This is a genomic window from Bradyrhizobium sp. NDS-1, assembly GCF_032918005.1.
GTDB classification, from domain to species: domain Bacteria; phylum Pseudomonadota; class Alphaproteobacteria; order Rhizobiales; family Xanthobacteraceae; genus Bradyrhizobium; species Bradyrhizobium tunisiense.
On the sequence record NZ_CP136628.1, the window covers coordinates 5,050,717 to 5,107,962 of the forward strand.

The window sequence follows — 57,246 nt, forward strand, 5'->3', positions numbered from 1 at the left end:
CGTCACCGTTTCAGTGAGCGCCTCGCCAGACGACAAGCGCAACGTGACGCGCGCAGCTCCATCTGGCATCCGCGTATCGAGCTCCGCCCTCACCTTCTGCCGCAGTTGCGCGATATCGGGCCGGACCACCGTCTCGCGGGCAAATTCAGCGATCCCGGCCCTGCCGAGCAGCAAGCCGCACGCGACACAATGATGGATACTGACGCGCGCATCGCGCTCGTTGTTGACGGGGCGATCGCCGCGGGCAAGCAGCAGCGCCGAGCCCTGAACCGTCACGGCGTCAATCTGGTCGAACTGCCGACCGATCTGCTCCCGCAATTTCAGACAGGCATCGATGACCGCATGGAAGACGATGCCGGCGGGATAAGGCTTGTAGGTGTTTCTTGCTATCTCCCAGGTCTTGCCGAGACCATCAAGCAGACGAGCAATATCCGGCTCATCCCCCATAGTGCGCGCCCACCCGAGCGGACCTTCAATCGCGCGCGGGGCCGCCTCATAACCCTGCTGCGCCAGCAATGCAGCGAACAGTCCGTTACGCGCTGCGTTGCCGACGCTGACGTTCTTGGCGGCACTGGGCAGGTTCTCGACATTGCCCGCGGACTGGCTCGCCGCGAGCCCGATGGCGTTCGCAATCCCCTCTGCTCGCAGGCCCAGCAGTTTTGCACAAGCCGCCGCGGCGCCAAAGATCCCGCAGGTCGAGGTGATGTGCCAGCCGCGCGCATAGTGGCGCGGCGACACCGCATTGCCGATCCGGCACTCGATGTCCACTCCGAGGATGAACGCCGTGAGCACCTCGCGTCCCGACAGCCTGCGCGTCTCCGCGAGCGCCATGACGGGAGCTGCGACCGGCGCTGCTGGATGAATGATCGTCTCGGGATGCGTATCGTCGAAGTCGAGCAGGTTGGCCGAGATGGCGTTGAGGAACGATGCGCACATCGCGTCCATCTGCCGTGAATGGCCGATGACCGTTGCGGTCGCCGCGCCGCTGAACGGCGACAAGGTTCGCATCGCCGCCATCACGACGGGATCGCGTGCGGAGCCGAGTGCCGTCGCAAAGAAATTGAGGATCGAGCGCCGCGCTTCGATGCTCTGCGCCCCCACGTCCGCCCATGACGCGGCCGCAACGACATCGGCGAGGGTCTTGCTCACGCTTGGAATTCGGTCTTGCGGCACGCCGGGCGTCTTCCTCGTTTTCTCGGACCATAAGACGATCCGCGGCAAACTGTCGACTCCAAATGTTATGCTTGACAGCTTGTCTGACAATCATAACAATCCGGCCGCTGGCGCGGGATCCCCGCCGCCGCAACGACGGCGGTCGTCCAGACCAGCTGGCGAAGGTAACGACAAGATCAAGACGGCGCGCCCATCATGGACCGCGCAACAGGGAGTGGACGATGGCGGGAGAGACGCTCGGCGTGATCGGAACGGGTCGCATGGGCGGCCCCATGGCGGGGCGATTGATGGACGCGGGCTATTCGCTCGTCGTCTACGACACGCAAGCTGACGCGACGCAGCCGTTGGTCAAGCGCGGCGCTCTCCTTGGCAACTCGCCGGCGGACGTCGCCTCCCGCGCCGACATCGTGCTCGCAAGCCTGCCGACGCCTGACATCGTTAAGGCCGTCACGCTCGGCCAGGACGGCATCAGCAGCGGCAACCGCGCGAAGATCGTGATCGACCTGTCGACCTCGGGCCCTGGCGCGGCGAAGCTCGTTGCGGAGGGCCTCAAAGCCAAAGGCATGACACTGGTCGATGCCCCGGTCAGCGGCGGCATCAAGGGCGCGGTCAACGGCACCCTTGCCGTGATGGTGTCGTGCCCGCAGCCGACCTACGAGACCGTGCAGCCGATCCTGAAGAACTTCGGCAAGCTGTTCTACACCGGCGACAAGCCCGGCGTGGCGCAGACGGCCAAGCTCGCCAACAATCTGATGGCGGCGGCGGCGCTGGTGATCACCTCGGAAGCAGTCGCCATGGGCGTCAAGGGCGGCGTCAATGCCAAGGTGCTGATCGACATCATCAACGCCAGCAGCGGCCGCAACAGCGCTTCCGAGGACAAATTCCCCCGCTCGGTGCTGCCCGGCACCTTCGATTTCGGCTTCGCCACCGGTCTTTCCTACAAGGACGTCCGTCTCTGCGTAGACGAGGCCGAAGCCATGGGCGTGCCGATGGTCTGCGGCGCGGTCGTGCGGCAGATGCTGGCAATCACCAACGCCAAATACGGTCCATCATCCGATTTCACCTCGATCGCAAAGGTGCTCGAGGAGTGGGCCGGGGTCGAGATGCGCGGCTGAGCGCGAGAGCTTTTGGGAGCACCATTTGCGATGACGAACGGCTCGACCGGATCCGGCAAGCTATCGCTCACGCGCCAGATGGCGCGGAGCGCACTTGCTGTCGATCTCGGCGATTTCGGGCCCGACGTCGTTGCGAAGGCAAAGCTCTGCCTGCTCGACTTCCTCTCCTGCGCCTTCGAGGCCTCCCAGCATCCCTGGAGCCGCCAGGCCGTTGCGATCGCACAAGGTGGCGGCGGAGCAACGATCATCGGAACGTCGCAACTCTCTTCGCCGGCCGATGCCGCCTTCGCCAATGCCGTGATGGGGCACGGCCTGGTGCGCGAAGACATGCACGCGGCCAGCATCGCGCACCACGGCGTCGTGATCTGGCCGACGCTGCTCGCGCTGTCCGAACAATCGCCGCTGGACGGCGCGAAGCTGCTGACGGCCGCCATCATCGGCTACGAGACCGGAGCACGGATAGGCCGTGCGTTGCTGACCTCCGATCTCGCTCGCCTCTACCGTCCGACCGGCCTTGTGACCCCCTTGGGCGCGGCGCTCGCCGGAAGCTTTGCGATCGGCCTGTCCGAGGACGCAGCGACCAGTGCCGTTGCGATCGCCGCCAATACGTCTAGCGGGTTGAACGAGTGGCCGCATGCCGGCGGCTCCGACATGTATTTCCATCCGGGTTTTGCCGCGAGCAACGCGATCAAGGCGATCGGTCTGGCCGCGGCCGGCGCCTTCGGCTCCGAAACGATCCTGGAAGGCGAGGCCGGCCTCTTCGTCGCATATCGTCGCCAGGCCGCGCCGGACAGCATCGCGATCTTTCCTGACGGAGAGTGTGAGATCCTGGCGGTGTACAACAAGCCGGTGCCGGCCTGCAATTTCGCGCAGACCGCAGCTCAAGCCGCGCTCCGCGTCTCGCACGAGCTCGCCGGCACCGATGAGATCGAGCGCGTCGTCATTCGCGCACCCGATGCTGCGGTTCGCTATCCCGGCTGCGATTCCCTGGGACCCTATCGCAATGCGCTCCAGGCCAAGATGAGCATTCCCTTCAGCGTCGCGGCGACGCTGGCGCGCGGCGAGATCGAGGAACAGAATTATGCCGAGCTCAATGATGTCGACATCATTCGCCTGGTCGCGATCACGGATCTAGAGGCCGATACCGACTTCACCGCCGCCTTCCCCGCCAAGCAGGGTGCGGAGGTGACCGTATTTCTGCGCGGCGGCCGGACCATCCGGCACGCGCTGCCCGACGTCATCGCCGCCACGCCTGCCGACATTCGCACGCGCTTCCGCGCCGCCGCTCACGGCGTCCTCGGCGAGGACCGTGCGCAGCGGTTGGAGCAGCTCATCGAGAACAGCGAACGGCTCGGCAATGCCGGCGACATCGCAGCGCAATGCCGCCTGGACACGGCGGAACGGGTCTTACGATCGGCATCATAAGAAGTGCCGGAGAGTACGGGGGAAAACATGGTCGATTTCGAGACCTGCTTAAGTTCGTCAGCCATGCGGAGCCGGGGCTGATGGAGGGATTTCTGCAAGCCCTCGCCGCGGGCGTTCTGATCGGTGCTGTCTACGGCCTGATGTGCGTCGGGCTCGGCCTGATCTTCGGCGTGATGCGCGTCATCAACTTCGCCCACGGCGATTTCATGATGCTGGGCATGTACACCGCCTTCTATCTGTTCACCGCCGCCGGCGTTCAATCGTTCTTTGGCAATGCCGTCGGACCGTTCGTCGCCATCCTGCTGGCAGGCCCCGTGCTCGCTGTCTTCGGCTACTTCGTCCACCTGGCATTGATCTCGCACGTCTCAGGCACGCGCACAGCATCGCTGGAAGGCGAAGGCCATTACGCCCAGCTCATCCTCACACTCGGGATTGCGCTGATCCTGCAGAACGGCGGCCTCCTCGTGTTCGGCTCGGTGCTCGCCTCGATCCGCACGCCGCTGTCGAGCACGGCCTGGGAGCTCGGTCCCTTCTTCGACATGAGCATCTTCCTCAACAAGGCCCGCAGCATCGACATGATCGTTTCGCTGGTCACGATGATCCTGCTCTCCCTGCTGATCACGCGGACGCGAATCGGCAAGTCGCTGCGCGCGGCGGCCGACAATCCGACCGCCGCGACCTATATGGGCATCGACGTCGACCGCGCGCACCGCACCGCCTTCGCGCTCGGCTGCGGCATCACGGCGATCGCCGGGGGCCTGCTTGCCACCAACTATCCGTTCCACCCGTTCGTCGGGCTCGAATACGTCATCGTCATGTATGCAGGTGTCGTGCTCGGCGGCATGGGCAGCATCATCGGCGCGTTCTGGGGCGGCATGACCATCGGCCTCGTGCAGCAGATGTCGACGCTGATCCTGCCGACGCAATTGCAGAACGCAGCGATCTTCGCCGTCTTCCTCCTCATCATCTTCTTCCGTCCGCAAGGCTTCTTCGGACGGATGGTGGAGAGGACGTGACCATGCTCCGGATGCGCTCCTTTCTGCCGCCCCTGCTGTTCACGCTCGCTTATGCCGCGCTCTCGCTCGGCGTCACTAATTCCTATTACCAGCTGATCCTGACGCTGGTGCCGGTGTGGGCGGTGTTCGGCCTCTCCTGGAACCTGCTCAGCGGTTATACCGGGCTTGTCTCGTTCGGCCACGCCGCGTTCTTCGGCATCGGCGCCTATGCGACTGCGCTCGGCCAGATCTACTTCGACATCTCCCCCTGGCTGCTGATCCCGGTCGCCGCCGCGCTCGGCGGCATCGCAGGGCTATTGATCGGCTTTCCGACCTTCCGCCTGCAGGGCCACTATTTCGCCCTGGCGATGCTCGCCTACCCGCTCGCCATCCTCTACGTGTTCGAGTGGCTCGGCTTCCAGGAGGTTACGCTTCCGATCAAGCGCGATGCACCGATCGCCTACATGCAGTTCTCGGACCCGCACATCTACACGCTGCTGGGGCTCGCGATCATGCTGGCGACCGTCGTGCTGACGCAAGTGATCGAGCGGTCCCGCTTCGGCATGGCGCTGCTCGCGATCAAGCAGAACGAGGCCGCCGCCGAGGCGGCCGGCATCAACACGCTCGCCTGGAAGCTGCGTGCAATCACGCTGAGCGGGGCCATCGCCGCCGCCATCGGCGGCTTCTATGCCCAGGTGCTGCTGGTCGTCACGCCGCAATCGGTGTTCGGCATGCTGGTGTCGGCGCAAGCGCTCACGGTAGCGATGTTCGGCGGCGTCGGCACGGTCTGGGGTCCTGTGATCGGCTCGGTGATCCTGATTCCGCTTGCCGAGATCCTGCATGCGGAGGCCGGCGACCGCTTCCCGGGCATTCAGGGCGTCATCTTCGGCTTCGCCATCGTCTGCGTGATCTTGCTGGCGCCGGAGGGACTGTTCTGGAAGCTGCGCGATCTGCTGCGCAAACGTATCGCGCCCAAGACCGCTGCGGCCGGTGTTGCCGAAACGGCGGCCGCCAACGTCACGGCACTGAAGCCCGCCCCGCGGCAGCGCGCCGCGGCCGGCGAGGTCATGCTTGAAGTGAAAAACCTCTCCCGATCTTTCGGCGGCCTCAAAGCCGTGCAGGGCGTCAGCTTCAAGCTGCATCAGAACGAGATCCTCGGCATCATCGGGCCCAATGGCGCCGGCAAGACCACGCTGTTCAATCTCCTCAACGGCTTCCTGAAACCGAGCGAGGGCGAGGTCTTGATCAGCGGCCGCAACATGTCCGGCCAGCGGCCGCACGTGATCTGCGAGGCCGGCATCGGACGCACGTTCCAGGTGATGCGGCCGTTCCTGCGCATGTCGATCCTCGACAATGTCGTAATCGGCGCCTATGTGCGGGCGCGGTCGGACGAGGAGGCACGCAAGCTCGCTGCCGACGCGGTCGCTCGGGTCGGTCTCTCTGCGGTTGCCGATCGCGTGGCCGGCGAGCTTTCGACCAAGGAGCTGCGGCTGATGGAGCTGGCCCGCGCGATTGCCGGCCAGCCGCGCATCCTGCTGCTCGACGAGACGCTCGCAGGCCTCGGCCACGGCGAGGCCGACGAGGTCGTCGCAGTGATCCAGCAGCTGGCGCGCGACGGAACGACCATCGCGATCATCGAGCACACGATGCAGGCGATGGTCCGCCTGGTCGACAGGTTCGTCGTGCTCGACCACGGCGCCGTCATCACCGAAGGCCTGCCGGAGGTGGTGACGCGCGACAACCGGGTGATCGAGGCCTATCTCGGCAAGAAGTGGGTGGGCCATGCTGCGAATTGAGGGATTGAGCGCGGGCTATTCGGCCAAGCCCGTCCTGAACGACATCTCGATCAATGTTGGCGCCGGCCAGTTCGTCGCGATCGTTGGGCCAAACGGCGCCGGCAAGACCACGCTTTTCAAGACCATCTCCGGCATCGTCAAGCCGAGCGGCGGGGCGATCACCTTCGACGGCGTCGACCTGCTCGCCGTGCCACCGCCGCAGCGCGCTCATCTCGGCATCGCCCACGTTCCCGAGGGCCGCCAGGTTTTCCCGTCTCTCACCGTGATGGAGAACCTGGAAATGGGCGCGATGACGGAGAGCGGCCGGCGCGACTGGCAGAGCAACATCGAGCGCATCTTCGAATGGCTGCCGGTGCTGAAGGAACGCCGCAACCAGTTCGCGGGCACGATGTCCGGTGGCCAGCAGCAGATGCTTGCGATCGGTCGCGGCCTCGCCTCCTCGCCGAAGCTGTTGATGCTCGACGAGCCCTCGATGGGGCTGGCGCCTTCGACCGCGGACTTCATCTTCGAGCGCCTGATCGATATTCGCCGGCAGTCCGGCCTGACCATGCTGCTGGTCGAGCAGCGCGTCGCCGAAGCTCTGGAATCCGCGGACCACGGCTACGTCCTCGAAGCGGGACACGTCGTGCTCGAGGGCAACAACGACACGCTGCGCGCCGACGATCGCGTGCGCAAGGCCTATCTCGGCATGTGACGACAAGAACAAAGACAAGGGAGAGAACATAATGAACAAGACGTCAAAGGGGCTCTCGCGCCGAACCGTGCTGTCCGGCGCTGCCGCCGTGGGCCTCGCCGGCGTGGCGCGCGCGCAGTCGCCGGCCGAGATCAAAGTCGGGCTGATCGTGCCGCTGTCGGGCATCTACACCCGTCCCGGCCAGGTGATGAAGATGGGCGCCGAGATGGGCATCGAGCACATCAACGCGCAGGGCGGCGTCAAGGCGCTCGGCGGCGCCAAGCTCAAGCTGGTCGTGATCGACTGCGGCGATACCACCGAGAAGGCCAAGAACGCGGCGCAGCGTATGGTGGCGCAGGAACCTGACCTTGTTGCCGCGACCGGCTCGTATCTATCATCCTTCACGCTGGCGGTGACCGAGGTGACCGAGCGTGCCGAGCTGCCCGTGCTGACGCTGTCCTATTCGGACCTTCTGACCGACCGCGGCTTCAAATACATCTTCCAAACTGCGGCGACCGCAAGCCGTCAGTCCGAGCTCGGCCTGCCGACGCTGATGAAGCTGGCCGAGAACGCCTCCGGCAAGAAGCCGAAGACGGTGGCGATGCTGATGGACAACACCGCGACGTCAGTTGCCACCGCGAAGGCGCTGAAGGAAAGACTGTTCGCGCAGGAAGGGCTCCAGCTCGTCGTTGAGGAAGTCTGGACCCCTCCGCTGTCGGACGCGACGCCGTTGATTCAGAAGGTTCGCTCGGCCAAGCCCGATCTGCTGCTGTTCATGCCGAACGCGGTGTCCGACGCCAAGCTCGGCCTCGAGAAGATCAGCGAGTTCGGGCTCGGCCAGGGCAAGATCCCGACCGTGTCCTTCAGCATCACCATCGCCGAGCCGGATATGCTCCAGAGCGTCAGCCCGGAGACCGTGCAAGGCATCATGACCATCGTCGCCAATTGGGGCTCGAAGGGTCACGAGGCGCTGATCGCCGAACTGAAGACCAAATACAAGGAGCCCTGGATGACGCAGAACGTCATCTCGACCTACGGCGACATGTGGCTGATGAAGGAAGCCTTGGAGAAGGCCGGCAAGGCCGACCGCAATTCGGTCGCGCAGGCCTTCCGCACCATGGATGCCGGCCCGTCGAAATATTATCCGGGCGGCCAGCTCAAATTCGACGAGAAAGGTCGCAGGGTCGGCGCCGGCGTCGTCATCGTGCAATGGCAATCGGGCGTGCCGGTCACCGTCTATCCGCCCGAGCTGGCGCAGGCGCAGCCGTTCTGGCCGAAGAAATCATAGAACAACGCGCGATTTCAGGGAGGAAAATTGTCATGACCACATCCAAGATCAGTCGGCGATTGCTGCTTGCCGGCGCGTCCGGCACGCTGATCGCATCCCGCGCCTGGGCCCAGCAACCAGCGGAAGTGAAGATCGGCCTGCTGGTGCCGATCTCCGGCATGTACGCCCGTCCGGGCACGGTGATGCGTCATGGCGCCGAGATGGCGGTTGAGCACATCAACGCGCAAGGCGGCATCAAGGCGCTTGGCGGCGCCAAGCTGAAGCTCGTGGTGCTCGATTCCGGCGACTCCACCGAGAAGGCCAAGAACGCGGCCCAGCGCATGGTCGCGCAGGAGAGCGATCTGGTCGCGGCCAGCGGCGCCTATCTATCATCCTTCACGCTCGCGGTGACCGAGGTCACCGAGCGGGCCAACCTGCCCGTCCTCACCCTCTCCTACTCCGACCTGATCACGGATCGCGGCTTCAAATACGTGTTCCAGACCTCGGCCACGGCAGGCTCACAGGCCCGCCAGGCCTTGCCGCAGATCGTCAAGCTGGCGGAGACGGCGTCCGGCAAGCGGCCGAAGACGGTTGCGATCCTCACCGACAACACGGCCGCGTCGATCGCCTCGGCGAAATCGATGCGCGAAGGCCTGCTGGCGGAGAACCAGCTGCAGCTGATCGTCGACGAGACCTTCACCCCGCCGCTCGCGGATGCAACATCACTGGTGCAGAAGATCCGCTCGGCGAAACCGGATCTGCTGTTCTTCCTGCCGACCGTGATCTCCGATGCCAAGCTGCTCCTCGAGAAGATGAACGAGTTCGGTCTCGGCCAGGGCAAGGTGCCGACCATCTCCTTCGGCATCGCCATCGCCGAGCCCGACATGCTGCAGACCGTGAGTCCGGAGTTGCTCCAAGGAGTCCTGACCTGCGTTGCGAGCTGGGGCGCCAAGGGCCACGAGGCCCTGATCGCCGAATTGAAGACCCGCTACAAGGAGCCGTGGATGACGCAGAACGCGATCTCCACCTATGGCGACATGTGGGTGATCAAGGACGCGCTGGAGAAGGCCGGCAAGGCCGACCGCGTCGCCGTCGGCGAGGCGCTGCGCACCATGGATGCCGGCCCCTCGAAATATTATCCGCTCGGCGAAATCAAGTTCGACGAGAAGGGCCGCCGCGTCGGCGCCGGCATGACCATCGTGCAGTGGCAATCCGGCGTGCCGGTAACCGTGTTCCCGCCGGAGCTCGCGCTGGCAAAGCCCTTCTGGCCGAAGAGCTGATATCGCTGGAAAAGAAACGGAGAACACAATGGACAAGGCGACCTATGACCGCGGGCTCGAGATCCGCAAGAGCGTGCTCGGCAACGAATTCGTCGACAAGGCGATCGCATCCGCGGACGACTTCAACCGGCCGATGCAGGACCTCACCACGGAATATTGCTGGGGTTACGTCTGGGGCCGCGAAGGCCTGACGCGGAAGACCCGCAGCTTCCTCAATCTGGCGATGCTCTGCGCACTCAACCGTCCGCATGAGCTGAAGACCCACGTCCGCGGCGCGCTCGCCAATGGAGCGACGCGGGAGGAGATCCGCGAGGTCTTCATGCAGGTCGCGATCTATTGCGGCGTGCCTGCCGGCGTCGACGCGTTCCGCAACGCGAAGGAAGTGTTCGCAGAGCTCGACAAGAAATAAGGAAGCATCCGTGCGATGAAAGGCAAATGGGCACTCGTGACCGGCGCGACCGCAGGCCTTGGCTTCGCGATCGCGGAAGGCCTGTCCGGCGCGGGCTGCAACATTGTCCTGCACGATCTCATTGCGCCGAAGCAGGCCGCGGATGATCTCCGCAGCCGCTTCGGCGTCGAGGTCATCCCCGCTTCTGCCGACCTGTCCCGGCGCGACGCCATCGAGCGCATGATGGCCGACCTCCTCGACCGCTGCGGCGCCGTCGACATCCTCGTCAACAACGCCGTGGTCAGGCATTTCTCGGCCATCGAGCAGTTTCCGCCCGATCGCTGGGACGATGCGCTCGCCGTGAACCTGTCGGCACCGTTCCACCTGATCCGCCTGGCTCTGCCGGCCATGAAGCAGCGCGGCTGGGGCCGGATCGTCAATCTCGGCTCGATCTATTCGATCCGCGCGGTCGAAGACCGCATCGACTACGTGACCACCAAGACGGCTATTCTCGGCCTGACGCGCGCGGTGGCCATCGAGACCGCCCGCAGCGGCGTTACCTGCAACACGCTATGCCCCGGCACGCTGCCGACGCCGGCGATCCTGAACAAGATTGCGACGATGGCAACAAACAGCAATCGTCCGCTCGAGGACGTGACCGGCGAGTATCTCGGCGAGCGCCAGCCGACGCAGCGCTTCATCGGAATGGACGCCGTCGCCGCCATGGTCGTCTTTCTCTGTGGTCCCGCCGCAAACGACATCACCGGAGCCAGCCTGCCCATCGACGGCGGCTGGTCGATCGCATGACAGAAGTGGGATGGGAGTGCTGCGATGACTGAACAACAAGGCCAGACCGTCGTCCTGACTGGCGCTGCCGGCGGCATGGGACGTGCCATCACCGAGGCGCTGCTGGAGAGCGGTCGCCGCGTGGTGCTGGTCGACCGCGACGCCAGGGCGCTTCAGGAGCTGGCCGCCACGGCCGGCGACAGGGTGTTTCCGATCCAGCTCGACGTCAGCGATTCTCGCGCCGTGGATGGTCTGCCGGAGGCCGTTCCCGCTCATTTCAAGCCGGTCGATGTCCTCATCAACAATGCCGGGCATGACATCGGCGGCCGGACGCGCTTCGATGCCGGCTCCGCCGACGACTGGTCCAACATCATCCAGACCAACCTGATCGGCCTGATGCGGGTCACGCGCGCGATCCTCCCCGAAATGGTCAAGCGCAACGCCGGACACATCGTCAACATCAGCTCGATCAACGCCGTCCGCATCGTCCCCGACATGGCGGCCTACAGCACCAGCAAGGCGGGCGTGCACATGTTCACCGAGACGCTCAGGGGTGAACTTGCCGAAACCGCGATTCGGGTCACCGAGCTCCAGCCCGGCCTGACCAAAACCAACATCATCCTGACCCGCTATCGCGGCGACAAGCAGAAAGAAAAGGACTATTTCGACCAGTTCAGAATGGCGCTGGAGCCTGCCGATATTGCCCGCTCGATCGTGTTCGCGCTGGACCAGCCCGCCCACGTTCAAATTGCCGAAATGATGATTCTGCCTGTAAACCGGTACTGACTTTTCCCGAACCAGGGCCCGGACATGGACAGACGTAGCGATTTGCAGTCGACACTCCGCATCGAGGACGTTCCGACCGTCCGGGCGATGGTCGCCCAGAAGCTGCGCGAGGCGATCATGTCCGGAACCCTGAAGCCGGGCCAACGCCTGGTCGAGCGCGAGCTCTGCGAAATGATGGGCGTCAGCCGCCCCTCGATCCGTGAAGCGCTTCGCGCGCTCGAAGCCGACGGGCTGGTCAACATCGTCCCCCATCGCGGCCCCATGGTGTCCACGATCAGCCTGGAGGAAGCCCGGCAGCTCTACGCGGCGCGCGCGGTGCTCGAAGGCTTCGCCGGCCGCGAGTGTGCCAGGCTGCATGATCCCGAGGTAGCGCGCCGGATCGGGGAGGCCCTGACGCGGCTGAAGGCGGCCGCGGCCAAGCAGGATCTCGTCGGCTGCCTCGAGGCCAAGACTGACTTCTACGCCGCGCTGATCGGCGGCTGCCGCAATGCCTTCATCGAGCGCGCGCTCAAGCCGCTCCACGACCGTATCCAGCTCTTGCGGATCACCTCGATGTCGCAGCCGAAGCGGATCAACAAGAGTCTGCGCGAGGTCACCGCGATCTGGCGGGCGATCCAGAGCGGCGATGCGGAGCTCGCCGAGCGCTGCTGCGTCGACCACATCAATGCGGCCGCCGTGGCCGCGCTCGACATGATCGAAAAATCGTCGGCGGCCAAGGAGGCGGCGCCTACCGACGACTAGAACAATGCCGCCAGGGAGTGTTCGATGCCGTATCTCGTACGATCGCTGATCCTGCTTGTCCTGCTCACACCCTGCGGCGCTTCCGTCGCGAACGACTATCCCTCACGTCCGGTCACGCTGATCGTGCCCTTCTCCGCCGGCGGACCGGGCGACGTGATCGCGCGGATCCTCGGCGGCGCCATGAGTGCAACGCTGAAACAGTCCGTCGTTATAGAAAATGTCGTCGGTGCCGGCGGCACGCTCGGCACCAACCGCGTCGCCAAGGCACCCCCCGATGGTTACACGCTGCTCCTCATGCATGTCGGCCAAGCCACCGCCCCTGCCCTTTACGCCAAGCTGCCGTTCGATCCGGTCGGCGACTTCGCCCCAATCGGGCTCGTCACCGACGTGCCGATGATCCTGGTCGCGCGACCGAACTATCCCGCCAAGGACCTCGGCGAGCTCATCACGCAGATCCGCAAGGCCGGCGATAAGGTCACTTTCGGCAATGTCGGCCTCGGCTCAGCCTCGCAGCTCTGCGGCCTGATGTTCATGAACGCAACAGGCACCAAACTCACGCCGATCTACTACAAGGGCGGCGGACCAGCGTTGAATGACGTCATCGCCGGCCATATCGACGTCTATTGCGATCCCGCAACCGGTCCAACGCCGTACATCCAGTCGAACACGATCAAGGGCTACGCCATTACCAGCAAAACGCGGGTGGCGACGCTGCCTGAGGTGCCGACCTCCACGGAAGCCGGCGTTCCCGAATTCGACGTGACGACTTGGTATGGTCTCTACGCGCCGAAGGGGACGCCGAAACCGGTGATGGACCATCTCGTCGCCGCGCTGCAGGCGGCGTTGAGGGACCCCGCACTGATCAGCCGCTTTGCCGAGCTCAGCATGACTCCCGTCGAGTCCGAGCGCGCGACGCCGGAAGCGCTCGAAGCGTTCTTGAAAGCCGAGATCGGCAAATGGGGACGGATCATCAAAGCCGCTGGAATCGATCCGCAGTAGACGCCAGCGTCGGAGAGGCGGATGCCTCCCTACATGCTGCGATAGCGCTCGATCGCTCAAAGGCCGATCGCCAAAAGCTTACTAATGATGGATTTTTCTTGATCTATCGGTGCACACGCGGCCTTCTAACTGACTGAAATTACTTGAGGGGCATGGCGCCGACGGGTTAGATAAAGCTCGCAAATGCGTCCCGTTGCGCCATCGTCAAATGCAGGCCATGTTTGGTGCGCCGATCCAGAAAGTCCTGGGGCACCCTGGCCCATTCGGTCTCGCGAAGAAACATGGCCTCGCGTTCGTAGAAGTCTCCGCCGAAATGCCGGCCGAGATCGGCCGACACGCGGGCGGGACCCAGCAGCTCGCGCGCCCGCGTGCCGTACAGGCGGGCATAGTGGTGGACCAGCTTGGACGGCAGATCGGGATATTCGCGCGCAAGCTGGACGATGAAGGCATCGAAGTCACGGCCGATGTCGCCACCCGGCAGCGGCCGTCCCGCCGTCCAGGCCTGCGCCATGGTCGGGAACCACGGCGTGAGACGCTGCAACGCCTGTTCCGCGAGCCGGCGGTAGGTCGTGATCTTACCGCCGAAGATCGAGAGCAGCGGCGGCACGCCATCTGCGCCGTGAACCTCGAAAACATAGTCGCGCGTCACTGCCGAGGGGTTCTCGGTATTGTCGTCGTATAGTGGCCGGACGCCGGAAAATGAATGGACGATCTCCCGCTCGTCCGGCGGGGCGCGAAAGTAACGGCGCAGGACGCCGAACAGGTAGGCGATCTCGCCCTCGTCGATCGCGACGTCTTCCACGCCGCCGTCATAGGAGACGTCCGTCGTACCGATCAGCGCCAGATCCTTCTCGTAAGGGTTGACGAAGATCACGCGACGGTCCGCGTTCTGGAGCAGATAGGCCTGCGGCCCACTCCAGAATTTTGGTACAACCAGGTGACTTCCCTTGACTAGCCGCACATTGTGCGAGGCGTTCAGCCCGGCGACACTCTGGACGACGTCCTGGACCCAGGGACCTGCGGCATTGACCAGCGCTCGCGCCCGGACGATCTGCGTGCCGCTGTCATCTCCCTGCATCTCCAGGTGCCATAAGCCCGCTTCCCGGCGCGCACGCAACGCGCGGGTGCGGGGCAGGATGATCGCGCCGTTGTGCGCGGCATCAACCAGATTGAGGATCACGAGCCGGGCGTCATCGACCCAGCAATCCGAGTATTCAAACCCGCGGCGAAACTCGGAGCGCAGCGGCGCGCCCTCAGGCGCGTGCGTGAGATCGAGACCACGGCTCGACGGCAGATGCTTGCGACCGCCGAGATGGTCATAGAGAAACAGCCCGCTGCGAACCAGCCACGCTGGCCGCTGCTCGGGCGAGTGGGGCAGTACGAAACGCATCGGCCAGATGATGTGCGGCGCGGAGGCGAGCAGAACCTCGCGCTCGATCAAGGCTTCGCGCACCAGGCGAAACTCGTAGTATTCGAGGTAGCGCAGCCCGCCATGAACGAGCTTGCCCGAGCGCGACGAAGTGCCCTCGGCAAGATCGCCCTTCTCGCACAGCAGAACCTTCAGGCCGCGGCCCGCTGCATCGCGCGCGATGCCGGCCCCGTTGATGCCACCGCCGATGATCGCGATGTCGACCAGCCCGTGATCCCTGCCCGCGTGCGGCGCAGCCCCGGTCATCACGTCCTGCTGCGCTTCTTCTCGACCCGTTGCCGCGCTGCCGCCTTTGCCGATGCGGCCGCCCTGCCCGGCTTCGGCCTGGAAACCTTGGACTTAGAACCTTCGGGCTGCTGGAGGCCGTAAGTCGAGAATCCCTTCGCGGTGTCGGCGATCTCGACTTCGCTGAGAATCTGCGGCGATCCCAATGCAAGCGAGAGATAATATTGGCGCGCGATGGTCTCGAGCTCGACCGCCAGCCACATCGCCTTGTCGAGGTTGGCGCCGACTGCGATCATGCCGTGATTGGCCAGCAGGCAACCGTTGCGGCCTTCGAGCGCGGCGAGCGCCAGCTCCGACAATTCCGCCGTGCCGTAGCGCGCGTAGCCGGCGCAACGGATGTCATTGCCGCCGAACGCGGCCATCATGTAGTGGCAAGCCGGGATCGGCTTGCGCGCGATCGCGAGCACGGTCGCATAGGTCGAATGGGTGTGGACGACGCCGCCGACATCGGGACGGCCGCGCATGATGTCGAGATGAAAGCGCCATTCGGTCGACGGCTTCAACGGCCCGTCCCAGGAGCCGTCGTCGCGATCGAGCGGCATCGCGGCGATCATCTCCGGCTTCATCGCGTCATAGGGCGTCGCGGACGGCGTGATCAGCATCCGGTCCTTGTAGCGGGCGGAGATGTTGCCCGACGTGCCCTGATTGAGGCCCGATGCGTTCATCCACCGACATTTGGCGATGATCGCCTCGCGCAACTGTCGCTCCTCGCGGGTCATGGCAAGATACCTTTCGTCTTCAGCACGGATTGAGCGGCGGCTCGCCGGCAAGATAGCGGCGAACCTCTTCCGCCGCCTGATCGGCGGCAATGGTGACGGTGCGCAACGAGGCTCCCGCAATATGGGGCGTCAGCGTGACGTTGGGCAATTGCAGCAGCGGCCAGTCGGCGGGCACCGGCTCCACGGCAAAGGTGTCGAGCATGGCCCCGCCGAGCCGTCCGGCAGACAGTGCCTCGAATAGCGCCTGGTAGTCGACCAGGGGGCCACGCGCCGTATTGATGAAGATGGCGTCCGGCTTGACCTGCGCCAGCGCCGCGCGATCGATGAAGCCGGTGGTCTCGGCGGTCACGCGCGCATGCAGGCTGATCACGTCGGCGCGCGCCAGGAGCTCGCCGAGGCCGACATGCTCGACGCCGTCATTACGATCCTGCGCGCTGAGCTGGACGTAGGGGTCGGTCACCAGGATCTTGCAGCCGAACGCCTTGAGCAGCTTTACGACGCGGGTGCCGATCGCGCCATAGCCGACGATGCCGACGGTCATCTCGCCGAGCTCGCGCCCGGTGCGATCGGCGCGATAGAGGTCGCCGCGCCATTCGCCGCCGCGCAGGGATTCATGGCCGCTGCGGATCAGGCGCGTTTCAGCGAGAATCGCGCCGATGGTGAACTCGGCCACGGCGCTGGCGTTGCGGCCAGGCGTGTTGACCACGAGCACCCTGTGGTCGCGCGCGGCCTGCATGTCGATATTGACGGGGCCACCGCGCGAGACCGCGATGAATTTGAGGCCCGGCAGGCGCTGCAGCATCGATCGCGAGACCGGCGCAAGATGCGTCACCAGCAATGCGGCTTCACCGATGAAGTTCACGATCTCATCGGGATCGCCCATGAACTCCTTCAGTCCGTCGAGCTTGGAGCCGGCATAGCCATGCTCCATCGGCTCGTCCGGCCATGGCTGCTCCAGAACGCGGATGTCGATGGCGTTGCCACAGGCTGCCGTGATCCGTTCGGCGAAGACCTTCGGCAGCATGAAGCGGTCCCCGACGATGGCAATCTTGCTAGGCATGGCCGGCTCCCGCACGCACGGCCGCGAGTTGCTTCCAGACCGGCCGCGCCGCGAGCCTGGCATTCAGATAGGCCGGAAACAGCCGTCCATAATGCAACGCCAATGCCGCGTCCGGCGTTTGCGGCGTCGCAAGATATGGCCGCACCCACGCATCCGCACAGGCCGTCATGTCCGGATAGAGGCCGGTCGCCACCGCCGCGATCATGGCGGCGCCCGCAGCGCCCGCCTCGCCGCGGCTACAGACGCGCACGTTGCATTCGAGCGTAGCGCCAAGGATCGCGCCCAGCGCGCGGCTGCGCGCGGCGCCGCCGGTGATGCGCAGGTCGCGCGGCAGCGCGCCCATCGCGGCGTAGCAATCGCGGGCGGCGAAGGCGAGCCCTTCCATCACCGCCCGCATCAGATCCCAATAGCCGTGGCGGGTGCGCAACCCCAGGAATTGCGCGCAAGCCTCGTGCGCGACGAACGGGCCGCGCTCGCCGGCATCGGAAATGAACGGGTGGAACAAGAGTTCGCCGGGGTGCGCTTGCATGACGCGCTCATCGAGCCGTCCGATCAGATCGGCGCGCGAGCGCGCGATACCCTCGGCGGAGAGCAGATCGCGTGCGAGGTCCAGCAGCCAGTCGATATTCAGCGTCGCCGCCATGTTCGATTGCATCTGCGCATAATGACCGGAGACCGGAAACGGCATGGTATAGCCGGTGGCCTCGGCATTGAGGACCACCGCATCGGCGCTGGGCGCGAGGCGCATATGCATGCCGGTCGAGCCGATGATGGTGCAGCCGACATCGGGCGCCGGATCGTAGAGTCCCGCCCCCAGCGCATTGCAGATCACGTCGACATAGCCGAGCGAGACCGGAACGCCCTGCGGCAGGCCGATCTCGCGCGCCGCTGCGGCGTTCAGCGGATGCGTGGTCACGACACCGTCGACGACGTCGGGAAACAGGGTCATGCAATCGGCGATCCCGATCAGGCGCGCGGTTTCGGCGTCGAACCGGCGCTTGCGGAAATCGCCGCAGGAGAAGGTCGCCTCCGACGGATCGGTCGCACGCTCGCCGGTGAGCAGGAAATACAGCCAGTCCTTGCAATGAAAGGCGGTGCGGGCGCGAGACAGGATCTCGGGCGCATGCGCCTGCAACCAGGCCAGTTGCGGTCCCTGCTGGCAGGCATTGAGCCCCGAGCCGGTCCGCCGATAGAGCGCCGCATTGCGCTCGCTGTCGCGGATCCGCTCGACGAGGCCGGCCGCGCGGGAATCCAGCCACAGCAAGGCGGGCGCGACGGGACGGCCGTCATCATCGATCAGCCAGGTGCCGTCGCCCTGCCCCGTCACCGCGATGGCGGCGAGCCGCGATGCGAGATCGGGAACCGCCACCGCCAGGCCGCGCAGGGCGGCAATTGTGTCGTTCCAGGTCCGCGCCATGTCCTGCTCGACATGGCCGCCGACTGACGTCGTGTAGCTGTTCGGCAGCGCGTATTCGCCGAGCTGCCGCCCGTCGCGCGTGAACGCGACCGTCTTGATCAGGGACGTGCCGGCATCAATGCCGATGATGACGTCGCGGCCAGGCAAGATGCTCATGGTCGGGCTGCCTCCGCATGGTGAATGCAGTTGCCGTCGGCGCCGAACAAATGAAGATGCCGTGCCTCCAGCGCGAACGGCAGGATGTCCCCGGGCCGCGCTGTGATCTTGTTCGGCGTCACCGCGATGAGGAGGCGGCCGTCGCATTCGCCTGCGACATGCGACTGGTCGCCCAGCCACTGGTTGGAGACGACGCGCACGCGCACATCGCCGCTGCCGACGGCGATCTTCTGCGGTCTTATGCCGACGCGCAGGCGCGTGCTCTGCGCGAGCGCGCGGCCGGCGGCAGCATCGAGCGTTTGCGCTGCCAAGCTGAACGCGAGATCCACCCCGATCGAGAGACGAAAACCGCCATCGGCCTGCGCCACCTCGGTCTCGAGCAGGTTCATCGGCGGCTCGCCGATGAAGCTCGCAACGAACAGGTTCGCCGGATGATCCTTCAACTCCCGTTCGCCGGCGAACTGCTGGAGCACGCCATCCTCCATCACCGCGATGCGGTCGGCAAGCGCGCTCGCCTCGGTCTGATCGTGGGTGACGAAGATCGCCGTCATGCCGCGCTCGGCAAGCAAGCCTTTGATCCGTCCGCGCAGCACCGCGCGCAGCTGCGGCTCGAGCTGGCCCATCGGCTCATCCAGCAGATACAGATCGGCATCGCGCACCAGGGCGCGCGCCAGCGAGACACGCTGCTGCTGCCCTCCGGAAATCGAGCGCGGATAGCTGTCCAGGATATCGGCGATCTCAACCAGCTGCGCGATCGCCTCGACACGCCGGGTCACCTCGGCATACGAGAGCTGCTGCGCCTTCAGGGCGAAGGCGATGTTCTCGCGCACAGTGAGCGGCGGATAGAGCGAATAGCCTTCGAAGGCCATCGCCACCCTGCGCTTCGCCGGCGGCAATTGGTCGATCCGGCGCCGGCCGAGCGTGATCGCCCCCAAGGTAACACTCTCGAAGCCCGCGATCATCCGCAAGGTCGAGGTCTTGCCGCAGCCCGACGAGCCCAGCAGCGCGACGATCTCTCCCTTGCCGACCTCCATGTCGAGCGCGCGCACCGCATGGACCGGCGGCTTGCCGCGGCTCTGATAGACCTTGTCGACCTTGCTGATCTCGAGCATGCCCACGCCTATCCCGCTCTCCTCATGCCGCCTGCCGTCGATGCGACAGTCCGACGCGCAGACCCGTTGCACGGTCGAACAGAAGCGCCGCCTCCGGCGCGAAGCGAACGAAGACCCCGTCCTCCGCGCTCGCCATGGCCGAGCCCTGCGGCAGGGCGGCGAGCCACTCGGATCCGTCGGCGAAGCGCAGCAGCAGCACGGCCTTCTCATGCATCGGCGTGACCGCGACGATACGCGCCGGTATGGCGTTTTCGCCGGCTTGGCGGCTGATGACGAGATCATCCGGACGCACGCCGAGCCAGCACGGACCGTGATCGACGATCGCGCGATCGGCGGCGTCTAGCCGCACGGGCGTCCCCGCCACCTGCGCGCTGAGCCCGCCCTGCGCGGCGACCGGCTCGACCTCCGCGAGATTGATGCTGGGATCGCCGAACAGGCGCGCGACCGCAACCGACGCGGGCCTGGCATAGATCTCCTCGGGACGCGCGACCTGCACCAGGCGGCCGTCGACCAGCACCGCGATCCGGTCGGCGATCGCCATCGCCTCGCGATAGTCCTGGGTGACGTAGAGGACTGAGGCCGAGCTCCGCCGCAGCAGGCTCGGCAATTCGAGCCGCATCTCGTAGCGCAGCTTGGCATCGACATTGCGCAAGGGATCGTCGAGCAGCAGCACATCCGGGTTGCCGATCAGGGCGCGCGCGAGCGCGGTGCGCTGCTTCTGCCCGTTCGACAATTCGCGCGGCCTGTGGCCGAGCACATGCTCGATCTTCAGCAGCCGGCTGATCGACTTGACCCGGCTCGCCACCTCCGCGGCGCCCTTGGCTCGCAGGCCGCTAGCTATGTTGTTCTGCGCGCTCATGTGGGGAAACAGGGCAAAGTTCTGGAAGGCCATGCCGATCCCGCGCTGCTCGGGCGGCGCGCCCACGATCGATCGACCGCCGACCAGGATGTCTCCCTCGTCCGGTTCGAACATGCCCGCGATCATGCGCAGGAGCACGGTCTTGCCGCTGCCGGACGGACCGAACACCGCGACGATTTCGCCGGGCTCGACCGCCAGCGAAAGATCCTCGGCGCAGCGGACCGGGCCGAACGACTTGCCGACGGCGTTGAGTTCAAGACGCGCCATGCTGTCAGCCTTTCACCGCACCGAGCGACAGGCCCTCGACCAGATAGCGCTGCGCGTACAGCGCGAGCAGCAGGGTCGGCGTGACCGAGAGCACGATCGCGGCTGCGATCTGGCCGTACTGAATGCCCGACGCCGTGACGAACGCCAGCGCCCCCACGGTCACAGGCTGCTTGTCGGCCGAGGCCAGGATCAGCGCGAACACGAAATTGTTCCAGCAAAAGATGAAGGACAGCAGGCCGGCTGCCGCGATGCCAGGTCCTGCGAGCGGCACCGCGATCCGCGTGAATGCCTCGCGCCAGGTATGACCAGCGAGGCGATAGGCATGTTCGATGTCGGGGCTGATGTCCTCGAAATAGCCGCGCACGATCCACAGGATCAGCGGCAACGCGATGAGCTGATAGACCCAGACGATGCCGAAATAGGTGTCGTTGAGGCCGAGCTGCTGGTAGTACAGCGACAGCGGCAACAGCACCAGCAGCGGCGGCGCGAAGCGGAACGACAGCAGCGTGAAGGCGATGGTCTCGCCGAGCCGGAACTTGAACCGCGCAAAGGCGTAGGCCGCGGGCACACCAAGCAGCAGGGCCAGCACCACGGCAGCGCTCGACAGCGCAAAGCTGTTCACGAGGTTACGCATGAAGGATATTTCGAGATTGCCGGCAGCGGTCCGCAGCTGCCCCGAGATCAGGGCCTGATAATTGGCCAGCGTCGGCTCGAACAGGATGTGCGGCGGAATCCGCAGGATCTGCTCGTTGGCCTGGAACGACATCAGGAAGATCCAGACGATCGGAAACAGGAAGAACACGAGCACGAGCGCGAGCGCCATGCCTCGGAAGATGCGCCCTGCGAAACTGGAGTGATCCATCGCCGCCTCCCGTGCCTCACGCGTGGCCGTGGGCGCGCGCCCGCAGGCGCAGCCAGTTCTTGATGAAGATGTTCGACAGGATATTGGTGATCAGCCACAGGATCATCAGCAGTGCCGCCGAACGGCCGACATTGGTGTATTGGAAGAATTCGAGATAGGCCTGAACCTGGAACACCATCAGCCGGTCACCGGGACCGCCCTGCGTCATCGCATAGATGATGTCAAACTGCTGGATCGAATCCAGCAGGCGAAATAGCGACGCCGTGATGATGTAGGGCGCGAGCATCGGCAGCGTGATGCGGAAGAACACGAAGCTGGCCGGGACACCATCGAGCGCCGCGGCCTCGAACGGCTGCCGCGGCAGCGAGCGCAGGCCCGCCAGCAGCAAGATCATGATGAAGGGCGTGTAGACCCAGACGTCCACCAGCACCACCGTGAGCAATGCGCTCGAAGGATCGGACGCCCATTTGAAGTCGTGCACGCCGAGCAGGCTGACGAGATAGGACAGAATGCCGAAGCTCGGGTTGGTCATGAGCTTCCACATCAGCGCCGCGATCGCGGGCGCCGTCATCAACGGCAGCAGCAGCGCGATGGACACCGCATTGTGAAAGCGCGTCGGACGTCGCAGCAGCAGGGCAATGCCGAGACCGAGCAGCAGCTCAAGCACCACCGTCAAGGCGGTATAGGTGAGCGAGATGCGAAGCGTGTTCCAGAAGGCGGGATCGGAGAGAAAGTCGATGTAATTGTCGACCCCTATGAAGCCGCGCAGATGAGGCAGGTTCAGCCGGTAGCGCTGGAGCGAATAGATCGCCGCCGTCACGAAGGGCACGAGGATGGCGATGCAGACCAGCAGGGCCGGCAGGCTCAGCAGATAGGGCAGCATGCGCCCGCGCAGCCTCGTGGTGCGGCGCTGCAGCACATTCGTCTGGGACAACTGGACCATGCTCATGATGATACGGGATCACGCATTGGCTTCAACTCGCCGGCCCGGACCGGATGGGCGTTCCGAACCGGCGAGTTGGCGTGGCGCGGAGGAATGGGCGCCACGCAAGGCATCGTAGGCGGCAAACTCAGCCAAGGCTGTTCAACCAAGGCCGTTCAACCAAGGCCTGCCTGCTTGAGCTGGCGGTTGATGCTGTCGGCGAGCTTGTCGAGTCCCTCGTCGACGCTGACCTCCTTGGCTACCATCTTCTGGAGCGAAGCCGCCCATTCCGTCGTCAGGTCGAAGAACAGCGGCTGGGCCGTGAAGTAAATCTTGGCACCCGGCGAGGACAGATCATGCTGCTCGAGATAGCCCGGATAGGACTTTGCGATCCGATCGCGGAATTCGCTGTCCTTCCAGACCGACGCGCGCACCGGATTGACGAAATCCATCTTGCGGGCGCCGAACAGATCGTGCTCGGTCGAGGCCGCCCATTGCATGAACAGCCAGGTCGCGTCCTTCTGCTTGGAGAAGCTGGAGAGCGCGAGCGACCAGATCCAGACGTTCGGCGTCGGCGCCTTGGCGGCCGGATTGGCCGCGAACGGCGCATAGCCGAGATTGCCCCTCTCCTTGTTCTCGCCGCCGTTCATGAAGTAGCCGAGAATGTCGGCGTCGAAGATCATGCCGGAGGCGCCGGCGCCGAGATCGGTGCCGACCTGGTACCAGGTGTAGGTCGACCAGTTTTTCGGCCCCGAGGTCTGGATCATCTTGACCCATTTCTCGTGAAACTCCTTGGAGGCCTTGGTGTTCATGGCGGCCTTCAGCTTGCCGCCCTCCATCACGAAATCCTTCTGGCCGAAATTCGAATAGGCCGAGAGGAAGCCGGGATGGATCGTGGCCCACGATCGCGAGCCACGCACGCCGACGCCGTAAGGTCCGCCCGCATCCTTGGTGATCTTGGCGGCGACGTCGAGCAGCTCGTCGAGATTCTTCGGTGGCTTGACGCCGACCTTGCCGAAGATGTTGCGATTGTAGGTGATGTTGTTGAGCTCATAGCCCCACGGGATGCACCATTGCTTGGCCTTGCCCGAGCCGAGCTCGGAGCCAGCAACGCCGTCCCATGCCGTCGAGGAACGAAGGCCGGGCAGCACGTCGTCCCAGGCGAAGGCCGGGTTGGTCTTTGCGGGGTCCTTGATGTAGGCGTTAAGATCCTCGATCCAGCCGGCCGGACCGTAGGTCCAGGTCATATAGGCGCCGGTCATGAAGGCGTCGTACTGGTCCGATTTCGAGGACAGCGCCGCGGTGACCTTGTCGAAATAGACGTCCTCCGGGAAGATGTCGTACGCGACGTTCATTCCCGTCAGCGCCTTGAAGGCCTCGATATCGCCGATCATCGCATCGACATAGGGATGCTTGTTCAACAGCAGCTTGACCGTCTTGCCGCTATAGGCCTTCCAGTTGAAGTCCGCCGCCATGGCCCGCGACATTGCGGAGACATAGGCCGCGTTGGCAGCAACGCCGGCGATGCCGAGCTTGGCGGCGCCATCCAGCAGATCACGCCGGCTGATGCGTTTGGCGGCGTAGGAGTCGAACAGATTCTTCTCGCGATCGTACATGGGTAACCTCCCGTTATGCGCGTTTACTTCCCTTCTGTCGCTTGTTCTTGGTCTTGTTGGTCTTGCCCTTGCCGGATGTCGCCTCCAGCTTGTCGGTTGCGAGGGCCTGTGCGGTCACCTCGTCGATGATGAGACCGTGCAGGAGGCCGCTGCGCAGCACCGCGCGCAGCGCCGTCACCTTGGCGAGACCGCCGCCGATGGCGACGATGCGGTGTTTCCTGAGGTCCGCGCCCTCCATCGAGGTCGCACGCGCCGACAGGTCGATGTCCAGCAGCTCGCCGTTGGCGTTGAAGAAATGCCCGAGCAGGTCGGCGCAGGCGCCGGCGCGCTTCAATTCGACAACCTCGTCCGGCCTGATCATGCCGCTCGAGACCAGGAAGCCCTCGGCATGGATCTGTCCGATGCCGACGAACAGGAGCGAGGCCTTGCGCGCGAGCGCGAACACCTCCGCGATGCCAAATTGCTTCATCAACACCGCGCGGTCGGCGACCGAATTGGCGAACACCGGCACCGGCAGGAGATAAGCCTCCGCGCCGGTGCGTTCCGCTAGCCGGTGAATGACGTCGAACGGATTGGCGGCGAATTTCCGCGTCAATCCGCCGAGCAGGGAGACGAATTGCACGCTGCGCGCCGGCGTCTGCGGCAACTGCTCGACTACCGCTGCGAGCGTGCGGCCATGCCCGACGCCGATGATCTTGTCCTCGCCGCGTTCGAGGTTCTGCCGCAGGAAGCTCGCGCCTTCGAGCGCAAGGGCCCTGAGTGGCAGCTCGCCCTCGCCGAGATCGGGCGCGACGCGGCAGAAGGCAAGGCCGTAGCGCTCGACCAGCGTGTTCTCCAGCGCGACGCATTCGGCCACAGGACCTTCGACGAAGACGCGGATCATGCCCTCGCGGCTGGCACGCGCGATCAGCCGATGCGCCTTGGTGCTCTGGATGTTGAGGCGGTCGGCGACTTCGGACTGGGTCAGCCCGGCGGCGAAGTACAGCCACGCCGCGCGCGTTGCGAGCGACGCCTCACCGTCAACCATCGGCAGCCTGTCGGAAGGTATCGCCACGCCGGAAAAGCCCTCTTGCAATTTTCTTCACGTCTTGCAAAAAATTGCAGAGACGGGTTGGAACGTCAATCCCCCAAACGTGCTGCGGTGCAATCTTGCCGGGCACGCATCGCTCACGCTGAGGAGGTCGAATGACAGGCGTGTTCCTCGGCATCGACGTCGGAACGGGCGGCGTTCGCGCCTGCGCCCTCGATGCGCGCGGTGACAAGCTCGGCATGGAATCGGCGCCCCTTCCCGCGCCACGCCAGGATGGCCAAGCGATCGACCAGGATCCGGAACTCTGGTGGAAGGCGACGGCGGCCGCGATCGGCAAGCTCGGCCGCATTGTCGATCTCGGGGCTGTCGAGTGCGTCAGCGTCGACGGCACGTCGGGAACGCTGCTGCTCATCGACGCCACAGGCCAGCCCTGCACGCCGGGGCTGATGTACAATGACGCGCGAGCGGCAGCCGAAGCCGTCCGCATTGCGGCAGTGGCCCCCTCGGACAGCGGCGCACATGGCGCGCGCAGCGCATTGGCGAAGCTGCTGTATCTGTCGGGCCGCGGCGAGGCCGGACACGCGCGCTTTGCCGTGCATCAGGCCGACTGGATCGCAGGAAGGCTCGCCGGACATCACGGCATCAGCGACGAGAACAACGTCCTGAAGCTCGGCTACGATCCCGTGACGCGCGGCTGGCCGGCCTGGCTCGACGCGCTCGGCGTGCCCCGTGAATTGCTGCCGAAGGTGCTGGTGCCGGGAACCCCATTTGCGGAGATCGATTCCGCTGTCGCGACGGCGCTGGGCCTGTCGCCGGCGGCGCGCATCGCTGCCGGCACCACCGACGGCGTCGCCGCCTTTATCGCCACCCGCGCCGATACGCCCGGCGATGCCGTCACCTCGCTCGGAACGACGCTGGTGGTGAAGCTGCTGGCGACGCGGCCGATCTTCGCCGCCGATCAAGGCGTCTATTCGCACCGGCTGGGCGAGCGCTGGCTCGCCGGCGGCGCCTCCAATTCCGGCGGCGGCGCGCTGCTCACGCATTTCACGGCCGCCGATATCGAACGAATGACGCCGCGATTGCAGCCGGAGGTGCCGACCGGGCTCAACTACTATCCGCTTCCCAAGCCCGGCGAACGCTTTCCAATCGCCGATCCGGCTCTGCCGGCAAAGGTGGCGCCGCGCCCTTCGGACGATCACCGCTTCTTCCAGGCGCTGCTCGAAGGCATCGCGGGGATCGAAGCGCTCGCCTATCGGCGCCTGGCCGAGCTCGGAGCACCAAAGCTGCGGCGCGTCGTCAGCATTGGTGGCGGGGCGAGGAACGCGGCCTGGACCGAGATCAGGCGCCGCGCCCTCGGCGTTGCCGTCACCGTCGCCGAAGAGACGGAGGCCAGTTACGGCGCGGCGCTGCTCGCACTGCGAGGCGCCCCGCCATGACAGCCGACATCATTGACATCGAAGGTCTCGGCACGATCGCCGGTCGCTTTGATCACGTGCTGCTCGATCAATGGGGCACGCTGCACAAGGGTCAAGCCATCTTTCCCCAGGCGCGCGACTGCGTTGCGCGACTGCGCCAGGCCGGCAAGCGCATCCTCGTGCTGTCGAACTCGGGCAAGCGCGCCGGCAGCAATGCGGCGCGACTTGCCTCGCTCGGTCTTTCCCCGGAGGCCTATGACGGCATCCTGACATCAGGCGAAGTCACGTGGCACGGCCTGAAGGCGCGCACGCAGGAGCCCTTCATCGGACTTGGGCAGAGCTGCTTCCTGATCGCGCGCGGCGGCGACAAGGCGGTCGTCGACGGGCTCGACCTCGATCTCGTCACCGACATCGGGAAAGCCGATTTCATCCTGCTCGCAGGTCTCGACGACTCCGTCGCCGAGCCCGAATACTGGCGCGCGTGCCTGACCGGGGCCGTTGCACGCGGCCTGCCGATGCTGTGCGCCAATCCCGATCTCGCGATGTTCGGCGCCACCGGATTGATCCCGGCGCCCGGCGCACTGGCGCGCTTCTACGCGACGCTGGGCGGCCGTGTGACCTATGTTGGCAAGCCGCACGCGCCGATCTTTGCCGCCGCGCTCGAGTGGCTCGGCCAGCCGGCGCCGGCGCGCGTGCTGATGATCGGTGACAGCCTCGACCATGACGTGGCCGGCGCCGCCAGGGCCGGCATGCTGACGCTGCTGCTCAGATCCGGCGTGCACCGGAATGAGACGCGGACTGGCCCGCGTGAATTGGTACGAGGGCCGCCCGTCGCGGCTGTGCCGATGCCGCACTGGACAATGGATCATCTGGCCTGGTGAGAGGCGTGCGATGCAACAGCAACCTGCCCTGCTCCACGAGCTTCGTCGTATGTCGGCGCGCGTCGGCCGCAATATTCTGCTGGTGCAGGGCGCCGGCGGCAACTCCTCGATCAAGCGGGATGACCTGCTCTGGGTAAAGGCCTCCGGCACCTGGCTTGCGGATGCCGAGCACAAGGACATCTTCGTGCCGGTATCGCTCGGCGCGGCACGCGCGGCGCTCGCGCAAGGCGACGAACGTATTCCCCTCGCGACCGACGCGGCCACGGCCTTGCGCGCCTCGATCGAGACCTCGCTGCACGCGCTGATGCCGCACACGGTCGTGCTGCATGTGCATTCGGTCAACACCATTGCATGGGCGGTGCGGATCGACGCGCGGGAGGAGTTTGCGAAGCGACTGGAGGGACTGGCCTGGCAATGGCTGGACTATCATCATCCGGGACTGCCGCTGGCCAAGGTCGTGAACGACGCGCTGGCACAGGACAAGGTGGATGTGCTCATCCTCGGCAATCACGGGCTGGTGGTCGGCGCCGAGACCAGCGCTGCGGCAGAGGCGCTGGTGAACCAGGTCGAGAGGCGCCTTGCGCTCGCGCCACGCTCCGCAATTCCCCCGGATCACGGCGCGCTTCTCTCAATCTGCGCTGGCACGGCGTATCGCCTGCCAAAAGATCCGCAATGCCATAGCGTCGCTATCGACCCTTACAGCCGCGCGATTGCGACCAGCGGTTCGCTCTATCCGGACCATGTGGTCTTCCTCGGCCCGGGCTTACCCGTGCTGGAACGAGGCGAGGATCTTCGCGCCCTGACATCGCGAGTGCGGGCGGATGGGCTGCCGCATCCGGTCGCACTGCTCATTCCAGGCCTCGGCTGCGTCGTTCGCAAGGATGCAAGCGACGGCGCCGAGGCGATGCTGAGCTGTCTCGCCCTGGTGACCTGCCGTTTGCCTCTCACTGCGCAGATCCGCTATCTAACTCAGAACAATGAGTCTGCGTTGGTGAATTGGGATGCCGAGCGATATCGCCAGCAACTGACCGCGACCCGCGGAGCCGACTGAACTAACAATCCTGACTTCCGGTTACGAACCCTGCGCGGCCTCGTCGGGGTCGCCCTATTGTCCACTACACTACTGGTGAACGACAACACCATTCTCGGCGTCCGGGGCGAGCGGCAATAGGCGCGGAGCGACGAATTGCGCGACGCAGCCCTCTTCGTCGCCGTTGGAAACGTCGGCTTGGAGTCGTCCGCCGATCTGAGGCCGCCCGCGTGCTTCTCAGAAGGTCTGCTCATCTTGGCCGTGATGAGATTTTCTTTGGCCTCCCGGTGCACACGTCGTGCACACGCTGCCCTTTAACCGATTGAAAAACTTGAACACTCGCTCCAATCCGTCATCGGGGCGACGGAAAAGCGATAGTCTCGATATTTCAATCGCTTACCCTGTCCCCTCAAGGGGATGGAAGGAGAATGTGTGCACTCCAAACCAGCCGAAACTGCACACGTTTGTACCCCGTTTGACCCCCGGTGCACACATGGTGCACCGAAAGCCGAAATGCACATGCGTGGCGACTTTCACTCAATTGGTATCGGGAAACTGGCGCGTTCAAGTCCTCCGAAGAAGCACGCCTCGCACGTGTCGCGTTAACTCACCTCAATCTGTTGGGAAAGAGCAAAGAGCGCGACTGACGGCCCACGCAAGATCAACTCGACGAACTCATCGAATACTTCGAGACAAATCGTCGGCAAATGTTGGCGTAAGGAGGCTCTCGAATCGACCTCAATATTCTGTTGAACCGCAACTGGATCTGGAGTGCTAGGGCGATAGCGTTCGAATATCCGAATGGACGACATCACGCCATTCGGCGGATCGATTTCTGGGCTTGCAGGCCTTCGCGAGCGTGCCGAGCGCGGCAGCTTCTTGCGCGCCGCTGCTCATCTCAACTGTCGCAGACGGCACTGAGCCACCGGATGAAGAAGTTCGAGGAGGACCTCGGCGTGGCACTGTTCGTGCGCACTACGCGGCAGGTCTCGCTCACTGCAGTCGGCCTCGAGCTGCTGCTGAAGGCTTGCGCGCTGCTCGACGAATTGTCCGACACGCTGGAAGGCGTTCGCACACACGGCGCCAACCAGGTCGAACGCGTCACCATCGGATGCCTGCCGACGATTACGGCCTATCAGCTCCCGCGCGTGCTGCGAGATTTCAGCGCAGCCTACCCCAACGTGTCGATGAAGATCTACGACAATTTGGCGCGCGAGATCGCCCGCTGCACCGGAAGACGACGGCTGTAACCGGCTTCGACGCCGATATCGGCGAGGCTCGCGCCGGCCGTGCCATGCTTGCAGATCAGCGCCACCGCCGCACGAAGCATGCGTCGGTCCGATTCCCTGCGCCGACGTTCCTTGGAACCGATGATCGGTGCCGTCTTCTCTGTCCCGCTGCCGACTGTCACGAACCGCAGATCTCCCCTCGCCCGCGATGAATCCGTCGCTGCGGTACACGGGGGTGGGAGGTTTATCAGTGGGGTCGCGCCCTACCGCCGCGCGGTGCGGGGGTCGTTGAGGGCAAGACCGGGCCGCGGCCAGTCCACGGCGACCAGTCGCCCGGTGCCCGAGAGCGTGATGAAGGCCGTGCGCATGTCCGCGCCGCCGAAGCAGATGTTGGTGCAATAGACCTCGTCGGCCTCGTGGAATTCGATCAGCCGACCATCCGGCGAAAAGACGCTGATGCCGCCGCGCACTAGTGCTGCAACGCAAATGTTGCCAACCGGCCTCCACGGCCAGCGAATCGAAACGCTGATAGCCCGGCAGCCCGTGCAGCAGCCGGCCGCCGTTCGGCGACGGCCACGGCTCCTGCGCAACCTCACCTTCGCCCGTGATCGTTTAGCTCCAGACCCGGCTGGTCTCGGTTTCCGAGACATAGAGCGTGCGCCCGTCCGGCGACAGCCCGACGCCGTTCGGCGTCATGATCGGGTAGATCGCTTCCTTGATCATCGAGCCGTCAACGCCTGCGTAATAGACCGCGCCGCGGTCCATCAGGCGGTCATAGGTCTTGCCGAGGTTCGTGAACCAGAAGCCGCCCTTGTCGTCGAAGACGATGTCGTTCCACCGCAACTCTCGTAGAGAGTCCGCACCGCGCCGGTGTCGAGATCGACCCGCTCGATGCGGCCCGTGGTGTAGTCCTCGGCGCGACCGCTGGGACGGGCAAGTTGCTCTTGTCCTTGTGCCAGATGAGTCGCGGGCGCCGTTCGACGGCCACGCCGCTCACATCTTGAGGGCGAACGGATCGCGCTCCTCGTTGGAGAAATCGATCATCACGTTCTTGGTCTGCAGGAACTCGTCCAACGCCGCGACGCCGCGCTCCTTGCCGAAGCCGGACTCCTTGAACCCGCCGAACGGCGCCATCGCGCTGGAGGCGCGGTAGGTATTCACCCAGACCGTTCCGGCGTGGACAGCCCGCGACACCCGCAAGGCGCGCGACAGGTTCGTGGTCCAGATCCCGGAAGCCAGGCCATATTTGCTGTCGTTAGCGATGCCGATCGCCTCGTCTTCCGTGTCAAAGGGAATAATCGAGAGCACGGGTCCGAACACCTCTTCCTGGGCAATCGCCATCTTGTTCTCCACGCCCGTGAAGATGGTCGGCTCGATGAACAGGCCGTTGCCAAGCGCATCGCCTGTCGCGGGCTTTCCGCCGCACGCGAGAATCGCCCCCTCTCTTTGCGCATCGCCGATACATTTGAGGATGCGCTCGAACTGCGGCTCGTTCGCCACGGTCCCCATATCCGTCGCCTTATCCAGGGGATTGCCGAGCCTGATCTTGTGCGCCCGGGCGACCAGACGGTTCACGATCTCGTCGTGAATGGGACGCTGCACGAGGAGCCGCGAGCCGGCGATGCAGGTCTGCCCGGTCGCACCGAAAATGCCGGCGAGAGCCCCGACCGTCGCCTTGTCGAGATCGGCGTCCTCGAAGATGACATTGGGAGACTTGCCGCCCAACTCCAGCGTCACAGGGACAAGGGACCGGCCCGCGGCCGCCGCGATCTGGCGGCCGACATTCGGGCTTCCCGTGAAACTGACGCGGTCAATCCGGCCGCTCGCGAGCAGCGCCTGCCCCGTCCTGTAATCGCCTGTCACGACATTGACGACCCCCGCCGGGAAGCCCGCTTCCCGAACCAGCTCGGCGAACTCCAACGTCGTCACTGACGCATGCTCGGACGGCTTGATGACGACGCAATTGCCCGCCGCCAGTGCCGGCGCAAGCTTGTTGGCGAGCAGGCCCATCGGCGAATTCCAGGCGGTGATGAGAACCGCAACGCCGATCGGCTCGCGGCGCGTGAAGTCGAACACATCGCGCTGGTCGAGCGGAATGGTATCGCCGAAGATCTTGTCGGCGCAGCCAGCGAAGAACCGGTAGGCGCGCGCGGCAAAGTGCATCTGCCCGTGCGTCTCGCGGATGATCTTTCCGTTGTCGGTGCTCTCCATGACGGCGATGCGCTCGGCCTGCGCGTCGAGCAGATCGGCGAGCTTGTTCAGCAAGGTCGCGCGGGCAAGACCCGTGGTCTTGCTCCAGACGGAATCATAGGCCCGTCGCGCCGCCGCGATCGCGTCGCCGACCTGCACGGGGGTCGCCTGTGCGACCTGCGCCCATTCCTCGCGGGTATAGGGGTTTATGGCCGCGAACCATTCCTGGTTCGGCGCACTGACCGTCTCGTTTGCAATGGCAATTCCGTACTTCTTTGGCATAGTCGATTGTCTCCGCAACTGGCGAATTGCCTGTCTCATCCGGACGGGACGTTTGGCTTCGGTTGATGGTTAGACTGGGCTCCCGAGAGGATCGACGTCCAATCGCGCGATCCCGTCGATCCCTTCGCGGGCGGGAGGAAACAGCGAGAGGACCTGCCGGTCGTGACCGGGAATGATGTGCGACGGGCTATCCGCCAGCTTCTCCATGACCGCAAAGCCGTTCAGCATCTGGTTCGTGTCAAACAGGACCGGAAAGGGCCGGCGCCGCAGAATGTTGGCGTAATAATGCGAAGCGTCGGAGGCCAGCACCACATAACCGCGGCGCGTCTTCACCCTCACGACCTGAAGTCCCGCGGTATGGCCGCCCAGCCAGTGCAGGGATATTCCGTCGTCGAAAGCGGAGTTGGGATCATGAAGGGTCACGCGCCCTTCGAAATTCCGTTTGACGATATGGCTGACGTCCTCGGCGTTGTAGGCCTTCTTCTGCTCGGCGTCGCACATGCAGCGGCCGGTGCAGAAATGCATCTCACGCTCCTGGACGTGATAACGCGCTCGCGGAAACAATTCGTGGTTGCCGGCATGGTCCCAATGCATGTGGGTGAGGATGACGTCCTTGACGCTGTCCGGATTGATATCGATCTGCCTCAAGCCTTCGGCGACCGGACGCGTCACGGCATAGTTGCGCGGGTTGCCAGCCTTCTCGTCGAAGCCGGTATCGACGATCACGGTACGGTCCCGGCCAACCAGCGCCCAGACGAAGAAATCCAGCGGCATCGGCGTATCGGGCACATCGCTGTTGTCGATGAAGTTTTCGGATGCGCGGCGCTCGTCCTTCCTAGCATACCGGATCGCATAGATTTCATAGTCGGACATGTCGATCCCTACTGGCGCTCGATGCCAGCTTCCTTCGTTGTCGCGGCCCACAATTCGATGTCGTCCTTGACGTGCTGGGCGAAATCCGCCGGCCCGGTCCATTGAACCTCGAAGCCGATATCGGCGAGACGGCTTTTGATCTCGGGCTCCGCCAGCACCTCGCGCACACCCTCCGAGAGCTTTGCGACGACTTCCGAAGGCGTGCCTTTGGGAGCGAAAAGGCCGGTCCACGCGGAGATGTTGATGAACTCGAGGCCTCCTTCCTTCATGGTCGGGATCTTCGGAAACCGCGAGGCGCGGGCAATGTTTGTCGTTGCAAGCGCGCGGGCTGAACCGGCCTCCACCTGCGAAACCGCGGGCGCCATGTCCGTGAACGTCATCGAGACACGCTGCGCGATGATGTCAGTCACGACCTGCGGGCTATTCCGGTACGGCACCGCGGCAATGTCTATCCCTGCCCTGCGCTTGAAAGCTTCGCCGGACAATTGTCCCAGGGCGTTGGCATAGCCGAATGTCAGCGTGCCCGGCTTGCTCTTGGCCAGTGTCACGAGGTCGGCAACGCTCTCTACGGATAGGCCGGGGGCGATGATCAGAAAATAGGGAAACAGCCCGAACTGCGAAATCGGAACGAAGTCGGCGACGGGATCGTACTGGATCGACTTCAGCATGCTGGGATTGGCGGCATGCGTCGAAGTGCCGCCCATCAGCAAGGTGTATCCGTCCGCCGCCGAACGTGCCGCGGCCGTAGCACCCACCGCGCCGTTCGCGCCAACGCGGTTATCGATCACAATCGTCGTCTTCAGCAATTCAGATAGTCTCTGGAACACGATTCGCGCAACGCCGTCGGTCCCGCTGCCAGGGGCAAAGGGAGCGACGACTGTGATTCTCTGCGAGGGATAGTTTTCCGCTGACGCCAGGCTCCCGTTCGACAGAAGCAGCGCGATCGTCAACAACAGCACCCGCATGAACCCCTCCCGTTGATTGCTTCGTTTTCAGACCCGGCAGCCGGCGTCTGACCTCTACTTCGAGGTCCGCTCGATGATCTTCACGATGACCGGCCAGTAATTCGCTCCTAAACCGGCCCGAGAGGCCTCGGTCAGAAGGCTGGCGCCGAGCGCAGCTTCCCTCGCCTCGATCCCGGCGTCCTTCGCCATGTCGAGCGCGTAAGACACGTCCTTGTGCATGTAGTCAGTCGAGAACACCCGCTCGGGAAACTCGCGCGCCGCAACGGCCTTGTATCCGTGATTGCGCAGCGCAAAGCTATCCGCGGAGCCCTTGGAGAAGGCATCGAACAAGGTTTCGGTCGAGACACCCGCGGCGTTCGCGATCGCGGCGGCTTCGCACAAGGCGGTCACGGTTCCGACCACAACCATATTGTTGAGGATCTTCACCACCTGTCCCGATCCGACCTCGCCACAATGGGTGACCTCGCTGGCGAAGCATCGGAGCAGCGGCTCGATGCGCGCGAACACACCTTCGCTGGCGCCGACGGAAATGGCCAGCGTTCCGGCTTCGGCCGCGGCGCGCGTCCGGGCGACAGGGGCATCGGCATAATCGGCGCCCTTCGACGCGAAGACGCCAGCCAGCTCACGTGTCAGCTTCAACGGGCTGGTCGAGAGGTCGACGATGGTCTGACCGGCATGCGCAAGCTCGAGAAGCCCGCCGGGCATCTCGCAGATCTTCTTGAGATGCTCGCCGCTCGGCATGGAAATGAAGATGATGTCGGCTTTCGCGAGCCCGGCGATCGAACCAGCATCGATGGCGCCGGCCTGAACCAGGCGCGCCACCGGCTCAGGGTTGATGTCGTAGATCAGCACGGTCTGCTTCGTCTTCTGCACCAGGTGCCGGCACATGGGCTCACCCATGACGCCCAAACCGATGAAGCCGAAGGTCGAAGTGCCAGTCATGTCAAAACTCCGGAATTCCCAGACAGATTCATTTCAGATACCAAGATAGGCCCGGCGCACATAGTCGCTGGCCAGGAGGTCCTGGCCCTTTCCACTGAGCGCGACCGCGCCCGTTTCCAGCACAAAGGCCTCATGGCAAAGGTTCAGCGCAAGCTTTGCATTCTGTTCGACCAGGACGATGGACACACCGATATCACGGTTGATCTCGGCGATGATGCGCGCGATCTCGTCGACGATGATCGGAGCAAGCCCAAGCGAGGGTTCGTCCAGCAGCAGCAGGCGCGGCCTTGCCATGAGCGCGCGGCCGATGGCGACCATCTGCTGTTCGCCGCCCGATAGAGATCCTGCCATCTGGCTTCGCCGCTCCACCAAGCGCGGGAAATATCCGTAGATCTGGTCCAGCGTCTTCTTCTGCTGCGCCTTGTCGCGCCGCGAGTAGCCGCCGACCAGGAGGTTATCCAGGACGCTCATCTGCGGGAATACGCGCCGCCCCTCCGGCGACAGGGCAATGCCACGCCCGACCCGCTGCGGAGCGGCGACGCCATCGATGCGCTCGCCGTCGAAATAGATCTCCCCACCGCTCACCGGCTTCAACCCGATGATGGCCTTCATCGTGGTCGTCTTGCCCGCTCCATTCGAGCCTATCAGAGACACGATGGACCCGTCGGCAACGGACAGGCTCAGATTGCGGACCGCCGTGAGGGGGCCGTAGGCGACGCAGATCCCGCGAACATCAAGCATGAACCGCTTCCTTGCCGAGATAAGCCTCGATCACGACCGGGTTCGATACGACTTCCGCAGGCGTTCCCTGCGCGATCAGCGTGCCGTGATCCAGCACCACGACGCGATTGCACAGGCCCATCACGGTGCGCATGTGGTGCTCGACCATCACCATGGTGACGCCGCGCTCCGCCTTGACCCGGCGCAGAACCGACTCGAGCTCGGCCGCCTCTTCAGGGTTGAGTCCGGCTACCGGCTCATCGAGCATCAACAGCCGGGGTTCGCTGGCAAGCGCGATCGCAACGCCAAGGCGTCGCTGCTCGCCATAGGACAGTTCGCGCGCCTTCAGGCCCACACGGCGCGCCAACCCGAGCAGGTCAAGCACATGCAGCGCCTTCTCTTCCACGGCAGTCCGCCACTTGTTCGAGAGAAACCCGCCCCACAGGCCGGTCAGGCTCGAGCCCAGCGTACCGCGCGAGACGTTCTCGATGACCGTCGCCTCCGGGTAGATGGTTGCAGCCTGGAAGGTCCGCGAGAGCCCCTGGCGCACCGTCTGGTTGGCAGGTTGCCCGGAGATGTCGCGATCCATGAACCGGACCGTGCCCGCTGAAGGCCGGAGGACGCCGGAGACGACGTTGAACAGCGTGGTCTTGCCTGCGCCGTTCGGGCCAATCAGGCCGAGAAAGTCGCCTTCGTTGACCTCGAAGGTGACGTCGCGGACGGCGACAAGGCCGCCGAAGGAGCGCTTCAGGTTGTCGACCTTGAGCATGCTCATGGCACTTCCCCGGCGACGAGGGTTGCGCTGGTCGTCGTGACGCGCTGGCGCGCACGCCACATCTGGACAATGCTCGCAAGGCCATTCGGCACGAACATCAGGCAGAGCACCAGCACCGTCCCGTAGATGATGTGCTGGAGGCCTTCGGTGGATCGCAGCAACTCCGGCAGGGGCGTGAGGACGAGAACGCCGACGACTGGCCCGAGCACGCCGTCGCGGCCGCCGACAACCAGCATCGTCAGGTAGGAGACGGATTCCCAGAACGTGTAGGAATCAGGAGAAATGAAGCGGAGGTAGTGCGTCGACAATGCACCGGCAAAGCCTGCGATGCCGGATCCGATCGTGAAGGCGATCACCTGGACCCGGTGCGTGTCGATCCCACTGGATTCGGTGAGACGCTGGTTCTCGGCGGTGGCCGCCATCATCGTCCCCAGTGGCGAGCGGTAGAGCAGCCAGGTGAGAAGCAGCGTCGTCAACGCGCAGCCGAGCGCAAAGGGATAGAACTGCGGCTTGGCGCGAAGGACATGGCCAAAGATCGAAATCGGAGGCACGCCGACGAGCCCGTTCGCGCCTCCGGTGATCGAGCTCATGTCCAGCGCGAGCAGCACCGCGATCTGGCTGAACGCAAAGGCCACCAGCACGAAATACACGCCGCGCAGACGCAGGATGATCCAGCCCAGGGCGGCGGCGATCACGGCGGCAACCAATCCTGCGATGAACAGCGTCAGCAGAGGCGGCCAGCCTTTCATCGACAACAGAGCGGAGACATATCCGCCGACCAGCGCAAAGCCGCCATGGCCCATGGAGAGCTGGCCCGCGCGGGCAATGATGGCAAGGCCAAGCACGAGCATCAGGTTGATGCAGCCGACCGTCGCGAGGTGAATGTAGAACTGGTTCGGCGCGAGCCAGGGCAGCAGCGCCGCAAGCGCAACCGCGACGAGGACGCAGGTATAATGCAGGGGCTTGATGGTTGGAGACTTCACGCCTCACGCTCCTTTCGGCCGAGCAGGCCTTGCGGGCGCAGCAACACGACGGCGATCACGACCAGGAACTGAAGAATCTCGGACAGCGAGGCGCTGACGAAGGTGCCCGCAAAACTCTCGATCAGGCCGATCAGCAGCCCGCCGACAACCGCGCCGGGAACGCTGCCAAGCCCGCCAATGACGACGATCACGAAGGCCTTCAGTGTTGGCGCCAGCCCGATGAAGGGCGAGACCGACAGGACCGGCGCCATCAGGACGCCGGCGAAGGCCGCGAGGCTGACCCCGAGCACGAACGCCGCAGGAAAGATGACGTCGACGCGAATGCCCTGCACCTGGGCAATCTCGGAGTCCTGCGCCACCGCCCGCATGGCGCGGCCGATCCGGGTATACCCGATCAACAGATTGAGCGACACGACGGCGACGATCGCCCCGATGATGACCACCAGCCGCGACCAGGGGAATACGATCCCGCCAACGGAGAGAACGCCGGAGACGACGGGCGGCACGGTGCGTGGCGAGGATCCCCACGTCAGCAGTGCGCTGTTCTGAATGATGAGAGCGACACCGACCGAGGCGATCATGCCGTTTAGCTCGTTGCCGCGAAAGCGGCGGAAGACGACCAACTCCATCACCAGCCCGAGCAGGGCCGTGGCGCCGACGGCGAGCATAACGCTGACGGCGAACGGCAACTCGTTGCTCCCGTATAGGATGGCGAAAAGGAATGCGCCGACCATGTAGAACTCGCCATGCGCGAAATTGACGATGCGCATGATGCCGAACACCATTGTGAAACCGATGGCCATCAGCACATAGATCATGCCGACCATGAGGCCATTTACGATCGTCTGGGCCAGAATGATGTCCATGCTCACGGGACGACTCCAATCGCATCGGCGAGGCGCGCGCGGCGCCTCACCCGTTTCAGCGGACGCTTACTTGCAAGCGTTGACATCGCAGGTGGCGACTTTCGTTACCACGCCATCCTTGATCTGCCCGACATAGAACGGGAGATCGATCTGGTGCTTGATCCCGTATTTCGGTTCGCCGGTCCAACCCGCCTTCCCCATCGCGGTCGGGACATCCACCAGCCCATCGAGGGTCTTGGCAATCTTGGTCGCGTCGTCGACGGTCCCGGCCTTCTTCATGGCCGTGAACAGCATCTGCAGGCCGGCATAGAAGAACGGGCTGAAGCCGTTCATGTTCTGCCCGTACTTGGCCTTGAAGCGGGCAACGTAGGCCGCGGTGTCCGGCAGGCCGGTGTCGATCGGCAGATGGACGTAGGTGCCTTCGGCCGCGTCCTTGCCAGCGACCTTCAGCATCTCCGCCGAGACGTCGCCGCCGGTGACGAAGACCGGGCCGCGGTAACCGAGCTCGCGGGCCTGCTTGAGGATCAGCCCGGCGGTGGTCGGAGAATTGCCGCCAAGCTCGAGGCCGTCCGCCTTCATCAGGATGCGCGTGAGAATGGGCACGAAGTCGACGCGCTCACGCTCGAAATATTCGACCTGCAACTTGGTGCCGGCCTTAGCGTAGGAGTTGAAATTCGCCACGCCGATCTGCTGCCCGGTCTCGTCGTTCGGGAGCAGCGACACGACCTGCTTGGCCGACGTGCTCTTCATCAGCCACGCCACCTGCGGGTCGGAGAACTCGCCGGTCGTGATCACGGGACGGTAGGCGAACGGGGCGTCGGCGCCGAGCGCTCGCGGCGTGAAAGCCAGAGTCATGGTAATGACTTTTCCGGAGGTGGTCTGGTCCTTGGTCGCCACCGCTGCCGCCGAGCCCATCGGGCCGACCACGAAGCGGATTCCGTCCTGGATCATGAGGCGATCCATCGCGGTGACCGCGTCCGCGGCGCGGTAGCGGTCGTCATATTGCTTGAACAGGATCTTGTAGCGCTTGCCACCGACCTCGAGGCCGCCGTCCTTGTTGACGTCCTCAGCGGCAAAATCGGTGGCGGCGAGCATGCCTTCCGCGAACGCGGCGCCAGCACCGGAAAAGCTGGCGTGCACGCCAATCGTGACACTGTCTTCGGCATACGCAGCGGAACAGACGACCGACGCGGCCAGCACGGCAATCAACTCAAAACGCTTCATTCCAATCTCTCCCCAGATGTTGCTCTTGTCTGCCTTGCTCGTTTGTTTTCAGGCTCGGCTTTTTCTTGTCAGGCAATGCCAGTCGTTTGCGATGGCGGTTTCACGCCATCGCCCTCGTTCGCGGGGTCAAGGGACCCAATTGGTCTCCTCCGGCTCATGCGTTCCGCGGGGCGCGAAGACGACCTTCTTTGGCGCCGCTCGCATGCCGCGCCCCTGCAACAGGCGCGAGACCGTCGCGAGGTCCTTCACCTTCTCGATCGTCTCGAGCCGCTCGAACAGCGGTGCGACGTCATCACGCGGCAGGATGGCGCCGACGTGTTGATCGAACCGATCCCAGAGATCGGTCCCCGGCGGCGATTGGAGCGCCAGAAGATCGAGCGCTTCCGCTCCCGGAACGGCCTTGCCAGCGGCGCGCTGGTCGCCTTCGATCATTTGCTTGCAGGATGTCTCGTCCATCGCTTCGGCCAGCAGTGCCGCGAGCAAGGCGTTTCTCAGGCCTTGACCGACCATGAGCGCTTCAGCTCCGCCCTGCCCGTCCGCGCCGGCCTTTGCCACGCCCGCCATCAGCAGCGCGGCTGCAATCTTCGCGGCGCTCAGCCCGAGCAACCGTGCCGCGGCGGCGACGCTGCCCAGCAAGGCAGCTCCGAGCCGGCCAGCCGACGGCAGAGACCGCGCGATCTCGGCCCCCGCAATCAACGCATCAACGAACTCCTGCCCCGTCTTTCCGCGCTCCTCGCAGAGGCCGAACACCGAAACGATAAAGGCTCCGCTCGCGGCATCGAGTGATTCCTTGGACCCGGCCACGGTCGCCGTGGCGTTGACCAAAGCTGCCTCGATGGCGCTCGTGCGCCGTTCGGTACCGAACACAAGCGACGAGCCGCCAACCGTGGCGACACCTGACGTCGCCAGCAATGCCGTGGTGATTGCGCTCGGCGCGCCGGACAGCGTCCGGCCGAACGCCGTGATGATGGCTGCCCGCGCGCGCGCCACAGCCATCGCATCTCGTTGCAGCGGATCGTAGGCGCGGATCCGCTCCGCCAGGCCCATCATCGTGGTGCTGGCGCTCATCGCGATGCCACCGCTTTGGCCTGCGTCACGCTCTGCACGCCCGCGGCGTTGCGCCCCGCGATCCTGCCGAAGGTCGCACCCGAGACGAGGCCGGTACCTGCGGGATAATTGTCGTAGAACAGGCCGCCGACCAGCTCGCCACAGCAGTACAGACCCTTGATGGGGCGCCAGTCGGTGCCGATCACCTCGGCATTCTCGTTGATCTTCAGACCGCCGAACGTGAAGGTGATGCCGCCAGTCGCGCTGTAGGCATAGTAAGGGGGCTTGTCCAGACGGAGCGCCCAGTTGGTCTTTTCGAGATCGAGCCCCTTGGTCGAGAGGCCGTCCTTCTTGGTGGGATCGAAGCCCTCGTCCGCCGATCGCGCGTGGTCGTTATAGTTGAGGACCGTCTTGAGGGCCTGCGCCTTGTCGTCGATATCGAGCTGCGCGATCAGCTCCTCCAGCGAATTGGCCTTAATCGGGTCGCTGGTCGCATAGCGCGGCTCGAGCAGGTGGACGACCTTGCTGTCGAAGAGCTGATAGGCCTTGGCGCCCGGCTCGGCCAGGATTGCTCGGCCAAACTTGGCGTAGGTGAAGAGCGCGCCGTCTTCGCCCTCATCGACGAAGCGCTTGCCCTTGCGGTTGATCATCACCGAATAGACGTAGGACAGACGGTTGCTGCGGTCGGTCATTTCACGCGGCGCGAAGTCGCCCCAGTCCGCGCTGATCGGTGTGGCGTGGCATCCGCTCCATTGTCCCCACGGCATGGCGCCGATGGCCAGCGCCATTCGCAAGCCGTCGCCCTGATTGTGCGGCGTGCCGCGGACTTTCGCGGCGCCGACCAGCGGGCCGATATGCTGCGTGCGCATCTGGACATTCGCCTCAAAGCCGCCGCAGCCGAGCACCACGGCTTTGGCGCCGAGCGAGCGAATGCCCTCCTCGTCCTTGGTCTTGACGCCGACGACGCAGCCATTGTCGTCGACGAGCAGCTCCGAGACGGCATTGCCGTATCGCACCTCGATGCCCATGCGCTCGCAGGTCGAGAACCAGCTGCGCGAAAGACCGACGCCCTCATGCGCGGCGCGCACGACGAGGCCGCGCGCCCAGACCATGACGTTGTCCTTCTTGACGGCGGACAGGCTGATCGCCGGCTCCATCTTGATGGCGCCGGTGTCCTTCATCCAGCGAACGGTCGCCTGCGAGTTCGACACGAGAAGACGCGACAGGATGGGGTCCGTCCGCCCATTGGTGACGCGCATGAGATCGCCGTGAAAGTCTTCCTGCGTGTAGGGCGAGATGCCTTCGTAGAAATTCTCGAACTCGTCCTCGATCCCCGGCAGCAGAGCACCGATCTCGCGCGGTTCGTCATAGGCAAAGCGCAGCACACCGCCGCTCCAATGGGTGTTTCCGCCTCGCATTTCGCGGGGAGCCTTTTCGAGAACGACGACACGATCCGCGCCGTTTTCCTTCGCCGAGACCGCCGCAGCCAAGGCAGCGTTTCCAGCGCCAACGACGATCACATCGAACTCTTCGTGCATTTCCGTTCCTTCCCGCCTGCGTCTTCTGTGCTCTGTATGCTTGTGAATACTTCTGTATACATTGGAATGCAAGATAATTCTGGCCGACGCCGTTTTCCGAGGAAAGCCTCATGAAAACAGTCGGTTACTGAAATTTATGGGAGCAGATGGCCGATCGAGGCGGTGCTGAACGCAACAGGCTTAGCAGCGCGCGGGTTAGTTCAGGCGCCGTCGTGCTCGCGGCGCGCTTCCAACTCGCGTTCCTTCGCCAGGATTGCACGACGGGTCTCGAGCGCATTGAGAACATGCGTGCGCGCGAGTTCGTTGGCCCTCTCGTCGTCTCTCTGCGAAATCGCCTGCACGATGGCGGCGTGCTCGGCCTGGGCGACAGCGAAGCGGCCCTTGTCAGCCAAGGTTGTCGGCCCGAGGAGCGCGATCGCATCCTGAAGGGCCGACAAGCTCTTCTCGAGATAGCGGTTGTGCGCCGCGACCTGAATGGCGTCGTGGAGTTCCCTGTTGTGCCGATAGAGCTTCAGCGGATCGCGATCAAGCTTGTCACCTTCGGCGATGAGCCGGGCAAGTGCGGCAAGGTCTTTTGGACTTGCATGCTTGGCGGCCATCGCCGCCGCGGTGCCTTCGAGCGCCGCGCGCATCTCATAGAGTTCTTCGACCGCATCCATGTCGAGCACAGACACGACCAGCCCGGTTCGCGGGCGAAGATCGAGCAGGCCTTCGAGCTCGAGACGCGTCAACGCCTGCCGCGTCGGCGTTCGGCTGATGCCGAGGTGTTCCGCCAATTCGACTTCGCGCATGCGCCGCCCGGGGGCAAAGCGCCCCTCGACGATCTCACGCCGCAGCGCTGCGTAAGCGTAATCGGCAGCAGATGCGAACTTCGCGCGGTCCGGCAACACCATGTCGTCGTTCATGAAGTCTTCCCGATCTCATTCGGCAGCAGCCGCCCCATGCGAGCGTGAGGCGCAGGCCGTCTATCATTGATCTGCGCCTGATCCTTCCGACGCACGGAGCATATGACCGACGCAGGATATTCGGCGTCGCGATGCCTGTCTGGAACGAGGCCATTAGCGTCCACTGCATAGAATAAGGGTAGCAGGCCGGACCATGAATGTATACAGTGGTATCCAGAGTATACAATGGTATGCAATGGATCGCTCGATGCCCCAGAACAAGCTCAAGGCGACTTTCATGCGCGGCGGCACCTCGAAGGCCGTCGTGTTCAACAGACAGGACCTGCCAGCAGATCCCGCGCTTTGGGATCCGATCTTCCTGGCAGTTATGGGCTCGCCCGACCCCAACGGCCGCCAATTGGACGGCATGGGCGGCGGGCTGTCGTCGCTGTCGAAGGTCTGCGTGGTCGGCGCGCCGACGCGCCCCGATGCCGACATCGATTATACGTTCGCGCAGATCGAGGTGAAGCGTGCCACGGTCGATTACAGCGCCAATTGCGGCAACATGTCTTCGGCGATGGGCCCGTTTGCTGTCAGCGAAGGCCTGGTGAGCGCGCCCGCGAACGGCGAAGCGGTCGTGCGCGTTCACAACACCAACACCGGCAAGATCATCGTCGCGCGCTTCCCCATGACTGACGGTGAGGTCGAGATCGACGGCGACATGACGATCGACGGCGTCGGCGGACAGGGAGCACCGGTCCGGCTCGAATTCGTCGATCCCGGCGGAACAAGGACTGGACGCCTGCTCCCGACTGGACGCGCCTGCGATCAATTCGAGATCGCTGGTCTCGGCACGATCGAGGCCTCGCTGGTCGACGCCGCCAACCCATGCGTCTTCGTCGCGGCAAATTCGGTCGGCAAGGCAGGCGACGAAATGCCTGATACGCTCGAGAGCGATCCGGTCTTCCTCGCGACGATGGAAGCAATACGATGCGCAGCCTCGGTGGCGATGGGCCTCGCGCCCGATGTCGCGGCCGCCGCAAAGATCCCGAGCGTGCCCAAGGTTGCGATGATCGTGTCGCCCAGGCAGATGACGACCTTGTCGGGACGACACCTGCAGCCTTCGGAGATGTCGCTCGGTATCCGGATGATCTCGATCGGCCAGCCGCATCGCGCAGTGCCGATCACCGGTGCTACCTGCCTTGCGATCGCGGTCCGCATCAAGGGCACGTTGGCAAACCGGTTGGCCCGCGCCGGCGATGGCCCGATCACCATCGCCCATCCCTCCGGCACGACAGTGGTCGATGCAGCGGTCGAACATGCCGACGACCCCGCGAAGGCCCGCGCCATTCATGGCGCGGTCTATCGCACCGCGCGGCGACTGTTCGAGGGCAACGTGTTCTATCGAACCGCCAAGGCGACCGCGCAGGCGCGGCGCAGCGCATGATCTGATCCGGAGCCCTGAACGATGACTTATCTGGTTGCCGCCGAACTTCCCCGCGAATCCGCCGCCCAGCGTTTTCGGGCGCTGTTGAAGCAGCCCGGCATTCTGCAACTGCCGGGCGCTCACAACGGCATGGCGGCGCTGCAGGCCAAGGCGGCGGGCTTCGAGGCGCTCTATCTGTCGGGCGCGGCCATGACCGCATCGATGGGCTTACCCGATCTCGGCATCATCACCGTGGACGAAGTCGCTTTCTTCGTTCGCCAGATCACCCGCGCGTCGGGACTTCCGCTGCTCGTCGATGCCGACACCGGCTACGGCGAGACACTGAACGTGATGCATGCCACCCGCGTCTTCGAGGACGCAGGCGCGGCCGCTCTTCATCTGGAGGACCAGATCCTGCCCAAGAAGTGCGGCCATCTGAACGACAAGAAGATTGCCGACCCGCACGACATGTCGGCCAAGGTCGCGGCGGCAGCGAAAGCGCGGCGCGACCTCGTGATCATCGCCAGGACCGATGCCGCAGCAAGCGAGGGCCTCGACGGCGCGGTCGCCCGCGCAAAGCTCTACATGGAAGCGGGCGCCGATGCGATCTTTCCGGAGGCGCTCAACACCGCCGAGATGTTTCGCGCTTTTGCCGAGCGCATGCCGGGCGTGCCGCTGCTCGCCAACATGACGGAGTTCGGTAAGACGCCGTTCTTCACGGCCGCAGAGTTCGAGGCAATGGGCTATGCCATGGTGATCTGGCCGGTCTCTTCCTTGCGGATGGCCAACAAGGCACAAGCCGAGCTTTACGCAGCGATCTCGCGGGATGGCGGTACGCACAAGGTCATCGATCGGATGCAGACGCGCGCGGAGCTGTACGCAACGATTGGACTGAGCGATTACGAAGCGTTGGATTCTTCGATCGTTCAGACAATCATTCCGACGGGCATGCCTCAACGCAAATGACAATCTCGCTCCTTTGGCAATTCAAGCTCGTCGTGACGTCCATGCGCGCCAGTCGACCGGCGTGGAATAGTGGTAGAGCACGCGGCCGGAGGCGTCCGATTTGTAGGAACCATATAGGCCGAGGACGCCATCTCCGAGACTTTCTGCCGGCGCAAGGACGACAAAGAATGGGCGCACGAGATGGAGCGCAACCTTGACCGCAATGGATCGTCCAGACCTCGCGTGGTGCTACCAGATCGTACTTGGCTGGATCAGAGCCAAGCTCTGACACACCCTTTAAGCGCCGCGGGAAGCGGCTCTGCTGCAACTAGCGGTGACATTCGCGCCCAAACAACGATCTTACCGAGCCGTTTTGCGCAAGCGCTCTTCCGAAATCGAGACGATTGCCGGCAGAGAAAGGCAGCGGCGACCGCTTTTTCGGGCGGAAGAGCGCCGGAACGTAAAATTGCAGATCACACTATCGAGACTCTCGCTGACGTCGCGCACGCGACGTCCATGAAAATCCATCCACCTCTCGATCCGGCGTACGCCGGGCCGTCCCAGGCCCGGCTGTGCAAGAAGCTCGGCCTTGGTATGGAGCGACGCAATCTCGAGGAGATAGTTCATGCGCGTGAGCGGCTCTCGGCCGATCAGCGCCGCGAGCGGGCTGTGAACCAATATGACTGCAATTCGCTCCGGCAAATGGCTGTGGCTTTGCTCGAAGGCTTTCCTCACGGTCAGTTCCACGCGGACCTGTATCCATTCCAAAGATCGTTCTAAGAACACCTCTAGCAGAGCCGTCGGACTCTGTCCCGGCTGTACACGCCCCGGTTGATACTGATTAGACAAGTTCTAGACCACGGATGCTTCAGGTCGCGTCGTGCTGCTCGCAAGCGGAACCGACGCGCTTGGCCGAGCGCGCCGGGCTAAGCGATGAGCTCCCGGCGCGCTATGGTCGACAGCAACGACTCCGCGATCTCTTGCGACCGCACGGCAATCACCGAGAGCAGCGTATCGCTCAGGCCGTGGGAGGATTCCGAATAGCCCTGGAGGTGGATCTGCGGCCTGAACGCCGGGCTAGTCACGAGCCTGTAGTTGCGATCGAGTGCTGCATCGCGGATGTAGCGGCGGAGCGGCTCGAGAAACCCATGCGGCGTTTCCCTGTCGTATCCCGTCGCCAGGATGATGGCGTCATAGCTTGAACGACGACTTTCGCCGCGAAACTTGTCGACCACGCCGATCTCAATGCCATCCGGTCCCGCATCCACATTCGTAATCTCGCTGCGGGGGCGCAACACGATCCTTTCGTCACCGCCGACGCGCTGCTGGTAGAGCAACCGATAGAGCTGGTCCAGCAGGTCGGAATCGACCACGGCATAGTTCGTGTTCCGAAAGTTGCGGACGATTGCGTCTCGCCGCTCGGCTGGCTGCGTGTAGACGAAGTCGGTAAAGCCCGGATTGAAGATCTCGTTGACGAACGGACTGCTGTCGGACGGCTTGAGAGCATGGCCGCGGAAGATCAGATCGATGTTCGCTTCGGGACATCGGCCATGGAGATCGACCGTCACCTCGGTCGCGCTCTGTCCGCCGCCGACGATGGCCACACGCGCGGCCCCGCTGCGCGGGACGACCCGCTCGATCAAGTCGAGATAGCGGCTGGAATGCAGCAGCCTGCGGTCGTCGGCGGCCTTGGCAAACACCTGCGGGATATAGGGCTGGCCTCCCACCGCGACCACGAGGTTTCGTGCGAGGCGCACGGTCTCTCCGCCCGCCAGTGAGCGTGAATGCACGCGCAATGACGTCACCATTTGCCCGGCCGTCACCGGCTCGACGGCAACGATCGTTTCGCCGTAGGCGGCCTGCGACTTGAAATGGCCTGCGACCCATTGGAGGTAATCGTTGAACTCGACCCGGCTCGGATAGAACGTCCGGCAATTAATGAAATCCAGCAAGCGGCCGCGCTTGTGCAGGTAATTCACGAAGGTGAAAGGACTGGTCGGATCGCGCAAGGAGACCAGATCCTTGAGAAACGATATCTGCATGTCGCTGCCCGGAAGCAGCATGCCGCCGTGCCAGGTGAAGTGCGGCTGCTTTTCCACGAACAGCGGCGCGCAGTTCAGCCGCGATCGCTTCGCGCATTCGTCCAACGCGATGGCGAGTGCGAGGTTGGAGGGGCCGAATCCGAGGCCGATGACGTCGTGCTCGATCGCAAGATGATGGGACATGAAGCTGCGCTCCGCTCGCGCTCTAGGACGAGACCACCGGGCCGGCGTCTGCCGGAAGCCAGAGCCGATCGCCGAAGAAGCGTTCGCGCAACAGCATCACCAGGGTCGCACGCTTGTGGGGAAAGTCGAAGTTCTTGATCTTTGCAAACCCCGAGAGCTCGAGATTGCGAAGCTGCTGGGAATGCGCCGCGGCCGGCTCCCCCACGATCCGCTGCGTCCGGCAATCGTCGAGGAACATGTAGTGCATCAGCGAGGGCAGCCACGCGCTGATGTAACGACGACCACGAAAAGCGTCCTCTCCCACGACCACGTGCCATCCCCGGTCATAGTCCCCGGCGTCGTAGAACGGTGCGATGCGATTTTCCTTGGCCCAATAGAGCTCGAAATAGCCAAAGGGCTCGTCACCGAAGCAGCCGATCAGGGGCAGCATGTGCGGATCGGCCAGGAGGCCGGCCAGATATCGACGATGCTTGTCGAGGTCGCCCGCCTCGTTCCAGAACGCGTCGACGCGGGGATCATTCATCCAGCGATGCAGCAGATGAAGATCGTTCTCAAGATCGGCCACGCGAAAGGAGATGACTTGCGACAGCCAGGGGATGTAGCGGCCGTATACTTTACCCGTCGGCTTGGGAGCGCGCCGCGGATGCCGCCGACCGTCCGTCATGACATGCAGTTGCGGCCATGACGGTCGTCCAGGATTCACCAGCCAATTGTCCCGACGCTGCATGATCAGTTCGGGAAGCAGCAGCAATTGATCCTCGGACCTGATGGCCAGACCGCCATCCGTCAGTTCCCGCGCAAGCGATGCTCCATCACCGATATCTAAAACGAGCCGATCAACACCCCGCCGCCAGGCGAACAGCGCTTCGGCCGACGCCGAAACGGCCCGTACCGCGAGCTCGCGGTCGTCAGAGGCGTTGAGGACCTCGAGGTGATCGACGCGCTCTCGAAGGCGCAGCTCCAACGCCGTCACGTCGTCGGCAACGACGCGAAGCCGATCGCCATCCTGCAAAACGGTCAGAGCGGAATATGGGCCAACCGGGAACGCACGAGGTCCGGTCCCGGAATCCGAAGCCTTGTTCATCCGGCCCTCGCATTTCAATCATCGCTGACGCGTGGTGTAGATCACTCGCGTACAGGCTGACAAGAAATGGGCGCACACGTAGATTAGATTCTCTACAAATCTGACAACCTGTCGCAAAGCGATCGATGTCGTCGCCCGCATGCGAGAGAAGCGCCCGCGCCTTGCCACAATATGTCTAAAGAGGTGCATCGGTTGGAACTGCGGAGGCTCTCGCGACGTTATCCGCCTTCGCCTCACTTGCGACGATCTTGCCCTCGCGCAGCCGCACGAGATGATCAGCAATCCCGAAATAGCGATCGTCATGCGAAATCACGATGATGGTCTTTCCGAGACGCTTCAGGTCGGGTAGCAGCTCCGTGTAGAAGATGTGCCGGAACGCCGGATCCTGATCGGCGGCCCACTCGTCAAACACGAGAACGGGTCGTTCCTCGAGCCATGCATTCATCAGGGCCAATCGCTTGCGCTGTCCGGTCGACAGATCCGTCGTCGTAAACACACCGTTCTCGACGGAGACCTTGTGCGCGACCTCCAACCGCTGAAGATAACGTTCCGCGACATCCGGAACCACGCCTTCTCCACGGATGAGATCCTCGAACAGATAGTAGTCGGAAAAGATGGTCGTGAAGAGCTGGCGGTAATCGTCACGCGTCTCCGTCAGCACCGGCGCGCCGTCGCGTAGCAGGGTGCCGCCGTGCGGAGCATATAGACCCAGCAACAGCTTGATGAGGGTCGTCTTTCCACTGCCGTTCTGTCCCACGATGAAGACGATGTCCCCCTGCCGGATGCGCAGATCGACCGGCCCGAGGACAAAGGGCTCACTGCCCGCCACGGCGCGAAAGGCATAGGTCACGCCGCGGAGCTCGATGGATTCGATCGTCGTCTTGCCCGGTGCAGCAGGCGACGTGACCAGCAAATCGTGCTCGGGCGTCGAGAACTGCTCGGCAAGCTCCACAATGCGTCGCATCGCCACCTGGGCGCGGCCAAGCGCAGGCAGGATACCGATGACCTGATCGATGGGTCCGCGCATATAGAGCAGCACCAGCACGAAACCGCTGGACACCGCGGCGGGACTGTCCGGCCACAGAAAAGGACGCAAGGTCAGCGCTACGCCGATTACGACAAAAAACAGCATCGTCCCGAACGCCCGGGCCGTCACGAACAGATTGATCGACTTGATCTGCACCGAGCTGATCCGATCGACGGTCTGCTGGAGTTGCTCGACATAGACGCGCAGGCGCCGGACCCGATTGAGACGCAGCTCCTTGGCGCCTTCGGCGATCGCCCGGTACTGCTTGTGCAGCTGATCCTCCGAATCGCGCGCGACGTTGAAGCCATGGACGCCACGGGTTCTTGCATAGCCATGCGCCAGCGATCCCAGGACGATGACGACTCCCGTGATCAGGAACAGCGGCCACGACAGCACCGCCAGGTAAACCATGCAGCCGAGTGCGATCACGAGCGACACGAAGAAGGACGAGAAGAAGAACGCGAAATCGCTGATCGTATCCACGTCCTGCGTGAGAACCGGAATCAGGCGGTGCGTGCGGTAGATTTCGAGCTGATCGATCGGCGCCGCCAGGATCCTGGCGGCCAGCGACTTGCGAAGCTCGGCGATGATCCGCTGTCCGACGTAATTGGCGCTGATATCGGCACCGATGGAACCGATCAGGATCAGGAGGCACAGGCCGGCGAATGCGAAAAGCAGCGTGACGACGTCGGCCTGCGTGGCATAGAGCCCTTGATTGACGACCGCGAGCAACGCCGCGACGCTGGCGCCGCCAATTATACCCAGAACGACACCGCCAAGCACGAGCACCCAATAGGGCCGCAGGAGGTGCAGGATCTGCGCCGTCAAGCCGTTTCGTGAATTCATGACGAGAGCCGCGCTGGAGGGACCTGAAGCGAACCTACATATGCAGTCGCAATCACGACAAGCCGTGCCGATGTGATGCGAATACATGACGGCGGCGCCGCAACTCCAGCGCTTATTTTCTCTGTTCTTTCGATGGATTCTAATTTGGGATCGGCAATGCCTTTAATATGATGGCGGTAGTACCGCTTTTGCATCGCAGCCGGCGAGCGAATAGGATATCGATCCAGCGCCATGCCAGGCCGCGACATCCGGACATCGAAGGGCTTGTAAGCCGGCATTGGACAGGCCCGGCGGAGACTAACTTTGGACTTGCTTATCTCCGAAACCCGTATCGCGCTTCCCGATGCCGCCGGCCTTGCCGCGCGGATGGTCGATCATCTCGCCGAGCACGACATCACCTTCGAGGACCGGGACGGTCTCATGGTGGCGAAACTGCCTTTCGGCACCAGTTCCCTCGCGGTCGAGGCCGAAGCGCTCAAGATCCGCGTCGAGGCCGACGACAAGGGCAATCTGGAAATGTTGCGCTCGGTCGTCGCCTCGCATGTGATCGAGTTCGCGGGCGACATTGCTCCGACCATCGTTTGGTCCGGTCATGAAGCCAACGGCGGCACCCTGGCCAATTTCCGCGAGGTGCAGCTGAAGTCAGCGATCGCCTTGACGCCGCACATGCGCCGGCTGACCTTCACGGGCGACGACATCGCCCGTTTTGTGAACGACGGCGAGTTGCACGTGCGGCTGTACTTTCCGCCCGAAGGCCTCGCCAAGCCCGAATGGCCGTGGCCCGCCCCGGACGGACGCATCCTGTGGCCGGAGCCTGACCGCAGGCCCATCACCCGCTATTACACGATCCGCCGCATCGACCTGGAGAGCCGCGAGATCGATATCGATTTCGTGGTCCATGACCACGCTGGACCGGGTTCGGCGTTCGCCGGCAACGCAAAGGCCGGCGCCATTTGCGGCATGGCCGGCCCGTTGGGCCGAGGCATTCGCCCGGCGCGCTGGGTGCTGCTGGCGGGCGACGAAACCGCCCTGCCCGCCATCGCGCGAATTCTGGAGACGCTGCCGGCGACGGCAACGGGTGAAGTCTTCATCGAAGTCGCCGATCGGCGCGAGGAGGTTCCGCTGGTCGTGCCGGAGGGCGTGGCGGTCCGCTGGCTGCATCGCGACGGCCGTCCGGCCGGGACGACGCAGATCCTGGTCGACGCGGTCAAGGCAGTGCGATGGCCGGACCATCGGGAGGTCTTCGCCTGGGTCGCGTGTGAGGCGCAGGCGCTGAAGGCCTTGCGAGATCATTTGCGCGACGATCGAAAGCTCGCGCGCGATCAGCATCTGGCCGTCGCCTATTGGAGCCTGCGCCAGCCATGACGTTCCAACAGGCGCAGACGGGCGAAAGAACGCCCGCTTTGCCGACCGACATGCCGCAGACCTCGCCAGATGCGCCCGCCTCCTTGTTCGAGCTCGATCAGGTCGCCTTCGCGGTGGCCGGGCGCGCGCTGCTAGAACCGCTCACCTTGTCGCTTCCCACGCGCAGCGTTGTCGGCTTGATTGGGCATAACGGCTCTGGCAAGTCGACTCTGCTGAAATTGTTGGCGCGCCAGCAGCCATCTTCGTCGGGAACGATCCGTTTCGAGAGCCGCGCGCTGCGCACGTGGAGCGATCGGGACTATGCCCGCAAGGTTGCCTATTTGCCGCAGCAGACGCCGCCGGCGGCCGGCATGCTGGTGAAGGAGCTGGTCGCACTCGGCCGCTATCCCTGGCACGGCGCGCTCGGCCGGTTCGGCGACATCGATCGCAAGAAGGTCGAAAGCGCCATGGCGCTGACCCATATCGAGCCGTTCGCAGACCGCTTGGTCGACACATTGTCCGGTGGCGAGCGCCAGCGGGTCTGGATCGCCATGCTGGTCGCACAGGATGCTGAATGCCTGCTGCTCGACGAGCCCACTTCGGCACTCGACATCGCCCATCAGATCGAGGTGCTGTCGCTGGTCAAGCAGCTCGCGCGCGAGCGCAATCTCGGCGTCGTCGTCGTGCTCCACGACGTCAATATGGCTGCCCGCTTCTGCGACGAGATCATCGCGCTGCATTCCGGAAAACTGATCGCGCGCGGCACTCCGGACAAGATCATGACCCCGGCCGAACTCGAAAACATCTACGGCATCCCAATGGGCGTGATGCCGTCGCCCGATCACGGTCATCTCATCAGCTTCGCCCGATGAGCGCCGTCAGCTACGCTGCGGCCGTAACAGCCAGATGAGATAGGGCCCGGCAAGCATCATGGCGAAGATGCCGGCCGGCATCTGGAACGGAAAGATCACCATGCGCCCGGCCCAATCCGCAATGACCATGAGGATCGCCCCGATCAACGCGGCCAGCGCTGCCTGATCCAGCGCGCGCTGCGTTCCCATCATTCGCGCCATGTGCGGCGCGATGAAGCCGACCAGGCTCAGAAGTCCCACCATCAGCGTCGCCGTTGCCGTCAGCAGCGCTGTCAGCAGCATGATGATGATGCGGCTCCGCGCCAGCGAGATGCCGATCGAGCGCGAGGTCGCAGGTCCCAGCGGCAGGATGTCGAGCCAGCGCGACAGCATCGGGACCATGATCAGCAGAACGAGCGCCGCGGCGGCGAGGATCGCCGCCTCGGCCGGACCGATCTGGTAGAGCGACCCCGTCAGCAGCGACAGCAGCGTGCCGATGCGCGGATCGCCGGTCGCCAGCGCCATGGCAATCACAGCGCCGAACGCCGCACTCATGGCGACACCGGCCAGCAGCACGCGCTCCGGGCTGAATTCTGACCGCCGGCTGAACAGCAGCACCAGCGCCAGCACGATGAAAGCTCCGATCCCGGCCGCTCCTATCTGCGCCAGCCGTGTGTGCGCGGGAAACAGATAGAGCAGAACGATCACACCCATCGCGGCGCCATAGCTGATGCCCATGACTTCCGGCGCCGCCATCGGGTTGCCGGTCATCCGCTGCAGCAGCGTACCGGCGACCGCCAGCGTCGCACCTGCTGCCAGCGCCGACACCACGCGCGGCCAGCGCCACGGCCAGAACTCCTGCAAGCCGGTTAGGCTGCTCCAATGCCAGCCGTCGGCGCCGACGCCGAGGGCAAGTGCGATCCACACGGCGAGCAGCAGCAAGGCAAGAGCGAACAGGATCACGCGCCAGGGGTGATCAAGGCGCGGCGGAGCAGATGGCGTGAGGTTTCCCATCGGCATGGCCGCGCGCAGCCGCGGCAGCAACAGGAGCAGCATCGGCGCACCGATCAGGGCCGTCACCGCGCCGGCCGGCATCTCGCGATAGCTGGGCGGAATCAACAGCACGAGCTGATCCGTCAGCCACAGCAGCAGGGCGCCGCAAAGAGGCGCCCAGATCAACCGGTCGCGAAAGCGGCGCGCGCCTGCGAGCATGACGATGGCCGGGGCGGACAAGCCGACAAACCCCATGACGCCGACCACGCTGACGACCGACGCGCTGAGCGCGATGGCGATAACAAGCGCGAAGACCCGCGCTCGCGTCAATCCAAGGCCCAGATTGCGCGCGGTCTCGTCGTCAAAACCGAGCAAGGTCAGTGGACGAACCATGAGCGCGATGAGGACGATCGAAGTCAGCAGCCGCGGCGCCAGGAACGTGACGTTGCTCCAGTCTTGCTGATTGAGGAAGCCGGCGCCCCAGATGAACAGACCGATCAGATATTCGTGGTTGAGCAACACCAGCGCCTGAGTGGTCACGGCGCAATAGTAGCTGACGATCAATCCGGCGAGCACCAGGATGACCGGCGACAGCGCACGTTTCCAGGTCAGCCCGAACACGCACAGGAACGCAGCGAATCCACCGATCAGAGCAATCCACTCCCGGCCGAAGACCAGCAGCGACGGCGCCCACAGGGTCGTCACGGCCAGCGCGAGATAGGCGCCGTTTAGGACGCCGAGAGTGCTCGGCTCCGCAAGCGGATTGCGCAGCACCTGCTGACAGACGGTGCCGGCAAGGCCGAGGGCGGCGCCGGCCAGCAGTGCCACCGCAATGCGCGGAAACACGGTGTAGTGCACCAGCATCTGCTGGGGATCGGTGATCTCGGGCCGCCACAGCACGGGCAACCACGCGCTGGCGGGCAGATATCCGGACAGATTGCGCCAGGTGAGTACGGCCGCGGCCGCCACCAATAGCCCGATCAGCACCGCCGGATGCATGTCGAAGCCGGACCGGGCCGGCAGTGCATCAACCTTGCTCATGACTTTCCCGCGGCAGCCGTTCGGCAAGAAGACGCGCGAAACGCTCGGCCGCCGGCACGCCGCCATAGAAGAACTGATTGTCCAGGACCGTCAGCCGGTGCGACCGAAGAGAGGGCAATGTTCGGAGCACCGGGCTTGCCTTCAACAGGGGCTCGACGTCGGCGACGCGCGAGGTCATCAGCACCAGCCGCGCGTCCGGAACCGCGGCAAGTACTTCGAGCCCCACACTGGTATAGCCCCATGGGCCGCTCTGTCCGGTCCAGGCATTCTTCAATCCGAACTGATCGAGCACCTCCTGATAGAGGCTGTTCGGGCCGAACACGAGCGCGCGATTGCGCGCGATCTCGCTGACGAGATAGAGCGGCTTGCCGCCGCGATCACGGAGCCGCTCACGATAGCCGGTCATGGCAACGTCGAAGCGCGCGAAATAGGCCTCGCACGCCCCTTGCACTCCGAGACGCTTCGCAAGCTCCATCGTCGAACGGCGTGCCGTGTCGAGAGGATGCCCGCCGGGCCGGAAGATCGTGAACATCTCGACCGGCGCAATCAGCTTGAGCCGGGGCGCGGCGGCAGCAATGCTGGGGTCGATGATGATGATGTCAGGTGCGAAGCTCTGCAGCAGCTCGAGATTGGGCTCCGAACGCAGGCCGATCTCCTGGACGCCGGGTGGGACCGCCGGCTCAACCACGAGCCGGCCGTACCGCTCGATCTCCGGGATCACCAGCGGCACGACGCCGAGCGCCAGTATCGTCTGAGCACAGGCCCAACCGAGCGCGGCAATTCGGGGGCCGGATTGCGGTCCGCTGGTTTGGGCGAGTGCCATCGACCCCGCCCCGGAGAGCGCGGCAGCGCCGATCGCCGCACCCGCGCCTAGAAGCGTGCGGCGGGACAGCCTGTGGTCTGGGACAAACGTGCTCATGGAATTCAGTTCGAGAGCGGGGCGATGACAGTCATGACATACCCTTGTTCGCGCCGCGTTTCCATATCAAGCCGCTTTTTCGCCACCGGCACGAAAGGCGCTCCCCAGCGCCTGCCCGATCACCGCTCGCGCCTGCAAGGCATCGGCGACGACATTCCCCATGCGCAGGAATTCATGGATCATGCCGGGGTAGACGCGCAAATCGACGGGGACGCCCGCCGCCGCTAGCCGTGCCGCATAGTCGCGCCCTTCATCCACCAGGGGATCGAACTCGGCGAGGACGATCAATGCGGGCGCGAGGCCCGACAAATCCCTCGCGACGAGCGGCGCAAAGCGCCAATCGTCGCGATCCGACTCATCGCGCAGATATTGCCGGAAAAACCAATCGACAGTGCTGCGCTCCAGGAGATGGCCGGAACCATATCGCTCATAGGACGCGGAGGTCTGCCGCGAGCTGAGGCCTGGATAGGCGAGAACCTGGAGCACCGGCTGCGGAAGGTCCTTGTTCGCCCTCGCCTCGATCGCGAGCGCGGCGGCAAGCGTTCCTCCGGCGCTGTCGCCGCCGACCGCAACACGTCGTGCATCGAGCCCCATCGCGTGGCCCTCGCGCCCGATCCAGCTCAGCGCATCGACGACATCCTCGAAAGCCGTCGGAAATTTGTGCTCAGGCGCAAGCCTGTAGCCGACCGAAAGCACGGCCGCACCACCGTCCTCAGCAAGGCCGCGACACAATGGTTGATGCGAATCGAGGCTGCCGACCACGAAACCGCCGCCGTGCATATAGAGCAGCACCGGCATCGGATCGCGACCACTCGGCGCCTCGTTAGCATAGAGTCGCGCCTCGATCATTGCGCCATCCCGCGTCGGCAGCGATAGTGTGCGCTCGTACGCCAGCGCCGGCGGATCGACATCGAGCAGCGGCGACGACGCATCGAAATCGGCCCGCGCCTGCACCGCAGTCAGGTGCGGAAACGGAATGCGCACGCCGCTTTCAGTGCCGGCCTGGACCATATCGAGTAATGCTGCGATATCTGGATCGAGACTCAAAAGCCTACTCCGCCGGTTCCGGAATCGTATCCTGCACGACCCTAGACGCTGCCGCCGGCGCGAGCAGGCTGCAGATCTCATCGAGCAGGCCGGCATGCTTCAGGATCGTGAAATGATTGTCGCCTGCGACGCCGCGATCGATGGCTTTCGGCAGCTGCAACTCCAACCGATCGCGTTGCGCCAGACGGGCCGACGTCCACCAGCACAATGGCGCGACTTCGAGGCTCTGCGGCAGCGTCGCGTTCTGCGCCAGCCGGTTGAGATGCCGTCCGACCGCGAAGGCGGCGGACACATCATCCGCACCAAGCAACGCCTCGTCTGCCCTCACACTCATGCCTTGCTCCATGACGGCCGCGACCACATCACGAATGCTCTCCGGCATCTCCGGCAGGCCAGCGCGTTTCGCAGCGTCGACAGGTGCGTTGATGCGAGAGGCCGCCGCGCTCGGAAGCACGGCCGACAGCAATCCGGCGAGATCGTCAGCCCAATGGGCGAT

General features: G+C 64.4%; 53 protein-coding genes (2 of these 53 cut by a window edge). 20 read left to right on the plus strand and 33 right to left on the minus strand.

The window, feature by feature from the left end:
- Positions 1 to 1,173, minus strand: the 5' portion of a protein-coding gene (locus tag RX330_RS23900; RefSeq protein ID WP_317240050.1) for an MmgE/PrpD family protein. It extends 204 nt beyond the left edge of the window; only the first 1,173 of its 1,377 coding nucleotides appear in the window; it begins with the start codon at positions 1,171 to 1,173; its stop codon lies beyond the left edge, outside the window.
- 221 nt (positions 1,174 to 1,394) lie between these two features.
- On the opposite strand from RX330_RS23900, the gene RX330_RS23905 reads away from it, so the two are divergent.
- From RX330_RS23905 to RX330_RS23960, 12 genes are all read left to right on the plus strand, one after another.
- Positions 1,395 to 2,288 (plus strand): NAD(P)-dependent oxidoreductase, encoded by an 894-nt coding sequence (locus RX330_RS23905; RefSeq protein WP_317240051.1) that lies wholly within the window; start codon positions 1,395 to 1,397, stop codon positions 2,286 to 2,288.
- A gap of 30 nt (positions 2,289 to 2,318) precedes the next feature.
- On the plus strand, positions 2,319 to 3,713 hold the full coding sequence (locus RX330_RS23910) for an MmgE/PrpD family protein (protein WP_317240052.1): 1,395 nt from the start codon (positions 2,319 to 2,321) through the stop codon (positions 3,711 to 3,713).
- Positions 3,714 to 3,793: 80 nt separating this feature from the next.
- A complete protein-coding gene (locus RX330_RS23915; RefSeq protein WP_317240053.1) occupies positions 3,794 to 4,729 on the plus strand; it encodes a branched-chain amino acid ABC transporter permease in 936 nt (311 codons plus the stop codon).
- Between the two features lie 2 nt (positions 4,730 to 4,731).
- A complete protein-coding gene (locus tag RX330_RS23920; protein ID WP_317243959.1) occupies positions 4,732 to 6,504 on the plus strand; it encodes a branched-chain amino acid ABC transporter ATP-binding protein/permease in 1,773 nt (590 codons plus the stop codon).
- Positions 6,491 to 7,198, plus strand: coding sequence for an ABC transporter ATP-binding protein (locus tag RX330_RS23925; RefSeq protein WP_212092544.1), 708 nt, complete (start codon positions 6,491 to 6,493; stop codon positions 7,196 to 7,198). Before RX330_RS23920 ends, RX330_RS23925 begins: the two co-directional genes overlap by 14 nt.
- Before the next feature lie 31 nt (positions 7,199 to 7,229).
- Positions 7,230 to 8,465: an ABC transporter substrate-binding protein gene (locus tag RX330_RS23930; protein ID WP_317240054.1), complete on the plus strand. Its 1,236-nt coding sequence runs from the start codon at positions 7,230 to 7,232 to the stop codon at positions 8,463 to 8,465.
- Positions 8,466 to 8,497: 32 nt separating this feature from the next.
- A complete protein-coding gene (locus RX330_RS23935; RefSeq protein WP_317240055.1) occupies positions 8,498 to 9,724 on the plus strand; it encodes an ABC transporter substrate-binding protein in 1,227 nt (408 codons plus the stop codon).
- Between the two features lie 28 nt (positions 9,725 to 9,752).
- Positions 9,753 to 10,133, plus strand: coding sequence for a carboxymuconolactone decarboxylase family protein (locus RX330_RS23940; RefSeq protein WP_008557226.1), 381 nt, complete (start codon positions 9,753 to 9,755; stop codon positions 10,131 to 10,133).
- A gap of 15 nt (positions 10,134 to 10,148) precedes the next feature.
- Complete coding sequence (locus RX330_RS23945) at positions 10,149 to 10,919, plus strand: SDR family oxidoreductase (RefSeq protein WP_317240056.1); 771 nt, start codon at positions 10,149 to 10,151, stop codon at positions 10,917 to 10,919.
- Between the two features lie 24 nt (positions 10,920 to 10,943).
- Complete coding sequence (locus tag RX330_RS23950; protein WP_317240057.1) at positions 10,944 to 11,684, plus strand: SDR family oxidoreductase; 741 nt, start codon at positions 10,944 to 10,946, stop codon at positions 11,682 to 11,684.
- Positions 11,685 to 11,708: 24 nt separating this feature from the next.
- The gene (locus RX330_RS23955; protein ID WP_212092549.1) at positions 11,709 to 12,425 is read left to right on the plus strand and encodes a GntR family transcriptional regulator; all 717 of its coding nucleotides are present in this window, start codon (positions 11,709 to 11,711) and stop codon (positions 12,423 to 12,425) included.
- Between the two features lie 24 nt (positions 12,426 to 12,449).
- On the plus strand, positions 12,450 to 13,424 hold the full coding sequence (locus RX330_RS23960) for a tripartite tricarboxylate transporter substrate-binding protein (RefSeq protein WP_317240058.1): 975 nt from the start codon (positions 12,450 to 12,452) through the stop codon (positions 13,422 to 13,424).
- Between the two features lie 166 nt (positions 13,425 to 13,590).
- Here RX330_RS23960 and RX330_RS23965 read toward each other — a convergent pair whose 3' ends face one another.
- From RX330_RS23965 to RX330_RS24010, 10 genes are all read right to left on the minus strand, one after another.
- Complete coding sequence (locus RX330_RS23965; RefSeq protein WP_317240059.1) at positions 13,591 to 15,099, minus strand: glycerol-3-phosphate dehydrogenase; 1,509 nt, start codon at positions 15,097 to 15,099, stop codon at positions 13,591 to 13,593.
- Entirely contained in the window at positions 15,099 to 15,857 is a 759-nt protein-coding gene (locus RX330_RS23970) for a class II aldolase/adducin family protein (RefSeq protein WP_317240060.1), read from the minus strand. The genes RX330_RS23965 and RX330_RS23970 overlap by 1 nt, the downstream gene beginning before the upstream one ends.
- 19 nt (positions 15,858 to 15,876) lie before the next feature.
- Positions 15,877 to 16,917, minus strand: coding sequence for a 2-hydroxyacid dehydrogenase (locus tag RX330_RS23975; RefSeq protein WP_317240061.1), 1,041 nt, complete (start codon positions 16,915 to 16,917; stop codon positions 15,877 to 15,879).
- A complete protein-coding gene (locus RX330_RS23980) occupies positions 16,910 to 18,490 on the minus strand; it encodes an FGGY-family carbohydrate kinase (RefSeq protein WP_317240062.1) in 1,581 nt (526 codons plus the stop codon). Before RX330_RS23980 ends, RX330_RS23975 begins: the two co-directional genes overlap by 8 nt.
- Positions 18,487 to 19,602 carry an ABC transporter ATP-binding protein gene (locus RX330_RS23985; RefSeq protein WP_317240063.1) on the minus strand — a complete coding sequence of 372 codons (1,116 nt, stop codon included), beginning with the start codon at positions 19,600 to 19,602 and terminating at the stop codon, positions 18,487 to 18,489. The genes RX330_RS23980 and RX330_RS23985 overlap by 4 nt, the downstream gene beginning before the upstream one ends.
- Before the next feature lie 22 nt (positions 19,603 to 19,624).
- The gene (locus RX330_RS23990; protein ID WP_212092555.1) at positions 19,625 to 20,728 is read right to left on the minus strand and encodes an ABC transporter ATP-binding protein; all 1,104 of its coding nucleotides are present in this window, start codon (positions 20,726 to 20,728) and stop codon (positions 19,625 to 19,627) included.
- Between the two features lie 4 nt (positions 20,729 to 20,732).
- The gene (locus RX330_RS23995; RefSeq protein ID WP_212092556.1) at positions 20,733 to 21,590 is read right to left on the minus strand and encodes a carbohydrate ABC transporter permease; all 858 of its coding nucleotides are present in this window, start codon (positions 21,588 to 21,590) and stop codon (positions 20,733 to 20,735) included.
- Positions 21,591 to 21,606: 16 nt separating this feature from the next.
- Positions 21,607 to 22,533, minus strand: coding sequence for a carbohydrate ABC transporter permease (locus tag RX330_RS24000; protein WP_317243960.1), 927 nt, complete (start codon positions 22,531 to 22,533; stop codon positions 21,607 to 21,609).
- A 155-nt stretch (positions 22,534 to 22,688) separates the two neighbouring features.
- Entirely contained in the window at positions 22,689 to 24,128 is a 1,440-nt protein-coding gene (locus tag RX330_RS24005; RefSeq protein ID WP_212092557.1) for an ABC transporter substrate-binding protein, read from the minus strand.
- Between the two features lie 13 nt (positions 24,129 to 24,141).
- Positions 24,142 to 25,155 carry a sugar-binding transcriptional regulator gene (locus RX330_RS24010; RefSeq protein WP_249153946.1) on the minus strand — a complete coding sequence of 338 codons (1,014 nt, stop codon included), beginning with the start codon at positions 25,153 to 25,155 and terminating at the stop codon, positions 24,142 to 24,144.
- Positions 25,156 to 25,313: 158 nt separating this feature from the next.
- Between RX330_RS24010 and RX330_RS24015 the strand changes: the two genes are divergently transcribed.
- From RX330_RS24015 to RX330_RS24030, 4 genes are all read left to right on the plus strand, one after another.
- Positions 25,314 to 26,594, plus strand: coding sequence for an FGGY-family carbohydrate kinase (locus RX330_RS24015; RefSeq protein WP_317240064.1), 1,281 nt, complete (start codon positions 25,314 to 25,316; stop codon positions 26,592 to 26,594).
- Complete coding sequence (locus RX330_RS24020) at positions 26,591 to 27,454, plus strand: TIGR01459 family HAD-type hydrolase (protein WP_317240065.1); 864 nt, start codon at positions 26,591 to 26,593, stop codon at positions 27,452 to 27,454. Before RX330_RS24015 ends, RX330_RS24020 begins: the two co-directional genes overlap by 4 nt.
- A 10-nt stretch (positions 27,455 to 27,464) precedes the next feature.
- Positions 27,465 to 28,505, plus strand: coding sequence for a class II aldolase/adducin family protein (locus tag RX330_RS24025; protein ID WP_317240066.1), 1,041 nt, complete (start codon positions 27,465 to 27,467; stop codon positions 28,503 to 28,505).
- Positions 28,506 to 29,413: 908 nt separating this feature from the next.
- Positions 29,414 to 29,734, plus strand: a complete 321-nt coding sequence (locus RX330_RS24030; protein WP_317240067.1) for a LysR family transcriptional regulator — start codon at positions 29,414 to 29,416, stop codon at positions 29,732 to 29,734.
- 242 nt (positions 29,735 to 29,976) lie between these two features.
- Here the strand turns inward: RX330_RS24030 and RX330_RS24035 are convergent, their stop codons facing one another.
- The 14 genes from RX330_RS24035 to RX330_RS24100 all read right to left on the minus strand — a co-directional run bounded on the left by RX330_RS24035 (position 29,977) and on the right by RX330_RS24100 (position 43,023).
- Complete coding sequence (locus RX330_RS24035; RefSeq protein WP_212092563.1) at positions 29,977 to 30,183, minus strand: SMP-30/gluconolactonase/LRE family protein; 207 nt, start codon at positions 30,181 to 30,183, stop codon at positions 29,977 to 29,979.
- 142 nt (positions 30,184 to 30,325) lie between these two features.
- Positions 30,326 to 30,556: an SMP-30/gluconolactonase/LRE family protein gene (locus RX330_RS24040; RefSeq protein ID WP_317240068.1), complete on the minus strand. Its 231-nt coding sequence runs from the start codon at positions 30,554 to 30,556 to the stop codon at positions 30,326 to 30,328.
- Positions 30,557 to 30,706: 150 nt separating this feature from the next.
- The gene (locus RX330_RS24045; RefSeq protein ID WP_212092565.1) at positions 30,707 to 32,185 is read right to left on the minus strand and encodes an aldehyde dehydrogenase; all 1,479 of its coding nucleotides are present in this window, start codon (positions 32,183 to 32,185) and stop codon (positions 30,707 to 30,709) included.
- Between the two features lie 69 nt (positions 32,186 to 32,254).
- The gene (locus tag RX330_RS24050) at positions 32,255 to 33,058 is read right to left on the minus strand and encodes an N-acyl homoserine lactonase family protein (RefSeq protein WP_317240069.1); all 804 of its coding nucleotides are present in this window, start codon (positions 33,056 to 33,058) and stop codon (positions 32,255 to 32,257) included.
- A gap of 8 nt (positions 33,059 to 33,066) precedes the next feature.
- On the minus strand, positions 33,067 to 34,023 hold the full coding sequence (locus RX330_RS24055; protein ID WP_317240070.1) for a Bug family tripartite tricarboxylate transporter substrate binding protein: 957 nt from the start codon (positions 34,021 to 34,023) through the stop codon (positions 33,067 to 33,069).
- Between the two features lie 54 nt (positions 34,024 to 34,077).
- On the minus strand, positions 34,078 to 34,965 hold the full coding sequence (locus RX330_RS24060) for an NAD(P)-dependent oxidoreductase (RefSeq protein WP_317240071.1): 888 nt from the start codon (positions 34,963 to 34,965) through the stop codon (positions 34,078 to 34,080).
- 33 nt (positions 34,966 to 34,998) lie between these two features.
- A complete protein-coding gene (locus RX330_RS24065) occupies positions 34,999 to 35,706 on the minus strand; it encodes an ABC transporter ATP-binding protein (protein WP_317240072.1) in 708 nt (235 codons plus the stop codon).
- Positions 35,699 to 36,460, minus strand: coding sequence for an ABC transporter ATP-binding protein (locus RX330_RS24070; protein WP_317240073.1), 762 nt, complete (start codon positions 36,458 to 36,460; stop codon positions 35,699 to 35,701). The genes RX330_RS24065 and RX330_RS24070 overlap by 8 nt, the downstream gene beginning before the upstream one ends.
- Positions 36,457 to 37,443 (minus strand): branched-chain amino acid ABC transporter permease, encoded by a 987-nt coding sequence (locus tag RX330_RS24075; RefSeq protein ID WP_317240074.1) that lies wholly within the window; start codon positions 37,441 to 37,443, stop codon positions 36,457 to 36,459. Before RX330_RS24075 ends, RX330_RS24070 begins: the two co-directional genes overlap by 4 nt.
- Positions 37,440 to 38,309, minus strand: coding sequence for a branched-chain amino acid ABC transporter permease (locus RX330_RS24080; RefSeq protein ID WP_317243961.1), 870 nt, complete (start codon positions 38,307 to 38,309; stop codon positions 37,440 to 37,442). Before RX330_RS24080 ends, RX330_RS24075 begins: the two co-directional genes overlap by 4 nt.
- A gap of 66 nt (positions 38,310 to 38,375) precedes the next feature.
- Entirely contained in the window at positions 38,376 to 39,533 is a 1,158-nt protein-coding gene (locus RX330_RS24085) for an ABC transporter substrate-binding protein (protein WP_317240075.1), read from the minus strand.
- A gap of 126 nt (positions 39,534 to 39,659) precedes the next feature.
- The gene (locus tag RX330_RS24090) at positions 39,660 to 40,601 is read right to left on the minus strand and encodes an MmgE/PrpD family protein (protein ID WP_317240076.1); all 942 of its coding nucleotides are present in this window, start codon (positions 40,599 to 40,601) and stop codon (positions 39,660 to 39,662) included.
- On the minus strand, positions 40,598 to 42,118 hold the full coding sequence (gene tcuA / locus RX330_RS24095; RefSeq protein ID WP_212092575.1) for an FAD-dependent tricarballylate dehydrogenase TcuA: 1,521 nt from the start codon (positions 42,116 to 42,118) through the stop codon (positions 40,598 to 40,600). The genes RX330_RS24090 and tcuA overlap by 4 nt, the downstream gene beginning before the upstream one ends.
- A 200-nt stretch (positions 42,119 to 42,318) precedes the next feature.
- Positions 42,319 to 43,023, minus strand: a complete 705-nt coding sequence (locus tag RX330_RS24100) for a GntR family transcriptional regulator (RefSeq protein WP_212092576.1) — start codon at positions 43,021 to 43,023, stop codon at positions 42,319 to 42,321.
- Positions 43,024 to 43,216: 193 nt separating this feature from the next.
- Between RX330_RS24100 and RX330_RS24105 the strand changes: the two genes are divergently transcribed.
- Positions 43,217 to 44,449, plus strand: coding sequence for a 2-methylaconitate cis-trans isomerase PrpF family protein (locus RX330_RS24105; RefSeq protein WP_317240077.1), 1,233 nt, complete (start codon positions 43,217 to 43,219; stop codon positions 44,447 to 44,449).
- Positions 44,450 to 44,470: 21 nt separating this feature from the next.
- Complete coding sequence (prpB, locus tag RX330_RS24110; RefSeq protein ID WP_317240078.1) at positions 44,471 to 45,394, plus strand: methylisocitrate lyase; 924 nt, start codon at positions 44,471 to 44,473, stop codon at positions 45,392 to 45,394.
- A gap of 339 nt (positions 45,395 to 45,733) precedes the next feature.
- On the opposite strand, the gene RX330_RS24115 is transcribed toward prpB, so the two are convergent.
- The 4 genes from RX330_RS24115 to RX330_RS24130 form a co-directional block, all read right to left on the minus strand.
- Complete coding sequence (locus tag RX330_RS24115) at positions 45,734 to 46,120, minus strand: hypothetical protein (RefSeq protein WP_212092579.1); 387 nt, start codon at positions 46,118 to 46,120, stop codon at positions 45,734 to 45,736.
- Between the two features lie 179 nt (positions 46,121 to 46,299).
- Positions 46,300 to 47,598 (minus strand): lysine N(6)-hydroxylase/L-ornithine N(5)-oxygenase family protein, encoded by a 1,299-nt coding sequence (locus RX330_RS24120; protein WP_317240079.1) that lies wholly within the window; start codon positions 47,596 to 47,598, stop codon positions 46,300 to 46,302.
- Positions 47,599 to 47,620: 22 nt separating this feature from the next.
- Positions 47,621 to 48,571 carry a GNAT family N-acetyltransferase gene (locus RX330_RS24125; protein ID WP_317240080.1) on the minus strand — a complete coding sequence of 317 codons (951 nt, stop codon included), beginning with the start codon at positions 48,569 to 48,571 and terminating at the stop codon, positions 47,621 to 47,623.
- A gap of 286 nt (positions 48,572 to 48,857) precedes the next feature.
- On the minus strand, positions 48,858 to 50,555 hold the full coding sequence (locus RX330_RS24130; RefSeq protein WP_375848946.1) for a cyclic peptide export ABC transporter: 1,698 nt from the start codon (positions 50,553 to 50,555) through the stop codon (positions 48,858 to 48,860).
- A 303-nt stretch (positions 50,556 to 50,858) separates the two neighbouring features.
- Between RX330_RS24130 and RX330_RS24135 the strand changes: the two genes are divergently transcribed.
- A complete protein-coding gene (locus tag RX330_RS24135; protein WP_317240082.1) occupies positions 50,859 to 51,920 on the plus strand; it encodes a siderophore-interacting protein in 1,062 nt (353 codons plus the stop codon).
- Between the two features lie 50 nt (positions 51,921 to 51,970).
- Positions 51,971 to 52,771: an ATP-binding cassette domain-containing protein gene (locus RX330_RS24140; RefSeq protein WP_212092642.1), complete on the plus strand. Its 801-nt coding sequence runs from the start codon at positions 51,971 to 51,973 to the stop codon at positions 52,769 to 52,771.
- A gap of 6 nt (positions 52,772 to 52,777) precedes the next feature.
- Here the strand turns inward: RX330_RS24140 and fhuB are convergent, their stop codons facing one another.
- The 4 genes from fhuB to RX330_RS24160 all read right to left on the minus strand — a co-directional run.
- Positions 52,778 to 54,784: a Fe(3+)-hydroxamate ABC transporter permease FhuB gene (fhuB, locus tag RX330_RS24145; RefSeq protein ID WP_317240083.1), complete on the minus strand. Its 2,007-nt coding sequence runs from the start codon at positions 54,782 to 54,784 to the stop codon at positions 52,778 to 52,780.
- Positions 54,771 to 55,703, minus strand: a complete 933-nt coding sequence (locus RX330_RS24150; RefSeq protein WP_317240084.1) for an ABC transporter substrate-binding protein — start codon at positions 55,701 to 55,703, stop codon at positions 54,771 to 54,773. The genes fhuB and RX330_RS24150 overlap by 14 nt, the downstream gene beginning before the upstream one ends.
- A gap of 66 nt (positions 55,704 to 55,769) precedes the next feature.
- Complete coding sequence (locus tag RX330_RS24155; protein WP_212092584.1) at positions 55,770 to 56,750, minus strand: alpha/beta hydrolase; 981 nt, start codon at positions 56,748 to 56,750, stop codon at positions 55,770 to 55,772.
- Between the two features lie 4 nt (positions 56,751 to 56,754).
- Positions 56,755 to 57,246 carry the final stretch of a non-ribosomal peptide synthase/polyketide synthase gene (locus RX330_RS24160; protein ID WP_317240085.1) on the minus strand. Its footprint extends 15,945 nt past the window's final position, so the window shows 492 of its 16,437 coding nt (coding positions 15,946-16,437); its start codon lies off the right edge, out of view; its stop codon occupies positions 56,755 to 56,757.

Excerpts from the sequence above, each read along its gene's own strand:
- RX330_RS23905 (WP_317240051.1), top strand. The coding sequence starts at position 1,395 with ATGGCGGGAGAGACGCTCGGCGTGATCGGAACGGGTCGCATGGGCGGC.
- RX330_RS23910 (WP_317240052.1), top strand. The coding sequence starts at position 2,319 with ATGACGAACGGCTCGACCGGATCCGGCAAGCTATCGCTCACGCGCCAG.
- RX330_RS23915 (WP_317240053.1), top strand. The coding sequence starts at position 3,794 with ATGGAGGGATTTCTGCAAGCCCTCGCCGCGGGCGTTCTGATCGGTGCT.
- RX330_RS23920 (WP_317243959.1), top strand. The coding sequence starts at position 4,732 with ATGCTCCGGATGCGCTCCTTTCTGCCGCCCCTGCTGTTCACGCTCGCT.
- RX330_RS23925 (WP_212092544.1), top strand. The coding sequence starts at position 6,491 with ATGCTGCGAATTGAGGGATTGAGCGCGGGCTATTCGGCCAAGCCCGTC.
- RX330_RS23930 (WP_317240054.1), top strand. The coding sequence starts at position 7,230 with ATGAACAAGACGTCAAAGGGGCTCTCGCGCCGAACCGTGCTGTCCGGC.
- RX330_RS23935 (WP_317240055.1), top strand. The coding sequence starts at position 8,498 with ATGACCACATCCAAGATCAGTCGGCGATTGCTGCTTGCCGGCGCGTCC.
- RX330_RS23940 (WP_008557226.1), top strand. The coding sequence starts at position 9,753 with ATGGACAAGGCGACCTATGACCGCGGGCTCGAGATCCGCAAGAGCGTG.
- RX330_RS23945 (WP_317240056.1), top strand. The coding sequence starts at position 10,149 with ATGAAAGGCAAATGGGCACTCGTGACCGGCGCGACCGCAGGCCTTGGC.
- RX330_RS23950 (WP_317240057.1), top strand. The coding sequence starts at position 10,944 with ATGACTGAACAACAAGGCCAGACCGTCGTCCTGACTGGCGCTGCCGGC.
- RX330_RS23955 (WP_212092549.1), top strand. The coding sequence starts at position 11,709 with ATGGACAGACGTAGCGATTTGCAGTCGACACTCCGCATCGAGGACGTT.
- RX330_RS23960 (WP_317240058.1), top strand. The coding sequence starts at position 12,450 with ATGCCGTATCTCGTACGATCGCTGATCCTGCTTGTCCTGCTCACACCC.
- RX330_RS23965 (WP_317240059.1), bottom strand. The coding sequence starts at position 15,099 with ATGACCGGGGCTGCGCCGCACGCGGGCAGGGATCACGGGCTGGTCGAC.
- RX330_RS23970 (WP_317240060.1), bottom strand. The coding sequence starts at position 15,857 with ATGACCCGCGAGGAGCGACAGTTGCGCGAGGCGATCATCGCCAAATGT.
- RX330_RS23975 (WP_317240061.1), bottom strand. The coding sequence starts at position 16,917 with ATGCCTAGCAAGATTGCCATCGTCGGGGACCGCTTCATGCTGCCGAAG.
- RX330_RS23980 (WP_317240062.1), bottom strand. The coding sequence starts at position 18,490 with ATGAGCATCTTGCCTGGCCGCGACGTCATCATCGGCATTGATGCCGGC.
- RX330_RS23985 (WP_317240063.1), bottom strand. The coding sequence starts at position 19,602 with ATGCTCGAGATCAGCAAGGTCGACAAGGTCTATCAGAGCCGCGGCAAG.
- RX330_RS23990 (WP_212092555.1), bottom strand. The coding sequence starts at position 20,728 with ATGGCGCGTCTTGAACTCAACGCCGTCGGCAAGTCGTTCGGCCCGGTC.
- RX330_RS23995 (WP_212092556.1), bottom strand. The coding sequence starts at position 21,590 with ATGGATCACTCCAGTTTCGCAGGGCGCATCTTCCGAGGCATGGCGCTC.
- RX330_RS24000 (WP_317243960.1), bottom strand. The coding sequence starts at position 22,533 with ATGGTCCAGTTGTCCCAGACGAATGTGCTGCAGCGCCGCACCACGAGG.
- RX330_RS24005 (WP_212092557.1), bottom strand. The coding sequence starts at position 24,128 with ATGTACGATCGCGAGAAGAATCTGTTCGACTCCTACGCCGCCAAACGC.
- RX330_RS24010 (WP_249153946.1), bottom strand. The coding sequence starts at position 25,155 with ATGGTTGACGGTGAGGCGTCGCTCGCAACGCGCGCGGCGTGGCTGTAC.
- RX330_RS24015 (WP_317240064.1), top strand. The coding sequence starts at position 25,314 with ATGACAGGCGTGTTCCTCGGCATCGACGTCGGAACGGGCGGCGTTCGC.
- RX330_RS24020 (WP_317240065.1), top strand. The coding sequence starts at position 26,591 with ATGACAGCCGACATCATTGACATCGAAGGTCTCGGCACGATCGCCGGT.
- RX330_RS24025 (WP_317240066.1), top strand. The coding sequence starts at position 27,465 with ATGCAACAGCAACCTGCCCTGCTCCACGAGCTTCGTCGTATGTCGGCG.
- RX330_RS24030 (WP_317240067.1), top strand. The coding sequence starts at position 29,414 with ATGAAGAAGTTCGAGGAGGACCTCGGCGTGGCACTGTTCGTGCGCACT.
- RX330_RS24045 (WP_212092565.1), bottom strand. The coding sequence starts at position 32,185 with ATGCCAAAGAAGTACGGAATTGCCATTGCAAACGAGACGGTCAGTGCG.
- RX330_RS24050 (WP_317240069.1), bottom strand. The coding sequence starts at position 33,058 with ATGTCCGACTATGAAATCTATGCGATCCGGTATGCTAGGAAGGACGAG.
- RX330_RS24055 (WP_317240070.1), bottom strand. The coding sequence starts at position 34,023 with ATGCGGGTGCTGTTGTTGACGATCGCGCTGCTTCTGTCGAACGGGAGC.
- RX330_RS24060 (WP_317240071.1), bottom strand. The coding sequence starts at position 34,965 with ATGACTGGCACTTCGACCTTCGGCTTCATCGGTTTGGGCGTCATGGGT.
- RX330_RS24065 (WP_317240072.1), bottom strand. The coding sequence starts at position 35,706 with ATGCTTGATGTTCGCGGGATCTGCGTCGCCTACGGCCCCCTCACGGCG.
- RX330_RS24070 (WP_317240073.1), bottom strand. The coding sequence starts at position 36,460 with ATGAGCATGCTCAAGGTCGACAACCTGAAGCGCTCCTTCGGCGGCCTT.
- RX330_RS24080 (WP_317243961.1), bottom strand. The coding sequence starts at position 38,309 with ATGGACATCATTCTGGCCCAGACGATCGTAAATGGCCTCATGGTCGGC.
- RX330_RS24085 (WP_317240075.1), bottom strand. The coding sequence starts at position 39,533 with ATGAAGCGTTTTGAGTTGATTGCCGTGCTGGCCGCGTCGGTCGTCTGT.
- RX330_RS24090 (WP_317240076.1), bottom strand. The coding sequence starts at position 40,601 with ATGAGCGCCAGCACCACGATGATGGGCCTGGCGGAGCGGATCCGCGCC.
- tcuA (WP_212092575.1), bottom strand. The coding sequence starts at position 42,118 with ATGCACGAAGAGTTCGATGTGATCGTCGTTGGCGCTGGAAACGCTGCC.
- RX330_RS24100 (WP_212092576.1), bottom strand. The coding sequence starts at position 43,023 with ATGAACGACGACATGGTGTTGCCGGACCGCGCGAAGTTCGCATCTGCT.
- RX330_RS24105 (WP_317240077.1), top strand. The coding sequence starts at position 43,217 with ATGAATGTATACAGTGGTATCCAGAGTATACAATGGTATGCAATGGAT.
- prpB (WP_317240078.1), top strand. The coding sequence starts at position 44,471 with ATGACTTATCTGGTTGCCGCCGAACTTCCCCGCGAATCCGCCGCCCAG.
- RX330_RS24120 (WP_317240079.1), bottom strand. The coding sequence starts at position 47,598 with ATGTCCCATCATCTTGCGATCGAGCACGACGTCATCGGCCTCGGATTC.
- RX330_RS24130 (WP_375848946.1), bottom strand. The coding sequence starts at position 50,555 with ATGAATTCACGAAACGGCTTGACGGCGCAGATCCTGCACCTCCTGCGG.
- RX330_RS24140 (WP_212092642.1), top strand. The coding sequence starts at position 51,971 with ATGCCGCAGACCTCGCCAGATGCGCCCGCCTCCTTGTTCGAGCTCGAT.
- fhuB (WP_317240083.1), bottom strand. The coding sequence starts at position 54,784 with ATGAGCAAGGTTGATGCACTGCCGGCCCGGTCCGGCTTCGACATGCAT.
- RX330_RS24150 (WP_317240084.1), bottom strand. The coding sequence starts at position 55,703 with ATGAGCACGTTTGTCCCAGACCACAGGCTGTCCCGCCGCACGCTTCTA.